Origin of the sequence: Aeromonas sp. (assembly GCF_050252055.1) — a bacterium.
GTDB lineage: Bacteria > Pseudomonadota > Gammaproteobacteria > Enterobacterales > Aeromonadaceae > Aeromonas > Aeromonas caviae.
In genome coordinates this window covers 266435-322769 of the sequence record NZ_JBFWLQ010000003.1, presented here as the reverse complement: position 1 = coordinate 322769, position 56335 = coordinate 266435, and the positions used below count along the sequence as shown (strand labels likewise).

Annotated in this window: 54 protein-coding genes and 1 other RNA gene (2 of these 55 cut by a window edge); 43 read left to right on the top strand and 12 right to left on the bottom strand. The window is 62.0% G+C overall.

What is annotated here, in order from left to right; translation table 11 throughout:
• The 3 genes from AB7E19_RS07535 to AB7E19_RS07525 form a co-directional block, all read left to right on the top strand.
• A protein-coding gene (locus AB7E19_RS07535; RefSeq protein ID WP_322131865.1) for a bifunctional diguanylate cyclase/phosphodiesterase crosses the window boundary here: on the top strand, positions 1–934 show its 3' portion. Its footprint begins 983 nt before the window's first position; only the last 934 of its 1917 coding nucleotides appear in the window; the start codon falls outside the window, past its left edge; it ends in the stop codon at positions 932–934.
• Positions 935–1142: 208 nt separating this feature from the next.
• Entirely contained in the window at positions 1143–2048 is a 906-nt protein-coding gene (locus tag AB7E19_RS07530) for a LysR family transcriptional regulator (RefSeq protein ID WP_322131866.1), read from the top strand.
• A gap of 104 nt (positions 2049–2152) precedes the next feature.
• Complete coding sequence (locus AB7E19_RS07525) at positions 2153–3346, top strand: MFS transporter (RefSeq protein WP_319921602.1); 1194 nt, start codon at positions 2153–2155, stop codon at positions 3344–3346.
• 63 nt (positions 3347–3409) lie between these two features.
• Here the strand turns inward: AB7E19_RS07525 and AB7E19_RS07520 are convergent, their stop codons facing one another.
• Positions 3410–4732 carry a Na+/H+ antiporter family protein gene (locus tag AB7E19_RS07520; protein ID WP_039038758.1) on the bottom strand — a complete coding sequence of 441 codons (1323 nt, stop codon included), beginning with the start codon at positions 4730–4732 and terminating at the stop codon, positions 3410–3412.
• A 226-nt stretch (positions 4733–4958) separates the two neighbouring features.
• On the bottom strand, positions 4959–5621 hold the full coding sequence (rnt, locus tag AB7E19_RS07515; protein ID WP_322130896.1) for a ribonuclease T: 663 nt from the start codon (positions 5619–5621) through the stop codon (positions 4959–4961).
• A 145-nt stretch (positions 5622–5766) separates the two neighbouring features.
• On the opposite strand from rnt, the gene AB7E19_RS07510 reads away from it, so the two are divergent.
• Together AB7E19_RS07510 and AB7E19_RS07505 are read left to right on the top strand one after the other, a co-directional pair.
• Positions 5767–7740, top strand: coding sequence for a methyl-accepting chemotaxis protein (locus AB7E19_RS07510; protein WP_322130895.1), 1974 nt, complete (start codon positions 5767–5769; stop codon positions 7738–7740).
• 68 nt (positions 7741–7808) lie between these two features.
• Positions 7809–8684: a flagellar protein MotY gene (locus AB7E19_RS07505; protein ID WP_039038755.1), complete on the top strand. Its 876-nt coding sequence runs from the start codon at positions 7809–7811 to the stop codon at positions 8682–8684.
• Between the two features lie 100 nt (positions 8685–8784).
• On the opposite strand, the gene suhB is transcribed toward AB7E19_RS07505, so the two are convergent.
• Positions 8785–9588, bottom strand: coding sequence for an inositol-1-monophosphatase (gene suhB / locus AB7E19_RS07500; RefSeq protein WP_039038754.1), 804 nt, complete (start codon positions 9586–9588; stop codon positions 8785–8787).
• Positions 9589–9788: 200 nt separating this feature from the next.
• On the opposite strand from suhB, the gene AB7E19_RS07495 reads away from it, so the two are divergent.
• From AB7E19_RS07495 to emrD, 8 genes are all read left to right on the top strand, one after another.
• Entirely contained in the window at positions 9789–10244 is a 456-nt protein-coding gene (locus tag AB7E19_RS07495) for a hypothetical protein (RefSeq protein ID WP_039038753.1), read from the top strand.
• A gap of 120 nt (positions 10245–10364) precedes the next feature.
• Positions 10365–10973 carry a glutathione S-transferase family protein gene (locus tag AB7E19_RS07490; protein ID WP_322130861.1) on the top strand — a complete coding sequence of 203 codons (609 nt, stop codon included), beginning with the start codon at positions 10365–10367 and terminating at the stop codon, positions 10971–10973.
• 31 nt (positions 10974–11004) lie between these two features.
• Complete coding sequence (locus AB7E19_RS07485; RefSeq protein WP_039038751.1) at positions 11005–11667, top strand: glutathione S-transferase family protein; 663 nt, start codon at positions 11005–11007, stop codon at positions 11665–11667.
• Between the two features lie 196 nt (positions 11668–11863).
• Complete coding sequence (locus AB7E19_RS07480; protein WP_322130860.1) at positions 11864–13390, top strand: ABC transporter substrate-binding protein; 1527 nt, start codon at positions 11864–11866, stop codon at positions 13388–13390.
• Entirely contained in the window at positions 13387–14349 is a 963-nt protein-coding gene (locus tag AB7E19_RS07475; RefSeq protein WP_039038749.1) for an ABC transporter permease, read from the top strand. Before AB7E19_RS07480 ends, AB7E19_RS07475 begins: the two co-directional genes overlap by 4 nt.
• A 2-nt stretch (positions 14350–14351) precedes the next feature.
• Complete coding sequence (locus tag AB7E19_RS07470; protein ID WP_010675089.1) at positions 14352–15158, top strand: ABC transporter permease; 807 nt, start codon at positions 14352–14354, stop codon at positions 15156–15158.
• Positions 15155–16585 carry an ABC transporter ATP-binding protein gene (locus AB7E19_RS07465; RefSeq protein WP_319886001.1) on the top strand — a complete coding sequence of 477 codons (1431 nt, stop codon included), beginning with the start codon at positions 15155–15157 and terminating at the stop codon, positions 16583–16585. Before AB7E19_RS07470 ends, AB7E19_RS07465 begins: the two co-directional genes overlap by 4 nt.
• 271 nt (positions 16586–16856) lie before the next feature.
• Positions 16857–18056, top strand: coding sequence for a multidrug efflux MFS transporter EmrD (gene emrD / locus AB7E19_RS07460; RefSeq protein ID WP_039038746.1), 1200 nt, complete (start codon positions 16857–16859; stop codon positions 18054–18056).
• A 134-nt stretch (positions 18057–18190) separates the two neighbouring features.
• On the opposite strand, the gene ssrS is transcribed toward emrD, so the two are convergent.
• Together ssrS and zapA are read right to left on the bottom strand one after the other, a co-directional pair.
• Positions 18191–18373: non-coding RNA, 6S RNA (gene ssrS / locus AB7E19_RS07455), on the bottom strand.
• 16 nt (positions 18374–18389) lie between these two features.
• Positions 18390–18722, bottom strand: a complete 333-nt coding sequence (zapA, locus tag AB7E19_RS07450) for a cell division protein ZapA (protein WP_010675086.1) — start codon at positions 18720–18722, stop codon at positions 18390–18392.
• Between the two features lie 173 nt (positions 18723–18895).
• Here zapA and AB7E19_RS07445 point away from each other — a divergent pair, with 173 nt between their 5' ends.
• From AB7E19_RS07445 to gcvP, 6 genes are all read left to right on the top strand, one after another.
• On the top strand, positions 18896–19465 hold the full coding sequence (locus AB7E19_RS07445) for a UPF0149 family protein (RefSeq protein ID WP_042864005.1): 570 nt from the start codon (positions 18896–18898) through the stop codon (positions 19463–19465).
• Between the two features lie 187 nt (positions 19466–19652).
• Positions 19653–20876 carry a 2-octaprenyl-6-methoxyphenyl hydroxylase gene (gene ubiH, locus AB7E19_RS07440; protein WP_214003172.1) on the top strand — a complete coding sequence of 408 codons (1224 nt, stop codon included), beginning with the start codon at positions 19653–19655 and terminating at the stop codon, positions 20874–20876.
• A 99-nt stretch (positions 20877–20975) separates the two neighbouring features.
• On the top strand, positions 20976–22196 hold the full coding sequence (locus AB7E19_RS07435; protein ID WP_201997069.1) for an FAD-dependent 2-octaprenylphenol hydroxylase: 1221 nt from the start codon (positions 20976–20978) through the stop codon (positions 22194–22196).
• 381 nt (positions 22197–22577) lie between these two features.
• Entirely contained in the window at positions 22578–23675 is a 1098-nt protein-coding gene (gene gcvT, locus AB7E19_RS07430) for a glycine cleavage system aminomethyltransferase GcvT (protein ID WP_010675082.1), read from the top strand.
• A gap of 76 nt (positions 23676–23751) precedes the next feature.
• Positions 23752–24141, top strand: a complete 390-nt coding sequence (gene gcvH, locus AB7E19_RS07425; protein WP_010675081.1) for a glycine cleavage system protein GcvH — start codon at positions 23752–23754, stop codon at positions 24139–24141.
• A gap of 232 nt (positions 24142–24373) precedes the next feature.
• Entirely contained in the window at positions 24374–27250 is a 2877-nt protein-coding gene (gene gcvP / locus AB7E19_RS07420) for an aminomethyl-transferring glycine dehydrogenase (RefSeq protein WP_322130858.1), read from the top strand.
• 85 nt (positions 27251–27335) lie between these two features.
• Here the strand turns inward: gcvP and AB7E19_RS07415 are convergent, their stop codons facing one another.
• The gene (locus tag AB7E19_RS07415) at positions 27336–27821 is read right to left on the bottom strand and encodes a VOC family protein (RefSeq protein ID WP_322130857.1); all 486 of its coding nucleotides are present in this window, start codon (positions 27819–27821) and stop codon (positions 27336–27338) included.
• Positions 27822–28049: 228 nt separating this feature from the next.
• Between AB7E19_RS07415 and AB7E19_RS07410 the strand changes: the two genes are divergently transcribed.
• A complete protein-coding gene (locus AB7E19_RS07410; protein WP_010675078.1) occupies positions 28050–28799 on the top strand; it encodes a class I SAM-dependent methyltransferase in 750 nt (249 codons plus the stop codon).
• A gap of 124 nt (positions 28800–28923) precedes the next feature.
• Here the strand turns inward: AB7E19_RS07410 and AB7E19_RS07405 are convergent, their stop codons facing one another.
• Positions 28924–29169, bottom strand: coding sequence for a hypothetical protein (locus AB7E19_RS07405; RefSeq protein WP_201888244.1), 246 nt, complete (start codon positions 29167–29169; stop codon positions 28924–28926).
• Positions 29170–29285: 116 nt separating this feature from the next.
• Between AB7E19_RS07405 and AB7E19_RS07400 the strand changes: the two genes are divergently transcribed.
• Positions 29286–30605, top strand: coding sequence for an MFS transporter (locus AB7E19_RS07400; RefSeq protein WP_427934841.1), 1320 nt, complete (start codon positions 29286–29288; stop codon positions 30603–30605).
• Between the two features lie 68 nt (positions 30606–30673).
• Here AB7E19_RS07400 and ahpF read toward each other — a convergent pair whose 3' ends face one another.
• The 3 genes from ahpF to AB7E19_RS07385 all read right to left on the bottom strand — a co-directional run bounded on the left by ahpF (position 30674) and on the right by AB7E19_RS07385 (position 34045).
• Positions 30674–32260 (bottom strand): alkyl hydroperoxide reductase subunit F, encoded by a 1587-nt coding sequence (gene ahpF / locus AB7E19_RS07395; protein WP_041215014.1) that lies wholly within the window; start codon positions 32258–32260, stop codon positions 30674–30676.
• Between the two features lie 142 nt (positions 32261–32402).
• The gene (gene ahpC, locus AB7E19_RS07390; RefSeq protein ID WP_010675074.1) at positions 32403–32969 is read right to left on the bottom strand and encodes an alkyl hydroperoxide reductase subunit C; all 567 of its coding nucleotides are present in this window, start codon (positions 32967–32969) and stop codon (positions 32403–32405) included.
• 629 nt (positions 32970–33598) lie between these two features.
• Positions 33599–34045 (bottom strand): CBS domain-containing protein, encoded by a 447-nt coding sequence (locus AB7E19_RS07385; protein ID WP_010675073.1) that lies wholly within the window; start codon positions 34043–34045, stop codon positions 33599–33601.
• Positions 34046–34256: 211 nt separating this feature from the next.
• Between AB7E19_RS07385 and queA the strand changes: the two genes are divergently transcribed.
• From queA to nlpI, 7 genes are all read left to right on the top strand, one after another.
• Positions 34257–35324: a tRNA preQ1(34) S-adenosylmethionine ribosyltransferase-isomerase QueA gene (queA, locus tag AB7E19_RS07380; protein ID WP_010675072.1), complete on the top strand. Its 1068-nt coding sequence runs from the start codon at positions 34257–34259 to the stop codon at positions 35322–35324.
• Positions 35325–35442: 118 nt separating this feature from the next.
• Complete coding sequence (gene tgt / locus AB7E19_RS07375) at positions 35443–36579, top strand: tRNA guanosine(34) transglycosylase Tgt (protein ID WP_010675071.1); 1137 nt, start codon at positions 35443–35445, stop codon at positions 36577–36579.
• 50 nt (positions 36580–36629) lie between these two features.
• Entirely contained in the window at positions 36630–36965 is a 336-nt protein-coding gene (yajC, locus tag AB7E19_RS07370; RefSeq protein WP_010675070.1) for a preprotein translocase subunit YajC, read from the top strand.
• Between the two features lie 18 nt (positions 36966–36983).
• Complete coding sequence (secD, locus tag AB7E19_RS07365) at positions 36984–38837, top strand: protein translocase subunit SecD (protein WP_039038737.1); 1854 nt, start codon at positions 36984–36986, stop codon at positions 38835–38837.
• 9 nt (positions 38838–38846) lie between these two features.
• Positions 38847–39794, top strand: coding sequence for a protein translocase subunit SecF (secF, locus tag AB7E19_RS07360; RefSeq protein ID WP_010675068.1), 948 nt, complete (start codon positions 38847–38849; stop codon positions 39792–39794).
• Between the two features lie 100 nt (positions 39795–39894).
• Positions 39895–40263 carry a rhodanese-like domain-containing protein gene (locus AB7E19_RS07355; RefSeq protein WP_039038735.1) on the top strand — a complete coding sequence of 123 codons (369 nt, stop codon included), beginning with the start codon at positions 39895–39897 and terminating at the stop codon, positions 40261–40263.
• A 90-nt stretch (positions 40264–40353) separates the two neighbouring features.
• A complete protein-coding gene (nlpI, locus tag AB7E19_RS07350; protein WP_280520777.1) occupies positions 40354–41286 on the top strand; it encodes a lipoprotein NlpI in 933 nt (310 codons plus the stop codon).
• Between the two features lie 75 nt (positions 41287–41361).
• Here nlpI and AB7E19_RS07345 read toward each other — a convergent pair whose 3' ends face one another.
• Both AB7E19_RS07345 and ubiU read right to left on the bottom strand, forming a co-directional pair.
• A complete protein-coding gene (locus AB7E19_RS07345; protein ID WP_261999053.1) occupies positions 41362–42234 on the bottom strand; it encodes a U32 family peptidase in 873 nt (290 codons plus the stop codon).
• Positions 42235–42246: 12 nt separating this feature from the next.
• Complete coding sequence (gene ubiU, locus AB7E19_RS07340) at positions 42247–43242, bottom strand: ubiquinone anaerobic biosynthesis protein UbiU (RefSeq protein WP_010675064.1); 996 nt, start codon at positions 43240–43242, stop codon at positions 42247–42249.
• A 188-nt stretch (positions 43243–43430) separates the two neighbouring features.
• On the opposite strand from ubiU, the gene ubiT reads away from it, so the two are divergent.
• From ubiT to AB7E19_RS07265, 15 genes are all read left to right on the top strand, one after another.
• Positions 43431–43943 carry a ubiquinone anaerobic biosynthesis accessory factor UbiT gene (ubiT, locus tag AB7E19_RS07335; protein WP_069651461.1) on the top strand — a complete coding sequence of 171 codons (513 nt, stop codon included), beginning with the start codon at positions 43431–43433 and terminating at the stop codon, positions 43941–43943.
• Between the two features lie 189 nt (positions 43944–44132).
• Positions 44133–44867, top strand: a complete 735-nt coding sequence (trmJ, locus tag AB7E19_RS07330; RefSeq protein WP_103857942.1) for a tRNA (cytosine(32)/uridine(32)-2'-O)-methyltransferase TrmJ — start codon at positions 44133–44135, stop codon at positions 44865–44867.
• A 94-nt stretch (positions 44868–44961) separates the two neighbouring features.
• Entirely contained in the window at positions 44962–45465 is a 504-nt protein-coding gene (iscR, locus tag AB7E19_RS07325) for a Fe-S cluster assembly transcriptional regulator IscR (protein ID WP_025327241.1), read from the top strand.
• A gap of 52 nt (positions 45466–45517) precedes the next feature.
• Positions 45518–46732 (top strand): IscS subfamily cysteine desulfurase, encoded by a 1215-nt coding sequence (locus AB7E19_RS07320; RefSeq protein WP_322130855.1) that lies wholly within the window; start codon positions 45518–45520, stop codon positions 46730–46732.
• A gap of 54 nt (positions 46733–46786) precedes the next feature.
• Positions 46787–47170, top strand: a complete 384-nt coding sequence (gene iscU / locus AB7E19_RS07315) for a Fe-S cluster assembly scaffold IscU (protein WP_010675059.1) — start codon at positions 46787–46789, stop codon at positions 47168–47170.
• A 15-nt stretch (positions 47171–47185) separates the two neighbouring features.
• Positions 47186–47509, top strand: coding sequence for an iron-sulfur cluster assembly protein IscA (gene iscA / locus AB7E19_RS07310; RefSeq protein WP_010675058.1), 324 nt, complete (start codon positions 47186–47188; stop codon positions 47507–47509).
• Between the two features lie 190 nt (positions 47510–47699).
• Positions 47700–48218, top strand: a complete 519-nt coding sequence (gene hscB / locus AB7E19_RS07305) for a co-chaperone HscB (RefSeq protein WP_322130854.1) — start codon at positions 47700–47702, stop codon at positions 48216–48218.
• A gap of 28 nt (positions 48219–48246) precedes the next feature.
• Positions 48247–50094, top strand: coding sequence for a Fe-S protein assembly chaperone HscA (hscA, locus tag AB7E19_RS07300; RefSeq protein ID WP_069785159.1), 1848 nt, complete (start codon positions 48247–48249; stop codon positions 50092–50094).
• A 1-nt stretch (position 50095) separates the two neighbouring features.
• Positions 50096–50434 carry an ISC system 2Fe-2S type ferredoxin gene (gene fdx, locus AB7E19_RS07295; protein WP_005299781.1) on the top strand — a complete coding sequence of 113 codons (339 nt, stop codon included), beginning with the start codon at positions 50096–50098 and terminating at the stop codon, positions 50432–50434.
• A 157-nt stretch (positions 50435–50591) separates the two neighbouring features.
• A complete protein-coding gene (gene pepB, locus AB7E19_RS07290) occupies positions 50592–51893 on the top strand; it encodes an aminopeptidase PepB (RefSeq protein ID WP_427934831.1) in 1302 nt (433 codons plus the stop codon).
• Positions 51890–53173, top strand: a complete 1284-nt coding sequence (gene pepB, locus AB7E19_RS07285) for an aminopeptidase PepB (RefSeq protein WP_427934829.1) — start codon at positions 51890–51892, stop codon at positions 53171–53173. The genes pepB (AB7E19_RS07290) and pepB (AB7E19_RS07285) overlap by 4 nt, the downstream gene beginning before the upstream one ends.
• A gap of 277 nt (positions 53174–53450) precedes the next feature.
• A complete protein-coding gene (ndk, locus tag AB7E19_RS07280) occupies positions 53451–53879 on the top strand; it encodes a nucleoside-diphosphate kinase (protein WP_045524435.1) in 429 nt (142 codons plus the stop codon).
• A 167-nt stretch (positions 53880–54046) separates the two neighbouring features.
• Positions 54047–55150 (top strand): bifunctional tRNA (adenosine(37)-C2)-methyltransferase TrmG/ribosomal RNA large subunit methyltransferase RlmN, encoded by a 1104-nt coding sequence (locus AB7E19_RS07275; protein ID WP_322130851.1) that lies wholly within the window; start codon positions 54047–54049, stop codon positions 55148–55150.
• An 11-nt stretch (positions 55151–55161) separates the two neighbouring features.
• Complete coding sequence (gene tapF, locus AB7E19_RS07270) at positions 55162–55953, top strand: PilW family type IVa pilus biogenesis/stability lipoprotein TapF (protein ID WP_080768047.1); 792 nt, start codon at positions 55162–55164, stop codon at positions 55951–55953.
• On the top strand, positions 55943–56335 hold the start of the coding sequence (locus AB7E19_RS07265; RefSeq protein WP_322130850.1) for a RodZ domain-containing protein. Its footprint extends 528 nt past the window's final position; only the first 393 of its 921 coding nucleotides appear in the window; its start codon is at positions 55943–55945; the stop codon falls past the right edge of the window. The genes tapF and AB7E19_RS07265 overlap by 11 nt, the downstream gene beginning before the upstream one ends.

The window sequence follows — 56335 nt, the reverse complement described above, 5'->3', positions numbered from 1 at the left end:
GAAACCGGATCATTCACCGGAAGAGATGCTGCTGTTTGCCGATATCGCCCTCGACAGCGCCAAGCGCAAACGGCTGAATCGCAATGTGCTCTTCTCCAGCAGCATGTATCAGCACTATCAGCGCAAACGCCGGCTGTCGACCGAGCTGCGGGAGCTTATCCATTGCCCGCAATGCCCGCAACTGGCCCTTTACTATCAGCCCATCGTGCGCGGCCAGAGTGTGGTGAGGCTGGGGGCCGAGGCGCTGATCCGCTGGCATCATCCGGAATATGGCTTTATTGCCCCCCTCGACATCATCTCGCTGGCAGAAGAGAACGGGTTGGGCGAGGCGCTCGGGGGCTGGATCATCCGGCGCATGCAGCTCGATCTGTCCGGCTTCCCGGAGGAGGTGCTAGCACCGCTCGAGATCTCCATCAACCTCTCCAACTCCATGTTCAACATGGGGTTGGCCAGGGAGATTGAAGAGAAGATGGGTGATGGTCCGTTGGGATTGCACCAGTTGATAGTGGAGCTGACCGAAACCATCGCCCTCGATGACATCGCCCTCAGCAAGCAGATCATTCACTCCCTGCGCCAGATAGGGGTGCGGGTGGCCCTCGATGACTTCGGGACCGGCTGGTCCTCGTTCTCTTACCTGCGTGAACTCTATTTCGACAAGCTCAAGATAGACAGATCCTTTATCACCGCGATCGACAGTGACACCCGGCAGGCGCTCTTCGTCGAGACCATCACCACCCTCTCTCATCAGTTGGGGGTGCGTGTCGTGGCAGAAGGGGTGGAAAACAGCGATGAGCTCAAGGCGGTGCTCACCATAGGGGTGGATGAGATCCAGGGTTATTTCTACTCGCGTCCCTTGCCGCTGCCGGAGTTCATGCAGTTCTGTCACCGCTATTTCGCCCACAGCGCCGCCATTCAGGAAGTGGCACTGGGGTAGCCTTGGGGCAATCGAGCCCCTGTAGCCTTGTCTTCGAGTCCCTCTGTTCGATTGTTCCTGGTTGATATTTCATCCCGACACCTTTCTCCCATGGCAGGACCGCCCATGACGTGGCTTTATTGTGCCTCCTGCCAGAACGAGGGTGCGAGAGGACAGGCCCGGTGCTACCTTGTGCCACGAACAGTGCCACAGGACAGAGGAGCCATAAATGGATCGCTTGGGGGTGATGGAGGTGTTCGTGCTGGCGGTGGAGACCGGCTCGTTTTCGGCGGTGGCCCGCCGACTGGGGATGGGGCAACCCACGGTTTCCAGATTGATTGCCCAGCTTGAGGCGCACCTTGGTAGCCGCCTGTTGCTGCGCTCGACCCGGGGGCTGGCGCCTACCGAGGCCGGAGAGGCCTACTATCTGCGGGCGAGAGAGATCCTGGCCCAGGTCAACGAGGCCGATGCCATGGTGCAGCAATGCCGGGCGGGCCTGAGCGGACGCCTGCGGGTGAGCGCTCCCGTCACTTTCGCCCGCCTGCATATCATTCCCCATCTTGCCGGTTTTCTGGCGGCTCACCCGGGACTGGATCTGGAGATCCTGCTGGATGACGGTAATGTGGATCTCATTTCGGCGGGCATCGAGGTGGCTCTGCGGATCGGCAAACAGGCCGACTCGTCGCTGGTCGCCCGCTGCCTCGCCCGAAGCGACATGCGGGTGTTGGCGACGCCGGCCTATCTGGCCGCCAAAGGAGAGCCTGAGACCCCTCAGGCCCTGCAACAGCATGACCTGGTGCTTTACAGTCCACGGCCCGGAATGGGGCAGCAGTGGCGATTTCGCCGTGGCGTCGAGGAGAAGGTGGTTTCCGGAGAAGGCAGGCTGATGGTCTCGGCGGCCGAAGGCATGCGCGCCGCCGTGCTGGCAGGACTGGGGCTCGGTATCGCCTCGGAGTGGATGTTTGCCCCCGAGCTTGCCCGCGGCGAGGTGGTGGCGGTGCTGCCCGAGTGGCAACTGCCCATGCAGGAGCTCTGGACCCTGCTCCCGGCAGGTCGCCAGCCTGGTGCCAAGGCGAGCGCCTTTCTGGCATTCGTGACCGGCCTGCCCGGCGTGGGGCATACGCCAGCGGAATAACTGTTATGGTCCCCACCGCTCTACTGGTGGCGACGCTCCCCGGGTAGGCTGTGCGCATGGGGCCCGTATCCTGGCGGGAGCCCTTCTACCACGAGGAGAAGATCATGAGTACATCGCCTTCTGCCGGAGGGGCCGCAACCCCCGGCCCCTCCCTGCTCTTCGCCATGGCCCTGTCATGCGGCCTGGCAGTTGCCAACATCTACTACAACCAGCCCATGCTGGCGGTGATGGCGCAGGACTTTCCCGGGCACTCGGGCATGCCATTGATCGCCATGCTGACCCAGCTTGGCTATGCCATGGGTCTGCTTTTGCTGGTGCCGCTTGGCGATGTGGTCGAGCGCCGCTGGCTCATTCCGGGGCAGTTTGCACTGATCGCGCTGGCTTCCCTGCTGGCGGCCACGGCCACGAGTGCCACCACCTTGATGCTGGCCTCCGTCCTGCTCGGCATCGGGGCCACGGCTGCCCAGCAGATAGTTCCGGTGGCGGCGACCCTGGCAGATCCCGCCCGCCGTGGTGCCGTGGTCGGCAGCGTGATGAGCGGCCTGCTGGCCGGGATACTGCTCAGCCGAACGGTCGCCGGCCTGGTCACCGCCTATGGCAGTTGGCGCGCCATGTTCTGGCTGGCCATTCCCCTGGCCCTGTCGGGGGCCCTGCTGATGGCCAGGATGATACCGTCCGGATTGCCGCGCTCTCCCCTCGGTTATGGCCGTCTGCTTCATTCTCTGGTCGGTCTGTGGCGCGAGGAGCCCGCCTTGCGCCGCGCGACCCTGACCCAGGCCTTGCTGTTTGCCTCCTTCAGCGCCTTCTGGACCGTGCTGGCGTTCTACCTGGCCGAACCTGCCTATGGGTTGGGGGCCGACATGGCGGGTCTGTTCGGCGTCATCGGGGTGGCTGGGGTGGTGGCGGCCCCTCTGGCAGGCCGGATGGCGGATCGGTTGGGGGCCAGACCAGTGGTATTGGCCGGTGCCGTGCTGGTGGTGCTTGCCTGGATCTGCTTCGAGCTGTGGCTCTCTCTGGCCGGGCTGGCGTGCGGGGTCATCTTGCTGGATCTCGGAGTGCAGAGCGCACTCATCGCCCATCAGCAGCGCATCTATGGTCTGAGACCTGAGGCCAGGGGGCGCATCAATACCCTCTTCATGACCGGCATGTTCCTGGGGGGAACCCTCGGCTCCAGCCTGGGGATGCTGGTCTGGCAACAGGGACACTGGATCGGGGTGGGAGCAGCCGGCATGGGGTTGGCCCTGGTGGCCTGTCTCTGCGCCCTGGCCGGCAGGCGGGGACTGCAACCGGCCATCTGAGGCATGTGCAAGACAAGAAAGGCGACCCCGGGGTCGCCTTTTGTCTGTCTGCTCGGGATGGATTCAGAGCACCATGGCGGCAATCCAGCCGAAGATCACCAGGGGGATGTTGTAGTGGATGAAGGTTGGCACCACGCTGTCCCAGATGTGGTCGTGCTGACCGTCGGCATTGAGGCCCGATGTGGGGCCGAGCGTCGAGTCGGAGGCGGGGGAACCCGCGTCCCCCAGCGCGCCCGCGGTGCCCACCAGGGCGATGGTCGCCATGGGCGAGAAGCCGAGGTGGATGCACAGGGGCACATAGATGGTGGCGATGATGGGCACGGTGGAGAAGGAGGAGCCGATCCCCATGGTGATGAGCAGGCCCACCAGCAGCATCAGGAAGGCCGCCAGTCCCTTGTGACCTGCCATCATGCTGGAGACGGACTGCACCAGACTCTCCACCCCGTGGGTCTCCTTCATGACGGCGGCGAAGCCTGCGGCCGAGATCATGATGAAGCCGATGAGGGACATCATGCGCACACCCTGGGTGAAGGCATCCTGGCTCTCGCGGAATTTGATGACGCCGCCGCAGGTGAAGATGATGAAGCCTGCGAGCGCCCCCAGCACGATGCTGTTGGTCATCAGTTGCAGGCCGAGTGCCACGGCGATGGCCAGCAGGGCGACCCAGATGTGGTTGAGATTGAGCTCGACCGTCTCGGGTTCGGCGGCCAGGATCTTCTCCAGATCATACTGACGCGGCTTGCGGTAGCTGAAGAAGACGGCGATGAGCAGGCCGAGGAACATGCCGAATACCGGGATGGCCATCGCCAGGGGCAACTGGCTGAATTCCACCGGTACGCCGTTGTCGACGAGATTCTTGGCCAGGATGTTGTTCAGGAAGATGCCGCCAAAGCCCACCGGCAGCAGCATGTAGGTAGCGGTCAGGCCGAAGGTGATGACGCAGGCCACCTGACGGCGGTCGATCTGCATCTGGGCCATGACATGCAGCAGCGGCGGGATCAGGATGGGAATGAAGGCGATGTGCACCGGGATCAGGTTCTGGGAGGAGATGGAGACCGCGAGCACCGAGGTGAGCAGCAGGCTCTTGACCCAGAGAATGCGGGTGCTGCTGGCATCCTTGCCGAGCTGGTTGATGACCTTGCGGGCCAACAGATCGGTGATGCCGGAGCGGGAGATGGCTACCGCGAAAGCCCCCAGCATGGCGTAGGAGAGGGCGATTTCTGCACCGCCGCCCAGGCCGCCGGTGAAGGTGCTGAGGGTCTGCTCGAGGGAGAGTCCGCCGAGCAGGCCACCCACGATGGCACCGATGGCGAGGGAGACCACCACATTGATCCGCAGCAGGCTGAGCACCAGCATCAGCGCCACCGCGATAACAACAGGATTCATTTGATTTCCTTATGGATTGTGTTGCTGTCAGTCGTGTGAAAGCCAGCTAGTTTGCGAAAAACAGGCTAAATGTCGAGAAAAAAATCGGCAGATCCCGGCCAAGGGACGCATCTTCTGCTGGCGGTGAACGGGAACCGGGAAAATGGCCCTTATTCCTTGCCCAGACAGGTCCCCTCATGCAGACAGGCTGCCATGGGCAGCCTGTCTGGGCAGGGGCTGGGAGTGTTCAGCCCTCGTCTTCGGTGTCCGTCGTTTCATCCGGGTTGGCCAGAGGCCAGCCTCCCAGGCTCTTCCAGCGATTGACGATGTGGCAGAAGAGCTCTGTGGTGCGCTCGGTGTCGTAGAGGGCCGAGTGGGCCTCTTTGTTGTCAAAGGGGATATTGGCGCTCTGACAGGCCTTGGCCAGCACCGTCTGCCCCAGGGCAAGACCCGAGAGGGCGGCGGTGTCGAAGGTGGCGAAGGGGTGGAACGGATTGCGCTTGAGGCCGGCCCGCTGGGCGGCGGCCATCACGAAGCCGTGGTCGAAGGTGGCGTTGTGGGCCACTATGATGGCGCGACCACAATCCTGCTCCTTCATGCCCTTGCGCACTCCCTTGAAGATCTCGGTGAGTGCTTCTTTCTCGTCCACCGCGCCCCGCAGCGGGTTGAAGGGGTCGATGCCGGTGAACTCCAGCGCCGCTTTCTCCAGATTGGCGCCCTCAAAAGGCTGGACATGAAAATGGAAGATCTGGTCAGGGACGAGCCAGCCCTGCTCATCCATCTTGAGGGTGTGGGCGGCTATTTCCAGCAGGGCATCGGTCTTGGCATTGAATCCGGCGGTTTCAACATCGATGACGACGGGGTAAAAGCCGCGAAAACGGCCCTTGAGGGTGTGAACGGCGTCGGTCATGGTATCTCGGTCGGCGTGAAAGGAGGCGGCATTATGGCAAAAAAGCGTGCCCTTGTCCCTTATCTGCCGCCATGGGACGGCAAGAGGGCCATTTTGAAACACCTGTGCTTATAATGGGCGACGTCAACCATGGAGGGAGAGGACGATGAAGAAGCTGGGATTGGCACACAAGATGATGTTGGTGGTCTGTCTGCCGCTGTTGGCCCTGCTGTTTTTCTCCGGCCGGTACGTCTATGAACGTTATCGGGTCGAACAGGAGATGAGCGGCGCCCTGGTCGCGCTGGCGGTGGTAAAGGAGGCGGCGCAGCTGGCCCATGAGCTGCAACGGGAGCGCGGCATGTCGGCCGGCTTCCTCGGCTCTGGCGGCAACAAGTTTCGCGATGCGCTGCCTGCCCAGCGCAAGGTGGTGGACAGCCTGTTGCAGCGTTTTCATCAGGATCCTGCCTTGCTGGCGCTGACCGAGGTGCAGCAGGGAGTGGCGGGACTCACCGCCATGCGTGAGCGGGTCAGCGCCCTGGGGGTCGAGGTGGCGGAACAGGTCGGCTTCTATACCCGCCTCGTGACTGCCTTGCTGGCGGTAGTGGACAAGATAAGCGTCGACAGCATGGATGCCACCATCGCCCTGCAGACCAATGCCTACGCCGCCTTCCTGCAGAGCAAGGAGCGTGCGGGGCTGGAGCGGGCGACGCTCAGCAACGTCTTTGGCCGTGACAGCTTCACGCCTGCGCTGTTGCAGCAGTTCATCTCCCTGCTGGCGGCCCAGAACACCTATCTCGAACGTTTCCAGGCGGTGGCGAGTCCCGCCCAGCGTCAGTTGCTGCACGACAGCCTCACCTCACCCGTGGTGGCCAAGGTGGCCGCCATGGAGAAACTGGCCCTGGACAAGGCGGCCAGCGGTGGTTTTGGTGTCGATGCGGAGGCCTGGTTTGCCTTGAGTACCGACAAGATAGGCCTGCTCAAGGAGATAGAAGACAGCCTCTATCAGCAGCTCTTCGAGCGGGTGGAACAGATGCGGGTCGGGAGTGCCAGTGACTTCTGGTGGGGGGCGGCTGGCGTGTTGCTGTGCATCGTCCTGACCACCTTCGTCTGCTGGCGGGTAGTGCGGGATCTGCATCTGGGCTTCATGGCCCTGCACCAGACCTTCAAGAGCCTGGTGCAGGAGAACGACCTGACCGTGCGGGTCGACTGGCGATCCGGCGATGAGCTGGGGGCCCTGGCGCGGGATCTGAACCATTTCCTCGGGCACCTGGAGAGTTTGCTGCTGGCTGTGCGCCACTCCTGTGACGTGCTGATACGCAGCGCCGCCAGCTCTGCCGAGGTCATTGCCGAGGTGAATGCCGGCGTAGTCAGGGGATGCGGGCAGGTGGATCTGGTGGCGACTGCCGCCACCGAGATGGCATCGACTGTCGCGGAGATTGCCCGCAACGCAACCCAGACCTCCCAGGCGACTCAGCAGGCCATCGGCCGGGCGAAGCAGGGTGACAAGGAGGTGGATCAGACCATCCACACTATCCAGCAGGTCGCGGGTACCCTGAGTGATACCCAGCAACTGGTGGACAGCCTGCATCAGGATACCGAATCGGTGGGCGAAGCGCTCAACCTCATCAAGCAGATCTCGGACAGAACCAACCTGCTGGCCCTCAATGCCGCCATCGAGGCGGCCCGTGCCGGTGAATCCGGGCGCGGCTTTGCAGTGGTGGCCGACGAGGTGAGAGCGCTTGCCTCCCGTACCCAGCAGGCGGCGGATGACATAGAGCGGATGCTGGGCCGCTTGCGCCAGGGGGCCAACGAGGCGGTGGCTGCCATGCACACGGGCACCGAACAGGCTGACCTTAGCGTGACGGAGGCCAAGCGGGCGGGGAGCGAGCTGACCGACATCGTCAACGAGGTGCGCAAGGTGAGCGACATGACGGCCCAGGTGGCCACCGCCACCGAGGAGCAGCGTTATGTGACCGACGACATCCAGCAAAACGTGATGACCATCCGTGACGTGTATGAGGCCCATCGCCAGCACTCCCATACCCTGCAACAACACAGTGCCGAACTGGATGCCCTGGCCCGGGACCTGGCGGGACGCATCGCCAGCTTCAAGCTGATGGCCCCTTCTTCCCCCCACTGAGCGTTTTGACCTAAAGCTTGTCCTGCCGCTGCCGATAGATAATTCGAGATAGTGTGGAGGACAAGCCGTTGAATGCTTGGGTGTTGGGGTTGATCAGCATATCAGTGAGTATGCAGTTGCAGGCGGGTGTGACCGAATTTGGCGCCGGTCTGGATCAATCCGTCTGGCGCCTGACCTCTGATACCCAGGTGGAGTGCAGGCTGGAGCATCCTATTCCCCGCTGGGGAACCGGGGCCTTTGTCAGCCGGGCCGGGCGCAAGATCAATCTGGATTTCGAGCTCAAGGGGCAGCGACCCCAGGCGCGTACCCAGACAGTGAGCCTCGGGATCATGCCCCCCAGCTGGCGTCCCGGGGTGGCCGGGCGTCAGATCAGCCAGTTGCAGTTCTATCAGCAGTTTGACGGCCTGGTGGCGGGGCAGACCGCCTGGACCATGCTGGACGAGCTGGAAGGAGGGCGTATGCCGACTTTCCAGTATCGCGACTGGTATCGTCAGGACAGGCCGGTGCGGGTATCGCTCTCGTCGGTCAATTTCAGGGTGAAGTACCAGGCGTTCATGGACTGCCTGAGTGGCTTGCTGCCCTACAGCTTCAACGACATCGCCTTCAGCGTGCTCTCCTATGACAAGAACAGCGATCAGTTGTCACCGGCCTCCAAGCGGCGGCTGGCGATGATCGGTGACTATGTGAAGGCAGACAAGAGCATCGATGTGGTGGTGATCGACGCCTACAGCGACAGCTATGGCGGCCGCTGGCCAAACCAGAAGCTCTCCGAGAAGCGAGCGGATGCCATCAAACAGGTGTTTGTGGATCTCGGCATCGAGGAGGGCAAGATCTCGGTGGAAGGGCACGGTGAGAAACAGCACGTGGCCTCCAACGAAACGGAAGCTGGCCGAGCCAAGAACCGCCGGGTGGTGATCAACATGGGACGCAACGGCACTATCTGATCCCGTTGAGTCATCGAGAGGGGCGGGATTTTCGCTGTAGTCAGGAATAAAAAATGCCAGTCGGCGAACCGACTGGCATTTTTTTCACGGGTATCCGGGATTACTTGGCCAGGGATTCCGGCAGGTTTTCACGGATCTTGCCGAGCATCTCTTTCAGCACGCGGGGGTTGGCCACCACGATGTTGCCGGAGTTTTCGTAGTTGTGACCACCGACGAAGTCGGTGACGATGGCGCCGGCTTCTTTGGCCAGCAGCTCACCGGCGGCGGTGTCCCAGGGTTTCAGGCCGATTTCCCAGAAACCGTCGACGCGGCCAGCGGCCACATAGGCGAGATCCAGCGCGGCGGAGCCAGCACGACGGATGTCTGCACACTCGATGAACATGCTCTGGAACATCTTCAGGTAGGGTTCGATGTGGTGCTTCTGCTTGAACGGGAACCCGGTGGCCAGGATAGTGCCGGAGAGCTCTTTGGCCTTGCCGACACGGATGCGGTAGCCGTTCAGCTGGGCGCCGCTGCCGCGGGTGGCAGTGAACAGCTCGTCACGGATGGGATCGTAGACAACGGCTTGTTCGGTCTTGCCCTTGACGCGCAGAGCGATGGAAACGGCAAAGTGCGGAATGCCTTTGACCAGGTTGGTCGTGCCATCCAGTGGGTCGATGATCCATTGGTAGTCCGGATTGGTACCGGCAATCTCGCCAGACTCTTCAGCAACGATGCTGTGTTCCGGGTAAGATTTTTTGATGGTGTGAATGATGGCCGCTTCGGCGTCACGGTCAACGTTGGTCACGAAGTCATTGCTGCCTTTCTGGATAACCTCGATGTTCTCGGGTTGAGAAAAGGCTTTTACTACTACTTGACCGGCGTTGCGCGCAGCGCGCACGGCGATATTCAGCATCGGATGCATAGGTTCACCACTGGATGTTAAAGAACGGGGGATAAAAGGACGCGACATCTTACCAAGATATTCGGGAATAGCAACTGCTATGCCCTCATTCGGTCAGGGTGGTGACTGACAAATCTGACGGCTCCAATAAAGACCTGTAATCAACTAGTCTTATCGCGACAGCCGGATAACAGGCTGTGGTGAGCATAGGGATATGAGCCATGAATCTGTCATTAGTCAGTCAGAAACCGTCGTCGCCGACGACTCTGGGTGTGTTGGCCGCACTGCGTGCCGCCAGCGAAGAGAGCGATTATGTCACCGAGGTCCGGGTGGCGCAGCCCCAGCAGTGGCAACCGTCGAAGGACGAAGCGGCGATCCTGCTGCTGGAAGAAGAGGGGGCTGCCTGGCCTGCTCCGCTCTGGCCTGCAGGAGGCAGTGCACTGGGATTGCCGGTGCTTCCCCTGTTGGTGCATCGACAGTATGAACATCCTCCACAGGGGCCGGATGTCCGGGATCCGCATTTTTATTTCGTTTCCAACGGTATTCTGCTGGATGAGGCCGAACTGGCGGATCCTGCCTGCAGCCTGGTGCTGCAAAGCAAGTTTGAATCCTATTTTCCGCTGCTTTCCCGTCTTATCTTGCTGCGCCAGCGCCAACCAGGGGTACTGAGCAGCTAATCATCTCCCCCTCGATGCGGGCTGTTCAAGCGGCACAATATTTGTCATAACTGACCGACATTGTGCCGCTTTGCTATGGCCTGTGCAGCGGCTCACTGTGTGTTCGTCGACGGAGGTGACATGAAGGTTTATGAGCTGAGACGAGCCCCCAATGCCCGTCGGGTCAGAATGTTTCTGGCGGAGAAGGGGATCGAGATGGAATATCAACAGGTCGATCTGGGGGCGGGGGAAAACCTGGCGCCCGCCTTTTTGACCAAGAACCCGGCCGGGCGCATTCCTGTGCTGGAACTCGATGACGGAACCTGTCTGAGTGAAACCCTGGCCATCTGCCGCTATTTTGAAGAGCTCCACCCCGAGCCGAACCTGTTTGGCAGCACCGCGCTGGAGCGCGCCACCATAGAGATGTGGAGTCGCTTCATCGATTTCAACCTCTGGTTGCCGACCGGTATGGCGTTTCGTCATATCACCGGTTTTTACAAAGACCGGGAGCGGGTCTTCCCCGAATGGGGGGAGGAGTGCAAGCAACAGGCTCAGATCTGGTTTGACAAGCTCGATGCCCGTCTTGCCGAGGTGCCCTATATTGCGGGGGAACGCTTCACCATCGCCGACATTCTTGCCCTCTGTACCATTGATTTTGGCAAGGTGGTCGGCCTGCGCATCACCCCCGAACAGCACCATTTGCAGGACTGGCATGACCGGGTGAGTGCCAGGTCCAGCGCCCAGGCCTGATCCTTTCCCCTGAACGTTCAAGGAGTCCAAGATGATAGAGTTGTACACTGCCGCCACGCCCAACGGGTTCAAGGTGTCGATCGCCCTCGAAGAGCTGGGGCTGCCCTACAAGGTCATTCCCCTTGATTTCGCGACCATGGAGCAGAAGAAGCCCGAGTTCCTGGCCATCAACCCCAATGGCCGCATCCCGGCCATCGTCGATCGGGACAACGGTGACTTCGCGGTGTTCGAGTCCGGCGCCATCCTTATCTATCTGGCGGAAAAAACCGGCAAGTTGCTGCCGCAGGATCCCAAGCGCCGCTCCCAGGCCATCCAGTGGCTGATGTTCCAGATGGGGGGCGTCGGTCCCATGATGGGGCAGGCCAACGTCTTCTATCGCTATTTCCCCGAGAAGATCCCGGCCGCCATCGAGCGTTACCAGAAGGAGGGGCGACGCCTGTTCGAGGTGCTCGACGGTCATCTGGCACACCATGAGTATCTGGCGGACGAGTACAGCATCGCCGACATCGCTACCTGGCCCTGGGTGCGCATCCACGACTGGAGTGGTATCTCCATCGAGGGGTTGGTGCATTTGCAGGCCTGGATGGCACGCATGGAAGCCAGGCCCGCCTGCCAGAAGGGCATCACCATTCCACCGCGCAATGAGAGCCCCGAGGATCAGGTCAAGCGGGCGCAGCAGATGGTGACTCGCTGACGCCATCATGATGGCCCTGACGGGCCATCTTTTTTATTCCCCTTTGACTCCCCGTTGTTTGACGATCTGCATCGCAGTCGCTTTTTGTCTTTCAAATAAGCCATTTATCAAAAATCAAAAGTCATTCTCCCTGATTAATTGTTATGTTATAACGCCACCATCTTTGGTTGATGAACATGAAGCTTGGATGGAAAGGATGACAAAAAAATGCACCGTAGCCGGGTGGTTCGCCCTGGCTCTGATGGCAGGAACGACTGCAGCCGACGGCAAACCGCTTGCCATGGTGGGGCCCTGGGAGATCCACAGTGTCGACCCCGCCAGCAACGGGGTCTTCTTTACTCGCATGCAGGTGGCGGAGACCCTGGTGGATGTCGATGGGAAAGGCAATCTGCAACCCGGGCTTGCCAGTGAGTGGTCGCGTAGCGATGACGGTCTGCAGTGGCGATTCACGTTGCGCCCCGGGGCCCGTTTTCACGATGGCAGCGAGGTGAGCGCCGAGCAGGCCGCTTTTGCCCTGCAACAGGCCTGGCGCAAGCCCGGCGTGATGACCAGCGCTCCCATTGCGTCCATCGGATCTGGAGATGGCGTCTTGAAGGTCACCCTGAGCGAACCCTTCGCCTCCCTGCCCGCCGTGCTGGCCCACCCCAGCACCCAGATCCTGGCGAAGGCAGCCTACGATGCCAAGGGGGAGGTAACTCAGGTGATAGGCTCTGGCCCCTACCGCATCACCCGCCTGCAACAACCCCAGCGGATAGAGACTGTGCGTTTCGACGGCTGGCAGGGGGCCAGGCCCGCAATCGAGGAGGTCAGCTACCTGACGGTGGGGCGTGCAGAGAGCCGCACCCTGATGGCCGAGAGCGGTCAGGCCGACATCGCCTGGGGGCTGGATCCGGTCAGCATCCGCCGCTTGCAGCAGGCATCACGGGTCTCCATCGCCTCGGTCACCCTGCCACGGACCATCCAGCTCAAGCTCAATGGCGCCGATCCCCGTCTGAGCGATCCGGTGGTGCGCCGTGCCCTGAGTCTCGCCATCGATCGTCGTGGTATGGCAGCCGCCTTGCTGCGGGATCCCGAGATGGCGGCAACCCAGCTCTTTCCCCCCACTCTGGGGGAGTGGCACCAGCTCGGGTTGACGCCGCTAGCCTATGACGTCAAGGCGGCCCGGGCGGCCTTCGCGGCGGCAGGCTGGCAGCCGGGAGAGGACGGTGTGCTGCGCAAGGGGGAAGAGCGCTTCGCCCTGACCTTGCGTACCTTCCCTGACCGTCCGGAGCTGCCGCTCCTCGCCACGGCACTGCAGGCGCAGTGGAAGGCGGTGGGGGTGGATCTCAAGGTGGCGGTGGGCAACTCGAGCGAGATCCCGGCGGGCCATCAGGACGGCTCGCTCCAGCTTGGTCTCTACGCCCGCAATTATGCCCTGGTACCGGATCCCCTGGTCACTTTGCTGGGGGACTTAGCCCCTGCCGGTGCGGACTGGGGGGTGATGAACTGGCACTCCCCGGCCATGACGCAAACGCTGACCCGCCTTGCCACGCAAGCCTTGTCGCCCACAGACGCCGCTGCGGCTCGCCGGGAGATAGCCACGACACTGCAACAGGAGTTGCCGCTCCTGCCCATCGCCTGGTACCGCCAGAGCGCGGCGGTCAGTCGGGGGCTGGAGGGGTTTGAACTCGATCCCCAGGAGCGCAGCTATGGCCTGGACAAGTTGACATGGAGCGCACGATGACAGCGACACCCTTGTCTCGCGTCATGGGGATACTGGGTCAGCGTCTGGTGCAGGCGCTGGTGGTTGCCCTGTTGGTGGCCGGACTCTGTTTTCTGATGGTGCAGTCCCTGCCCGGAGACATCGCCTTTCGCATCGCGGCGGGTCGTTATGGCTATGACTATGTCACCGCCGAGGCGGCCAACGCGGTGCGCAGCGAGCTGGGGCTGGCCGGCTCGGCCCTTGCCCGTTTTGGCGACTGGCTGTGGGCCTTGCTGCAAGGGGATCTCGGCAGCTCCCTGGTGACGGGCGCACCGGTCGCCACCGACGTGGGTCATCACCTGGGCGCCACCCTGACGCTCGCGAGCGCCTCCGTGGTGCTGGCGCTGGTGGTGGCGCTGCCGCTTGGCAGCCTGAGTGCGCTGCGCCCGGGGGGATGGTGTGATCGCCTGACCCTGGGCTGGAGCGTGCTGATGCGTGCGTTGCCCCCCTTCTTGCTCGGCCTGGTGCTCATGGTGATGCTCTCGGTGGAGCTGGGCTGGGTCAGTGCGGCAGGGCACGGGGAGGGGAGCAACCTGCTGCTGCCCGCCCTGACCCTGGGATTGGGGCTCTCCGGCGTGCTCTCCCGGGTGGTGCGTGAAAGCGTGCTCACCGTGGTGCAGTCCGGTTATTACCGATTTGCCCTCACCAAGGGGCTTTCGCCGGCCCGGGTTTTCTGGCGCCACGGTCTGCGCAACACCGGGGTCAGCATCATCGCCTACACCAGCGTGCAGCTGGTGCTGCTCATCGAGGGGGTCGTGGTGGTCGAGAGCCTGTTTGCCTGGCCCGGGATCGGCCATGCGCTGGTGCACGCCATCTTCTGGCGCGACATCCCCATGGTTCAGGGGACCGTGCTGGTGCTGGCGGTGCTCTTCGTGCTGCTCAATACCCTCACCGACCTGCTTTGTCTTGCCATTGACCCCCGTGGTCCCAAGGAGTCCTGATCATGTCGTTGTCTGTCAAAACGGGGCTGGGCCTGCTCCTGCTGGTGGTGCTGTTTGCCCTGCTGGGCCCCGTGCTCTGGCCCGATCCGGCGGCTCAGGATCTGGCACAGTTTCTGGCTGATCCCTCCTGGCAGGAGCCCCTCGGGCGGGATCAGATGGGGCGCAGCCTGATGGCGCGCCTCGCGGCGGCGACCCGGCTCTCCCTGCTGCTGGGACTGCTGTGCGTCATCACGGCGGCGCTGCTGGGGTCATTGCTGGGCTGGCTCTCGGCCTGGCGCGGCGGCTGGGTCGACGGTCTGCTGCGCAGCCTGGCCGACGGCGTGCTGGCCCTGCCAGGCCTGTTGCTGGTGCTGCTCTTCTCCGCCATGGCCCAGGGTGGCTTTGCCATCCTCTATCTCGGGTTGGCCATGGCCCAGTGGGTGGAGTATTACCGGGTGGTGCGTGCCCGCAGCCGGGGGCTGCTCGCCTCGCCCCAGGTGGAGGCGTCCCGTCTGCTGGGATTCGGCCATGCCCATGTGGTGCGGCGCCATCTCTGGCCCGAGCTCGCCCCCCAGTTGCTCACCATGATGGCCTTCGGCCTAGCGGGTGCCATTCTAACCCTCTCTACCCTGGGCTTTGTCGGAGTGGGCATTCAGCCGCCCACGCCGGAGCTGGGGCTGATGATGACGGAGGCACTGCCCCACTATCAGGAGGCTCCCCGTCTGCTACTGGCCCCCATTCTTGTCATGGGGCTGATGTTGCTGGCCCTGGTGCTGCTTCATCAGACGCGCGGCCTTGACATGCCATCTTCACAAGGAGCCACCTCATGACGGCCATTCATATCAAGGGGTTGCAGGTCGATGATGGCCAGAAAACCCTGTTGCAGGCGCTGGATTTCACCATTCATCCCGGCACCGCCCTGACCCTGATCGGGGAGAGCGGTTCGGGCAAATCCCTGTTGGCTCATGCCCTGATGGGCACGTTGCCAGCCCCCCTGACAGGCCGGGGCGAGATGGTGTCGGGTGGCCGCCATCACAACCTGGCCGACACGCCTCGCCTGCGCACTCTCTGGGGGCGGGAGCTGGCGATGCTGCCCCAGGAGCCGGTGCTGGCGCTGGATCCCACCATGGGGTTGCTTGCCCAGGTGGAGGAAGGGTGGCTGCCAGGGGGCAAGGAGGCCCGATCGCGGGCCCGCGCCGCCCTCGAGCGGCTTGGACTGGCCGGGCGGGAGGGCGCCTTTGTACACCAGCTCTCGGGAGGCATGGCCCAGCGCGCGGCCTTTGCCGCCGCCACCCTGGGGGAGGCCCGTCTGCTGGTGGCCGACGAGCCCACCAAGGGGCTCGACAGCCGGGCCGCAGCCAGGCTGGGTGCCTTGTTGCTGGGCTACCTGGCCCGTGGACGCCATCTGCTGACCATCACCCATGATCTCTCCCTGGCTCGCGCATTGGGGGGCTGGGTGCTGGTGGTCAAGGGAGGAGAGATCGTGGAGCAGGGGCCCGCCGAGCGTGTGCTGCACACGCCATCCCATGCCTATACCCGGGCCCTGCTGGCGGCGGAGCCCTCCGCCTGGCCCGAGGCGGCCGTCCCTCCCACCGGTGACTGGCTCATCCGCGGGAAGGGGCTTGCCATGGGATATGGGGATCAACCCCTGTTCACGGGGCTCGACCTTGCCCTGGCGCAAGGGGAGCGAATGGCCATCATGGCGCCGAGCGGCGCGGGCAAGAGCACCCTCGGCAACGTGCTGCTGGGGTTGCAACGCCCCCTGCAAGGGGAGGTACTGCGCCGGGAAGGGATAGCCCCCTGCCGCTGGCAGAAGCTCTATCAGGATCCGGTGCAGGCCTTTGCCAGCCGGGTACGCCTCGCCACCCAGTTCGATGATGTGCTGCGTCTGCACAGGCTGCCTCGCCATCGGCTTGTCGACTATCTGGCCCGGCTGGGGCTGGATGAACGGCTGCTGACGCGCCTGCCAAACCAGGTCTCGGGAGGGGAGCTGCAGCGGCTGTCGCTTATCCGGGCCCTGCTGCTGCGCCCCGTGCTGCTGTTCGCCGATGAGCCCACGTCCCGGCTCGATCCCCTGAGCCAGCAACAGACCATCGCCTGTCTGCTGGAGGAACTGGGAGAGATAGGCTGCGCCCTGCTGCTGGTGACCCATGACGAGGGGCTGGCCGACAAGGTTGCTCCTCGTTGTCTGAGACTGGGGGAGGCGGGTACCCCCATGTTCGAAGGCGCGTCGGCCGAGGTGAGAAGAGTGGGGTAAAGAGGGGACAGGATGAATCCTTCCCCCATAATGAGATGACAGTGACGGGGCCTTGGGCCCCGTCGCATTAGAAAAACTTGGGTAAGCAGATTATAAAGTTTCGTTCGTTTTTTGTGATATGAATCACTAAGATTGTCGCAAGCCAGAGAGCGTCCTGCTGCTGGCGGGTGCGGGTCCTCCGCCTTGTTCCTCTTCAACGACCTTTGTCAGACACCTCCTGCAGATCCCTGCCCGGAGGGTGGCGGCTTTTTGATTTTTTTCGGACGACAGTATGTATCGGCACAGCTTCTATCCCCTGTTTTTCCTGACCATTCTGATGGTCGCCGTGGGTCAGATGACCCAGACCCTTTATGTGCCCTCCATTCCCATGATGGCGGGGGACTTCCATGTGGCCTCCGGCCAGCTGCAGGCGGTGATGGCCTGCTACCTCATTCCCTACGGCCTCTCCCAGTTCGTTTATGGCCCCTTGTCGGATCGCATCGGTCGTCGCCCTGTGCTCATCATCGGCATGATGATCTTCCTGGTCGGCACCCTCACCATCCAGCTGATCCCGAGCTTCACCGCCCTGCTGGCGGGCAGCCTGATCCAGGGGCTGGGCACCGGGGCGGGGGGCGCCATGAGCCGGACCGTGATGCGCGACCGTTACAGTGGCGCCGAGCTCAACCGTGCCAACAGCCTGGTGAGCATGGGGGTCATCTTCTCCCCCCTGCTGGCACCTGTGCTGGGCGGCTGGCTCACCGAGCTGTTCAACTGGCGTGCCGGCTACTGGTTCCTGTTCGGTTTTGGTGCCCTGACCACCCTGGCGCTGCTGGCCTGGTTTGGGGAGACGCTGCCAGCATCCGCCCGCCAGCATTCGCTGCGGGTGGGCGCCGCCTATCGTCATGTGCTCGGCAACCCGCGCTTTCAGGGCAACCTGCTCTGTCTGATGGCCACCTTTGCCGGCCTCGCGGTGTTCGAGGCGGCGGCCGGGGTGTTGCTGGGGGACGTGCTCAAGCTGAGTGCCCGCACCGTCAGCGTGCTGTTCGTGCTGCCGCTGCCCGGTTATCTGTTCGGCGCCTGGCTTTCCGCCAGACTGAGTTTTCGCCTGAGCCAGGGCAAGCTGATGCGCCTTGGCATCGCCTTCCTGGCCCTGGGGTCGCTCATCATCCTGGTACCCGGGCTGCTCGGCATGGTGAGCGCTGCCTCCCTGGTGGGCGGGGCTGCGGTCTACTTCATTGGCAGCGGCATTCTCTATCCGACCGCCACCTCCTGTGCCATCGAGCCCTTCCCGGGCCAGGCGGGTACCGCGGGAGCCGTGCTCGGGGGCATGCAGAATCTGGGGGCTGGCGTGGTAACCCTGCTGGCCGCCAGCTTCCCGATGACGGGGCAGGTGACCCTGGGGGCCATCATGACGGTGATGGTGCTGATCGTGGCCTTGAGCTTTGTGTGGCTGCGCCACCACGGCGCGCCCCACGAGCAGATGGCCGTCTGACACGGCCAAGAGCCCGCCCCGTTGGCGGGCTTTTTACTGCCTCCTGCCGGGTGGCGAGACGCCGCAGGGGAGTGGAAGGGGGGGGCCGCGCAGGCAAAGAAAAAGCCCGTCGTGATGACGGGCTTTTTTTGGGTAGGTACCCCGGAGATGCCGTTGCCGGTTTGGGCCCTTGAACCGTCGGTTCAAGGCGGAGATCTAATCTGGCCGCAGGCTTCTCGGTCGGGCCGAGCATGCTCAATAGCCAGAAGGCAGACCCCCTGTTTGGTATGAATATCGGCTCGGGGACTTGAACCGGCTGACAAACACTCCAGGGAATTTCAAAACTCGGTGCGATTAGGGCTGTTGCGCCTCTTCGCTGGATTCACCGTATTGTCCGTGCTCGATCAAGGCGGCTTCGATGGTGCGTTGCAGCATCTTGATCCGCTTGTCCATGGTCTCAGAGTATTGGTGGTTTTTCTCTTTTTCAAGGCAGAGCTCATGACAGAAATTGAGCGCTGCCATGACGGCCAGCTGTTCGTTGCTGGAGACCTTGGAACGTTGACGAAGCTCGATGAGCTTGTCGGTCAGCTGGTCGGCGGCCTGGCGCAGGGCATCTTGTTGTCCCAGGGGACAGGACACCTTGTAGGGACGTCCCAGAATGACGATTTCTACGGCCTCTATGCTCATGCCTTCCTCAATACGGCGGGGCTGATTTCCGCCTTTATCCACGTGGACAACTGGGCGGGACTATATAGCGCAGATGCAGAAGTTTCAAGGCCTTGCTGGCTCTGGCAGGGGGAGAATGCTAGGATCTCGGCCATAAATTCTGCATATTTGCCTGAACTTTGAGCGGATCCTAGATGAGCAAAACAAACCCCCTGAAATACGCCGCCGTGGCGGACCTGATGGCACAGCACGACCTCATGGCGACGGCCGTCGAGGCCCATGGCGTGATCTGCGGCCTGGTGTGCGGTGGCGTGGCCCTGGACGACAAAAGCTGGCAGCCCCATTTCAATGATCTGATCAACGACGGTTTCGGCCTGCCGGCACCGGTGCGCCAGGTGATGACCGACCTCTATCACGAGGTGATCGAGAGCCTGATGGCACAAAAGGGCGTCGAGCTGCTGCTGCCAAGCGACGAGGCGCCGCTCGATGAGCGTATCGACTCGCTGGTGGACTGGTCCCAGGCCTTCCTGGCCGGCTTTGGCGTGGTGCAACAGGAGCTCTCCAAGGCATCCGAAGAGCTGCAGGAGATGATTCAGGACATCGCCAGCATCACCCAGGTCTCTGCCGAATTCGATCAGGAAGATGAAGAGAACGAAGCCTCCTTCCTGGTGCTCTACGAACACGTGCGCCTCGGAGTCATGATGGCGTTCGAGGAGTTTGGCAAGCGCCCGGCCGCACCGAGCACGCCGCCGACCCTGCACTGATCTCCCCGCCCACCGGGTCAATGAAAGAGCGCATCACGGCGCTCTTTCTGTTTTACAAGGGGCGAGAGCAGGGGAGGCACTCTGCTAACCCATGGTGCCAAAGCGGTTTTTTGCCCGTGGCTTCGCATCCCGTCCGTCACCTTTGTGGTAGGATTGGCCCACGTTTTTTCGCCTATGCCCTCTTCTCATGTCTCAATCTGATCTGGTTCACGTCGACGTGGCTATCGTCGGCGGTGGTATGAGCGGTGCCGTGCTGGCCCTCTCCCTTGCCGCCCTGAAAGGACAGGATGGCGCCCCCCTGCAGATCCTGCTGCTGGAGGCGAGTGCGCCCGAGCTCAATGCTCATCCCGGTTTCGATGCCCGTGCCATCGCGCTTTCCGCCGGTACCTGCGAGGCGCTGGCCCGTCACGGCCTCTGGCCGCACCTGGCGCCCCACTGCTCCCCCATCACCCATATCCATGTGTCGGATCGGGGCCACTGCGGCCAGACCCGGCTGTCGGCGGCGGAGTATGGTCTACCCGCCCTCGGTCAGGTGATCGAGCTGTCGGCGGCGGGCATCGTGCTGCAAGAGGCGATCGCCGCCTGCCCGCAGATCCGTATGTTGTGCCCGGCCAGGCTTGAGGCCATCGACCCCGACGAGGGGGGAGTGACGCTCGCCCTGGAGGGCGGCACGCGCTACCGCACCCGGCTGCTGGTGGCGGCCGACGGGGGCCACTCCTTCGTGCGCCAACATTTCAAGATGCCGGTCAGTCGCCACGATTATGGTCAGAGCGCCATCATCGCCACCGTCAAGACCGCCGAGGATCCCGCCGGGCGGGCCTTCGAGCGCTTCACCGATGGAGGGCCGCTGGCCCTGCTGCCCATGCAGGACGGCCTCTCTTCTCTGGTGTGGAGCGTGCCGCGGGACGAGGCACAGGGGTTGCTTGCACTGGATGACGCCGCCTTTCTCGCCCGTCTGCAGCAGGCTTTTGGCTGGCGCCTCGGGCGCATCGAGCGTACCGGCGTGCGCCACCTCTATCCGCTGGTGCTGACGGTGGCCGACTACCCGCTGGCCCAGCGCACCGTGCTGGTGGGTAACGCCGCCCACCTGCTGCACCCCATCGCCGGTCAGGGGTTCAACCTCGGCATGCGGGATCTGGATGTGCTGACCCGGACCCTGGCCCGTGCGCTCGCGGCGGGGGAAGACATCGGCGGCTTTGAGGTGCTAAGCGGCTACTGGCAGCAGCGGCGGGACGATCAGGCCCAGACCGTCTGGCTCACGTCCTCCCTGGCCCAGCTCTTCTCAAACCATCACGCTCCCCTGGTGGTGGGCCGCAATCTGGCGCTCTCCCTGATGGGCAGAGTGCCCTGGCTCAAGGCACCGCTCGCCTCCCGCACCCTGGGATTCGTGGACGAGGTGTGCGGCCAATAAGCGCTGTCGCCCCGGCGGCAAAGACGATTTCGAGCAAGAGGCACGCCTGTGGGCGTCGCCTCGCAGATCCTGGCGACCCGCCGGAAAGGACACAAGAGAATGCAGATGCAAGATGTGGATGTGGTGATCGTGGGGGGGGGCATGGTGGGCCTGGGGCTCGCTGCCGCCCTCAAGAACCGGGCGATCAAGGTGGCCATCGTGGAAGGCCGGCTGCCCGATGCAACGCTTGGTGAGACGCCGGACAACAGGGTCAGTGCCCTGAGCCTCGCGAGTCAGCACATCCTGCAAGGGGTCGGCGCCTGGGACGGCATAGTGGCGCGCCGCCTGCAGCCCTATGAGAAGATGCAGGTGTGGGAGCAGGACAGTTTCGGCCACATCGATTTCGATGCTGCCAGCCTGCGTCAGGGGGCCCTTGGCCACATCGTCGAGAACCGGGTGATCCAGCTTGCGCTGCTGGACGCCATCGCGGGGGCCAGCAATATCCAGATGCTGACCCCGGCCCGGGCCACCAGCCTGCAGTGCGGGCCAGCGGGCGCCCTGCTGCTGCTGGAAGATGGCCAGGCCCTCTCGGCCAAGCTGGTGGTGGCCGCCGATGGCGCCCACTCCTGGGTGCGCCGTCAGGCAGACATTCCCCTCACCAGCTGGGATTACGGTCATCACGCCCTGGTGGCGACGGTGCGTTGTGCCGAGCCCCATGAGGCGGTGGCCCGCCAGATCTTCACCCCCGAGGGGCCGCTCGCCTTCCTGCCCCTGTGGCAGCCCGACCTCTGCTCCATCGTGTGGTCTGTGCCCGCGGCCCGCGCCGAGGCGCTCTGCGCCCTGGATGACGACGGCTTCAACCGCCAGCTCACCGCCGCCTTTGATGGGCGTCTCGGGCTGTGCAAGGTGGAGGGGGCTCGCAGCGCCATTCCGCTGACCGCCCGCTACGCCCGCGACTTTGCCCGCGAGCGCCTGGTGCTGGTGGGGGATGCGGCCCACACCATCCACCCGCTGGCGGGGCAGGGGGTGAATCTGGGCTTGCTGGATGCCGCCGCCCTGGCGGAGCAGATCCTCATTCATCACGGCAAGGGCGCGGACATCGGCCTGCTCGCCAACCTGCGGGGCTACGAGCGCTGGCGCAAGAGCGAGGCGGCGCGCATGCTGGCGGCCATGGAGGGGCTCAAGCGACTGTTTGCGGGCAGCAACCCCCTCAAGAAGCTGGTGCGCGGGGTGGGGCTTCGCGCCGTCGACGGTCTTGGCCCCCTCAAGCAGGGCATGATCCGGGCCGCCATGGGGCTGGATGGGGAGCTGCCCACCCTGGCCAAGGGTGAAAAAATCTAATCTTACCCCGGGGTTTTAACAAAAAAACTAATCTGACAGGGCGAGATGCCCCTTCGGGGTGTCAGCCTTTAATGTTGGCGAGAAGCGAAACGTTTTTCTGTAAATTGTGACGGGACGGTAAAAATCAACATTAAATCCCGCAATGGCGCGGTTTTGGCTGTTTTTATCACTGTTTTTGCCTTAGTGTCTGGTGTCAGTGAGTTGGGTGAGGATTAGTTTTTTTTGAGCGGTGCCCCGGCACGCTTGTCATATAATCCGCTCCGTTCAAGGAATCACTCCTGCCCGCCCGGGCGGGAACGAGCACAGAGCTTGTGGTCCGTAGTTCCCGACGAGCCGGGGCGGATTGCGAGTGTTGTCGCGAACGCTTAAGGAAACACAGCGATGATCCAGACTACTGTATTGCATCCGAAACACCTGGAAGCGGGTGCCAAGATGGTGGACTTCCACGGTTGGGAGATGCCCATCAACTACGGTTCCCAGTTGGAAGAGCACCATGTGGTGCGCACCGATGCAGGCATGTTCGATGTCTCCCACATGACCATCGTCGATTTGACCGGCGAGCGGGTCAAAGCCTTCCTGCAACACCTGCTGGCCAACGACGTGGCCAAACTCACCGTCCCCGGCAAGGCCCTCTACAGTGGCATGCTCAATCCGGAAGGCGGCGTCATCGATGACCTCATCACCTATTTCCTGACCGATACCTTCTACCGCCTGGTGGTGAACTCCGCCACCCGCGAGAAGGATCTGGCCTGGATCCGCCATCACGCCATCGACTTTGCCGTGAGCGTGACCGAGCGCCCCGAGCTTGCCATGATCGCGGTGCAGGGCCCCCACGCCAAGGCCAAGGCGGCCAAGGTGTTCACCCCCGAGCAGAATGCGGCGGTCGAAGGCATGAAGCCCTTCTTCGGTGTGCAGGCCGGGGATCTCTTCATCGCCACCACCGGTTACACCGGCGAAGATGGCTACGAGATCGTGGTCCCCCAGGAGAAGGCGTGCGATCTGTGGCAGGCCCTGCTGGACAACGGCGTGGCCCCTTGCGGCCTGGGTGCCCGTGATACCCTGCGCCTGGAAGCGGGCATGAACCTTTACGGTCAGGACATGGACGAGTCAATCTCTCCGCTTGCCGCCAACATGGCCTGGACCCTGGCCTGGGAGCCTGCCTCCCGCCAATTCATCGGCCGCGCCGCCCTGGAAGCCCAGAAGGCCGCCGGCAACCAGCCCAAGCTGGTGGGTCTGGTGATGGAAGAAAAGGGCGTGCTGCGTGCCGGCATGCCGGTCACCTTCACCAGCGAGAGCGGCGAGACACGGGAAGGGGTGATCACCTCCGGCTCCTTCTCGCCCACTCTGGGTTACAGCATTGCCCTGGCGCGGGTGCCCCGTGATATCGGCGAGCAGGCCCAGGTGGAGATCCGCAAGAAGCAGGTCACCGTGAAAGTCACCAAGCCGGCCTTCGTGCGCAACGGCCAGCCGCTGGTGTAATCATTGATTGCGGCGAGGGTTGACCTTCGCCGCCCCATTTTTGTTGAAGCGATCCAAGAGCATAAAGGAAGCACAAATGAGCCATATCCCGAGCGAACTGAAATATGCCACCTCCCACGAGTGGGTCCGTGTTGAAGCCAACGGCGAAGCCGTGGTCGGCATCACCGAGCACGCCCAGGATCTGCTGGGGGACATGGTGTTCGTCGATCTGCCGGAAGTGGGCAAGCAGGTGAGCGCCGGTGAAGATTGCGCCGTGGCGGAGTCCGTCAAGGCCGCCTCCGACATCTACAGCCCGGTGAGCGGCGAGATCCTGGCCGTCAACGAAGAGCTGGAAGGCAGCCCCGAGCTGGTCAACTCCGACCCCTACGGCGCCGGCTGGCTGTTCCGCATCAAGCTGGACGACGCGGGCGAGCTCGCCAACCTGCTGGATGCCGAAGGCTACCAGAACGTGGTGGACGAAGAGTAATGCCCCCGGGCCCTGCCAACACAGCAGGGCCCACTTGTATGATTGCCATCCTGCGGCCATGGCGGTTGCAGGATCGGCGCAGCCTTTGCGCCTTCGGGATGCCCTTGCCGCATTCCCCGTCTGCCCGCGGCGGACACAGAACATGAGTGGAGTCGGTATCGACCGGCTACAGGAACATCAGGTCTTGGTTGTCAGGATGTCATGCCAGGACCTATTACCAGGAAATAGGGAAATGACCCAGTCACTGTTTGAACTCGAGCAAAAAACCGATTTCATCCGCCGTCACATCGGCCCGGGTGAGGAAGAACTGCGGGCCCTGCTCGCCACCGTGGGTGCCGAGAGTCTGGACGATCTGATTGAGCAGACGGTCCCCGCCGCCATCCGTCGTCCAGGGCCGCTTGGTATCGGCGCCCCCATGACCGAAGTGGAGGCCTTGGCCAAGCTCAAGGGCTATGCGGCCAAGAACCAGATCGCCAAGAGCTACATCGGCATGGGCTACCACGACACCCACGTGCCCCACGTCATCCTGCGCAACGTGCTGGAAAACCCGGGCTGGTACACCGCCTACACCCCCTATCAGCCCGAGCTGGCCCAGGGCCGTCTCGAAGCCCTGCTCAACTTCCAGCAGCTCACCCTGGATCTCACCGGCATGGATCTGGCGAGCGCCTCCCTGCTTGATGAAGCCACCGCCGCCGCCGAAGCCATGGCGCTGGCCAAGCGCATGGCCAAATCCAAATCCAACCTCTTCTTCGTGGCCGACGACGTTCACCCCCAGGTGATCGACGTGGTCAAGGAGCGCGCGGTCCACTTCGGTTTCGATGTGGTGGTCGGCCCTGCGGGCGAGGCCGTGAGCGAAGAGGTGTTCGGTGCCATGTTCCAGTACCCGGGCACCACCGGCAATGTGGCCGATCTGCGTTCCCTCATTGCCGCCGTCCAGGCCCAGAAGGGGCTGGCCTGCGTCGGGACCGACATGCTCTCCCTGCTGCTGCTCAAATCCCCGGGTGAACTGGGTGCCGACGTGGTGTTCGGCAGTGCCCAGCGCTTCGGTGTGCCCATGGGTTACGGTGGCCCCCACGCCGCCTTCTTCGCCACCCGCGACGCCTACAAGCGCTCCATGCCGGGTCGCATCATCGGCGTCTCCAAGGATGCCCGTGGCAAGAGCGCCCTGCGCATGGCCATGCAGACCCGCGAGCAGCACATCCGCCGCGAGAAGGCCAACTCCAACATCTGTACCGCCCAGGTGTTGCTGGCCAACATGGCGAGCTTCTACGCCGTCTACCACGGCCCGGTGGGGCTCAAGACTATCGCCTCCCGCGTGCACCGTCTGACCACCATCCTGGCGCTCGGCCTCACCGCCAAGGGTGTGGCCCTCAAGCACGGAAGCTGGTTCGATACCCTCACAGTACTGACGTCGGACAAGGCTGCACTCATTGCCAAGGCCGAAGGGCTCGGCATCAACCTGCGTGCGGATCTCGATGGTGCGGTCGGTGTGTCCCTCTCTGAAACCACCACCCGAGGCGATGTGGCCGAGCTGTTCGACCTGTTCCTTGGGGCGGGTCACGGCCTCGATGTGGAGGCCCTCGACCAGGCCGCCCAGACTCATCACGCCATTCCGCAGGATCTGCTGCGCACCGACGCCGTGCTGACCCACGAGGTATTCAACAAGTACCACTCCGAGACCGAAATGCTGCGCTACATCCACCGTCTCGAAGCGAAAGATCTGGCCCTGAACTACGCCATGATTTCTCTCGGCTCCTGCACCATGAAGCTCAACGCCACCGCCGAGATGATCCCGGTGACCTGGCCTGAATTCGGCAAGCTGCACCCCTTCGCGCCGCTCAAGCAGACCCAGGGTTACCAGCTGCTGCTGGCAGATCTGGAAGACTGGCTGGTGAAGGTGACCGGCTACGATGCGGTCTGCATGCAGCCCAACTCCGGCGCTCAGGGCGAATACGCGGGCCTCTTGGCCATCAAGAAGTACCACGAGTCCCGCGGCGAGGGGCATCGCGATGTCTGTCTCATCCCGGCCTCTGCCCACGGCACCAACCCGGCTTCTGCCCAGATGGCGGGCCTGAAGGTCATCGTCACCGCCTGTGACAAGGCAGGCAACGTGGATCTGGACGACCTGCGCGCCAAGGCCGCCGAGGTCGGAGACCAGCTCTCCTGCCTGATGGTGACCTACCCCTCCACCCACGGGGTGTACGAGGAGACCATCAAGGAGGTGTGCGACATAGTTCACCAGTATGGTGGTCAGGTGTACCTCGACGGCGCCAACATGAACGCGCAGGTCGGGCTGACGGCGCCAGGCTTTATCGGTGCGGACGTCTCTCACCTCAACCTGCACAAGACCTTCGCCATTCCTCATGGCGGTGGCGGTCCGGGCATGGGTCCCATCGGCGTGAAGAAACACCTGGCACCGTTTGTGGCCGGTCACGCCGTGGTCAAGACCGACAAGGAGAGCCGTGACAACGGCGCCGTGTCTGCCGCCCCGTTCGGCTCGGCCAGCATCCTGCCCATCAGCTGGATGTACATCGCCATGCTGGGGGACGAGGGGCTCAAGAAATCCACCCAGGTCGCCATCCTCAACGCCAACTACCTGGCCAAGAAGCTCGGCGAGTCTTTCCCCGTGCTCTATACAGGTCGCAACGGCCGGGTGGCCCACGAGTGCATCCTGGACATCCGCCCGCTCAAAGAAGCCAGTGGCATCAGCGAGATGGACGTGGCCAAGCGCCTGATGGACTACGGCTTCCACGCGCCGACCATGAGCTTCCCGGTGGCGGGCACCCTGATGGTCGAGCCGACCGAATCCGAATCCAAGCGCGAGCTGGATCGCTTCGTGGAAGCCATGACCGCCATCCGCGCCGAGATTGCCCGGGTACAGGACGGCCACTGGAGCCTTTCCGACAACCCCCTGGTCCATGCGCCGCACACCCAGGACGACGTGATGGATGCAGAGTGGAATCGTGGCTACAGCCGCGCCGAGGCGGTCTTCCCGTCCGACGCGGTGCGCGCCAGCAAGCTGTGGCCGTCGGTCAACCGCATCGACGACGTCTATGGCGATCGCAATCTGTTCTGCTCCTGCGTGCCGACCGAGGATTACGCCAAGTAATCGCGGCGCCGTAAGGCTGACTGCCAATATGCACAAGGCCACCCCCAGGGGTGGCCTTGTTGTGTGTGGCGCCCGTGCGAACGGGCTACTCGCCCCGGCGCGCCGCCTCGATGGTGGCAATGTCAATCTTGTCCATTTGCATCATGGCCTCGAAGGCGCGTCTCGCTGCCTCGGGGTCGGGATCGCTTATCGCCTCGATGAGGACCTGAGGGGTGATCTGCCAGGAGATGCCCCACTTGTCCTGGCACCAGCCGCACTCGCTCGCCTGACCGCCGCTGTCGATGATGGCGTGCCAGTAACGATCCGTCTCGGCTTGGTCCTGGGTTGCCACCTGAAACGAGAACGCCCAGTTGTGGCGGACCCCGGGCCCGCCGTTGAGGCCGAGGCAGGGGATCCCCATCACCCTGAACTCGACCGTCAGCACATCCCCTTCCTTGCCGGCGGGATAGTCGGCCGGGGCCCGGTGTACGGCACCGATGGCGGAGTCGGGGAAGAGGCTGGCGTAAAACCGTGCCGCCTCCTCGGCATCCCCGTCATACCAGAGGCAAATCCTGTTCTTGACTGGTCTCATTGTGTCGCAGCTCCATCCTGGTGTTTGTCCTTCGACGCCCGTGAGCGGGCGCCCCGATGGGTATCCTGCCGCCCGCAGCGCCTGCTGCTTCGCTGGGTGGCAAGCCAGCCTGTACGCCGTTTGCCACCCGCTTGGGGCTTGCATGATGGGGTCAAGTGTAGTGGCATGGGGATCCTGGTCACCAGGCCGGGAGCCGGCATGAAGGCCGCAGCAAGAGAGGAGTCTGCCATGGACAGTACCCAGCGATTCTCGACCCGGGTCGAGGCCTATGTGAAATATCGACCCGGTTATCCCGCCGCCATGCTGGATTTTCTGGCAAGGGAGCTGGCCATGGGGCCAGAGGCCCAGGTGGCGGACATCGGTGCGGGCACCGGCATCCTGACCGCCCTGCTGGCCCCCCGGGTCGCGCGGGTCTGGGCGGTGGAGCCCAACGACGATATGCGGGCAGCCGCCAAACGGCTGCTCGCCCAGGTGGGGAACATCGGCTGGCTGCACGGCAGTGCGGAAGCCACGGGCCTGCCCACGGGGGCGATGGATCTGGTGACGGTCGCCCAGGCGTTTCACTGGTTCGATCGCGCGGCTTTTCGGCAGGAGTGCCAGCGGCTGCTCAAGCCCGGTGGCCAGGTCGCCCTCATCTGGAATGACAGGCTGACGAATACCCCGTTTCTCAAGGCCTATGAAGAGGGGCTGCACGCCTACTCGGGGGATTACGAGGAGGTCAATCATCGCAACCTCGGCGAGGCGGATTTTCGCGCCTTCTTCACCGGGGAGTACCGGCTCGATCGCTTCGAGAACAGCCAGCTGTTCGATCTTGACGGGGTGCTTGGACGGCTCAACTCCTCCTCCTATGCGCCTGTGGCGGGCACGCCGGCCCACGATCAGATGACGGCGCTCGTTCGCCGCGAGTTTGCTCGCCATGCCGTTGACGGCAAGATAGCCTTCAACTATTGCACCCTGGTCTACAGTGGCCGGGTGTAGCACCGTTCAGCGCTGACATCCGCAGTGAAAAGGCCCCCGCCAGTGATGGCGAGGGCCTTGTTTCATTTTGGCGGTCTGTATCCGGGCGATGCGAAAGAGACCGTCGCGCGGCGAAGGGGCGGTATCAGCCCTGATCGATGCCGAGAATGGCCATGGCCTTGGCCAGTGTATCGACCGATTCCTGATGCTTGCCCGCGTTGTGCAAGGTCTCTCCGTCCGCTCTCAACTGTTTTACCTCGGCCAGTTGCTCGGCACTGAGGGCGGGGCCTGCGGCCAGGGCGTCGTCTATCTTCTTCATGTCCATGGGGCAGTGGAAGGCGAGGGCGCTGCCGCAAAAGAACAGGGCGGACAACAACAGCATGAGTCTCATCTTTCGGATCTCCATGTGGGGTTCCCGTCAAGCATAGCCCCGCAGGGGGAGGGCATTCGGGTTGAAGGGGGCGGGAGGCAGGGGCTACCATGACCCTTTTGCTGCGAGGAGGCTCCATGGCACTGACAAGGTTGCTGTCCCCCCTGACCAGTCTGGTGATCTTCATTCTGGGTCACGGTCTGTTCAATACCCTGCTGACGGTGCGTCTCTCCGCCGAGCAGGTGTCCGCCCAGGCCATCGGTCTGGTGTCGGCTGCCTATTTCGGCGGCCTGGTGCTGGGGACCTTCATCAATGCCCGCCTCATCATCCGGGTGGGCCATATCCGGGCCTATGCGGCTTACGCCTCCCTGCTCTGTTTTCTGTTTCTGCTGCACGGCATGGTGGTGGAGCCTGTCACCTGGGCGGCGCTGCGGCTGATCGGGGGGTTTGCCACCGGCGGTCTGTTCGTGGTGCTGGAGTCCTGGATGCTGGTCTCAAGCACCCCTGCGAACCGGGGGCGGTTGATGTCCCTCTACATGATCCTGCTGTACGGCTCACTCGCCCTGGGCCAGCTGCTGCTCAAGCAGGTGGACCCCAAGGTGCTGACGCCGTTCGCCCTGTGCGCCATGGCGGCGACCCTCTCCGTGGTGCCTCTGGCTCTCTCCCGGGTGGCGACGCCGGCCATGGTGGCTCCCCAGCCGGTGGGAGTACTGGAGCTGGTGCGCCTCACTCCGGCGGGAATGGGCAGCAGCTTTACCTCGGGCCTCATCCTCGGGGCCATCTATGGGCTGTTGCCGCTCTATTTCACCGACAGCGGCGCCTCCCTCTCCCAGGTGGCGGACATGATGGCGCTGGTGATCCTGGGGGGGGTGTGTCTGCAATATCCCATCGGGCGTGCATCTGATCGTTACGACAGACGGTTGGTGATCCTGCTGCTCTGCGCCCTGCTGACCCTGATCGCGTTGCTGATGGTGCTGCTGCCGGAGCCCTGGCGCGAGCCAGCCGAGGGGACTCTTGTCTTCCTGCTGGGGGGCATGGCGTTCTCCATCTATCCCTTGAGCCTCAGCCATGCCTGCGATGAACTGTGCCCGGATCAGGTGCTGGGGGCAAACCAGGGGTTGCTGCTTGCCTACAGCCTGGGGGCCATGACGGGTCCGCTGCTGGCCCCCTTTACCATGGCAACGTTCGGACCACAGGGGCTGTTCGTCTACTTTGCCCTGTGCGGTCTGCTGCTGTCGGCCTATCTCGGCTGGCGCAGGCGTAAGCGAGCCCCCATTCCGCTGACGGAGCATCAGGTTTTCATACCTGTGCCCCCCAACACCCCCATGACGGCGGAGCTGGAGCCAAGAACGGATCTGGAAGGGGAGGCAGTGCCGGCGAGCTATGCCGTGCCTGATGCAGAAGAGAGAGCGGTGAGTGAAGAGGGGCAGGAGAGGGACGCGCCGCAGGGGCGCTGAAGGCTGGCGACCCAACGACAGGGATAAAAAAACCGACTCCAGGGAGTCGGTTTTTTGTTGGGCGGTTATCAGGCGGTCACGGCATCGGCCTGGGTAGCTTGTGCTTCCGGCGCCGGGTTGCGAATGAGGTAATCAAACGCACCCAGGGCGGCGGTGGCACCTGCCCCCATGGAGATGATGATCTGCTTGAACGGTACCGTGGTGGCATCCCCTGCGGCATAGACGCCGGGCAGGGAGGTGGCACCCTTGGTGTCGATCTCGATTTCGCCAAAGCGGGTCAGGGCCACTTCGCTCCCCTTGAGGAACTCGGTGTTCGGCACCAGACCGATCTGGACGAAGATGCCGGCCACCGCCAGATGCTTGATCTCGCCGGTAGTGCGATCTTCGTAGTCCATGCCCACCACCTTGCTGCCGTCGCCGATCACTTCGGTGGTGCGGGCGCTCATGATGATGTCGATATTGCCCATGGAACGGGCCTTCTTCTGCAGCACGTCGTCGGCACGCAGGGTATCGGCGAACTCCACCACGGTGACGTGCTCGACGATGCCGGCCAGATCGATGGCCGCCTCGATGCCGGAGTTGCCGCCCCCGATCACCGCCACCCGCTTGCCCTTGAAGAAGGGGCCGTCACAGTGCGGGCAGTAGGCCACGCCCTTGGTACGGTACTCGAGTTCACCCGGCACGTTCAGGTCGCGCCAGCGGGCACCGGTTGCCAGGATCACGGCGCGGCTCTTCAAGGTGGCACCGGAGGCGAGGTCCACGTTGACGTAACCATCCTTGCTGATGGCGGCGGCGCGCTGCTCGGTGATCACTTCCACGCCGTACTGCTTGACGTGCTGCTCCAGGCTGGCGGCCAGCTTGGGGCCCTCGGTGTAGGGCACGGAGATGAAGTTCTCGATGCCGACGGTGTCCATCACCTGGCCACCGAAACGTTCGGCGACAATGGCGGTGCGAATGCCTTTGCGGGCGGCATAGATGGCCGCGGCGGCGCCGGCCGGGCCACCGCCCACCACCAGCACGTCATAAGGCGCTTTTTCGCTCAGCTCTTGCGCCTTGCGCTCGGCAGCGCCGGTGTCGAGTTTGGCGACGATCTCTTCCAGCGAAATACGGCCCTGGCTGAACGGCTGACCGTTCAGGTAGACGTTCGGGACCGCCATGATTTGACGCTCGTTCACCTCATCCTGGAACAGGGCACCATCGATCATGGTGTGGGTGATGCCGGGATTCAGGGTGGACATCAGGTTCAGGGCCTGTACTACGTCCGGACAGTTGTGGCAGGAGAGTGAAATATAGGTCTCGAAGTGGAACTCGCCCTTGAGGTTCTTCACCTGCTCCAGCACGGCCGGATCGGCCTTGGAGGGGTGACCGCCGCTTTGCAGCAGGGCGAGCACCAGGGAGGTGAATTCATGACCCATGGGAATGCCGGCAAAGTGCACGCGCGGGGCCTGGCCCTGGGGCGCGATGCTCATGGAAGGCTTGCGGGCGTTACGACCATCGGTCAGGGAAATTTTGGGGGACATCTCGGCGATCTCGCTGGCCAATGCCAGGAGTTCGGCGGATTTGTCGCTGTCATTGCCGGACACGCTGATCTCGATGGGATTGACGATGTACTGCAAGTAACCGTTGAGTTGTTGTTTGAGGTTGGTATCTAACATGGTCGAATTCCTTCTTGCTGAATGCGGGTCGGCACGATGACCGGATACAGAAAACAGAGGTCCACACAGCAGACCGGCGCATTTTCTGAGGGCCGTAAACAAGACCGGCCCTTGAACGGGCCGGTCTTCAGAGCGGGGAGGCTTAGATTTTGCCTACCAGATCCAGGGACGGGGCCAGGGTGGCGTCGCCTTCTTTCCACTTGGCCGGGCACACTTCACCCGGGTGGGAAGCAACGTACTGGGCAGCCTTGACCTTGCGCAGCAGTTCCAGTGCGTCACGGCCGATGCCGCCAGCGTTGATTTCAACGATCTGGATGACGCCTTGCGGGTCGATGACGAAGGTACCGCGGTCAGCCAGGCCAGCTTCTTCGATCATCACGCCGAAGTTGCGAGTGATGGTGCCGGTGGGGTCGCCGATCATCGGGTACTGGATCTTCTGGATGGTGTCAGAAGTGTCGTGCCAGGCCTTGTGGGTGAAGTGGGTGTCGGTGGAGACGGCGTAGATCTCGACGCCCAGCTTCTGGAATTCGGCGTAGTTGTCGGCCAGGTCGCCCAGCTCGGTCGGGCAGACGAAGGTGAAATCAGCCGGGTAGAAGAACACCACGGACCACTTGCCTTTCAGGTCAGCGTCAGACACCTGAACGAATTTGCCATTGTGGTAGGCGGTGGCGTTGAACGGCTTGATTTCAGTGTTGATGTAGGTAGACATGTATTTGCTCCTTGGTGATGTACATATGCCTGTCTGGTGTTGAAGAGTCGTGCCAGACGAGGCGCTTAACTTTCGATGGAGTCATCATAGTGACTTTTTCTAATCGGTCAAAGCCACAATTTTGAATCACATAAATCTATTTATTAGATAGACCATCACAACTGTACCTAACATGAATATCTCAGGCCTTCGGAGATAACTCATTGTCGAAGTTCAATTTCTGTCCTGCATGTCACATTTTCAAGGGCTGGGCCGGATTTGTTTTCATTGCGTGAGCAGAGAAGGGGGCAGACGAGGCGGCGCAGTAGAAAAAAGAGGGATAAAAAAATCCCGGCGCCGTCGCACAGACAGGGCCGGGTCATCAAACAAGGAATGGCGATAAATATGCTTTACAGCAAAGACTAACTACGGGGTGTGCAAACTTGCAGACATATGAAGAGAAGATGGCGGGTGCACAATCCTCATCTCCTCTTCGGCAACCATTGCATGGTGGGCATCATAGTGTGATGAATGTCACAACGCAAGTTTTGTGGTGTAATTTTACAGTCAAATTGAAAGTGTTTCACTTAAATAGCCGTTAAATTAGGCTGAAAACGCTTTTATTGTAATTTTATTACAGAATTTTAAGATCAAAAGTCGGTTGGGGGCTCCTGCTCCTCCATCAGCTCCAGCAGATTGATGGCCACGGCGATGAAGTCCGACTCGGTGACGATGCCAACCAGCTTGCGCCCCTTGAGTACCGGCAGACAGCCATATTTGTGGCGCTGCAGATACAGGGCCGCCTCCTTGATGCCGGCGTGGGGATCCACGCTCGCCACCTGACGAGTCATGATCTCGTCGAGCTGGACGCTGTCGGTGAACTCCGCCTCCCGCTCGGGGTTGATCAGCAGCAGCTTGGATTCACGGGTGGCCAGGATGTCCGAGAGGGTGACCAGACCAAGCAGATGCTGGTGTTCATCGACGATGGGAACGTGACGGATCCGCTCCTGCTGCATCAGCTCCATCGCCTGCTTGACGCTGTTTTCCGGACCCAGAGTAAAGGGGTGTTCAGTCATGATCTCGGAGAGGGTCATCATGGTGGGCCTCCTTGTGTGTCTGCTTCCACCCTAGCCCAGCCCCCGTCGCCAGAACATGATCGGGGTCAATACAAAACCTTAAAGGTTTTTTAACGGGCCCAGCCTCACAAAATGGCCCGCTATCCCTTGTCTTCCTTGGGTTTTTAGTCTTTTGGGTTGCCTTGGAAGAGGGGGATAACTAGACTAGCCGCCGATTCCCCCGAGGTGAAAGATGCAAGTATCCGATTTTCATTTTGATCTGCCAGACGAGCTGATTGCCCGCTATCCCATGGCGGAGCGTACCGCCAGCCGCCTGCTGCAGCTCGATGGTCAAACCGGCGCCCTGCGCCACGGTCATTTTGTCGATGTGCTTGACCAGCTCAACCCCGGCGATCTGCTGGTGTTCAACAATACCCGGGTCATTCCGGCCCGCATGTTTGGCCAGAAGGCCAGCGGCGGCAAGCTGGAGGTGCTGGTGGAGCGCATTCTGGACGAGCACAGCGTGCTGGCGCACGTCCGCTCGTCCAAGTCCCCCAAGCCAGGTACCCGTCTCCTTCTGGATGGCGGTGCCGACGGTGTGCCCGTCGAGGCCGAGATGCGTGCCCGCCACGACGCTCTGTTCGAGATCCACTTCCTGGACCCGCGCCCTGTGCTGACCATTCTGGATGCCATCGGCCACATGCCGCTGCCCCCTTACATCGACCGTCCCGACGAGGATGCCGACAAGGAGCGCTACCAGACCGTCTACAACCAGAAGCCGGGTGCCGTGGCGGCGCCGACCGCCGGTCTGCACTTCGACGAGCCGCTGCTCGAGCAGATCCGTGCCAAGGGCGTGGAGATGGCCTTCGTGACCCTGCACGTGGGGGCGGGCACCTTCCAGCCGGTGCGCGTCGACAAGATTGAAGATCACCACATGCACTCGGAATACGCCGAAGTGCCCCAGGAGGTGGTGGATGCCATCGCGGCGACCCGCGCCCGCGGCGGTCGGGTGGTTGCGGTGGGCACCACGTCGGTACGATCCCTCGAGAGCGCAGCCAAGGCGACCCTGGCCCAGGGCAAGCCGCTGGCGCCCTTCTTCAATGACACCGACATCTTCATCTTCCCCGGTTACGAGTTCCAGGTGGTCGATGCCATGATCACCAACTTCCACCTGCCCGAATCCACCCTGATCATGCTGGTCAGCGCCTTTGCCGGCTATGACAACGTGATGGCCGCCTATCAGGCCGCCGTGGCGGGACAGTACCGTTTCTTCAGCTACGGGGACGCCATGTTCGTCACCCGTCGCCGGGTGCAGGGTTAAGCCTTGCCCTTCAGAAGTCGTTCAGGCTCTGCTTGTCAGTATGCCGGCCGGCTTCATATTACCGGGCCCCTCGGGCCCTTTGTTGTCAGACTGTTTCTCTGACTGAATAGAGGTAGCAATGAAATTTGAATTGAAAACCACCGATGGGCGTGCCCGTCGCGGTCAACTGGTGTTCGAGCGTGGCGTGGTCCAGACCCCAGCCTTCATGCCGGTCGGCACCTACGGCACCGTCAAGGGGATGACACCGGAAGAGGTACGTGAGACCGGTGCCCAGATCCTGCTTGGCAACACCTTCCACCTCTGGCTGCGCCCGGGTCAGGAAGTGATGCGCGCCCACGGCGATCTGCACGACTTCATGAACTGGCAGGGGCCGATCCTGACCGACTCCGGTGGTTTCCAGGTGTTCAGTCTGGGGCACATCCGCAAGATCACCGAGGAGGGGGTGCACTTCCGTCATCCCATCAACGGCGAGAAGATCTTCCTCGACCCCGAGAAGTCCATGGAGATCCAGTACGATCTGGGTTCCGACATCGTGATGATCTTCGACGAGTGCACCCCGTACCCGGCCACTTACGAGGAAGCGCGCAAGTCCATGGAGATGTCCCTGCGCTGGGCCAAGCGTTCCCGTGACAAGTTCGATGCACTCGGCAACAAGAACGCCCTGTTCGGCATCATCCAGGGTTCTGTCTACGAACCGCTGCGGGATGTGTCGCTGGACGGTCTCCTTGAGATCGGCTTCGACGGTTACGCGGTCGGCGGTCTTGCCGTGGGTGAGCCCAAAGAGGACATGCATCGCATCCTTGACCATGTCTGCCCGAAAATTCCGGCCGACAAGCCGCGCTACTTGATGGGGGTGGGCAAGCCGGAGGATCTGGTGGAAGGGGTGCGCCGCGGTATCGACATGTTCGACTGCGTGATGCCGACCCGCAACGCCCGCAACGGTCATCTCTTTACCACCGATGGCGTGGTCAAGATCCGCAACGCCAAGTACCGGGAAGATACCAGCACCCTGGATGCGGACTGCGATTGCTACACCTGCAAGAACTACACCCGCAGCTATCTGTACCATCTGGACAAGTGCAACGAGATCCTCGGTGCCCGTCTGAATACCATCCACAACCTGCGTTATTACCAGCGCGTGATGCAGGGTTTGCGGGACGCGATCGAGCAGGGTAAATTAGACGACTTTGTAACTGAGTTTTACCGTCGGCAAGGGAAGCCTGTGCCTCCACTGGCTGAAAATGACGTGAAATAACAACGACATATAAGTTAGTATTCAAATCTACATCAATAAGAGGTTGTTAAATGAGCATTATCTCCAAGGCGTATGCAGAAGGCGCGGCTCCGGCAGCACAGGGTGGTGGCATGGAAATGATCATCATGCTGGCCGTGTTCGGTCTCATCTTCTACTTCATGATCTACCGTCCCCAGGCCAAGCGTGCCAAGGAGCATCGCAATCTGATGAGCTCCCTCTCCAAGGGCGACGAAGTGCTCACTTCCGGTGGCCTGGTCGGCAAGATCGCCAAGGTTTCCGCCGACAGCGACTACATTGTGCTGGCCCTGAACGATCAGACTCAGGTCACCATCAAGCGTGACTTCGTCTCTGCCGTTCTGCCCAAGGGTTCTATCCAGTCCCTCTAATCTCCCGAGGAGCACAGCGTGTTAAATCGCTATCCGCTGTGGAAATACCTGATGGTGATCGTCGTGATCGCCATCGGTTTTCTATATGCAGCCCCCAATCTTTACGGCGAAGACCCGGCCTTGCAGGTCTCTGCCAGCCGTGGTGCCGAAGTCAAACTAGAAACCCTCGATCAGGTGAAGGAAACCCTCGACGAGGCGAAGATCCCTGTCAAGCATGCGGCGTTCGAGCACGGCTTCATCCTGATCCGTTTCAACAACACCGAAGACCAGCTCAAGGCGCGCGACATCGTGGCCAACAAGCTGGGCGACAATTTCATCACCGCCCTCAACCTGGCACCGTCCACCCCCGCCTGGCTCGAGGCCATCGGCGCGGCGCCCCTGAAGCTCGGTCTTGACCTGCGGGGCGGTGTGCACTTCCTGATGGAAGTGGACATGGCCGAAGCGCTGGCCAAGCAGCAGGAACAGATGGTGCAGGATTTCCGCGCCGAACTGCGCACCCAGAAGATCCGCTACTCCGGTGTACGCCGGGTCGGGGATCAGGTGCAGGTGGTCTTCCGTGACGAGGCCGATCAGGCCAAGGCACTCTCCTTCCTGCGTCGCCAGAATGCGGATCTTGTCTTCACCACCGACCAGAAAGGGGATGACTTCATCCTGCTGGCCAGTCTGAGCGAAGCCAAGGTCAAAGAGGTGAAGAAGTATGCCCTCGAGCAGAACATCACCATCATCCGCAACCGGGTGAACGAACTGGGTGTGGCCGAGCCGTTGGTCCAGCAGCAGGGCGGCGAGCGTATCATCGTCGAGCTGCCGGGGATCCAGGACACCGCCCGTGCCAAGGAGATCCTGGGGGCCACCGCGACCCTGGAGTTCCACATGGTCGATGAGGCTGCCGATATCCAGGCCGCTGCCGCAGGCCGCGTGCCGCCGAGCTCCAAGGTCTACAACGATCGCAACGGTCGTCCCGTGGTACTGCAAAAGCGCGTGATCCTGACCGGTGACCACATCGTGGGTGCCCAGTCCGGTTTCGATGAATACAGCCGTCCCCAGGTCAACATCAAGCTCGATGGTCAGGGTGGCAACAAGATGGCCAACTTTACCAAGGACAACGTTGGCAAGGGCATGGCGACCGTCTTCATCGAGTACAAGCCGGTGGGGCAGCCTGGTCCGGACGGCAAGCGCAAGTTCCGCAAGCAGGAGGAGGTGATCAACGTCGCCACCATCCAGTCTCGCCTGGGTAGCCAGTTCCGCATCACCGGGATCGACAACGCCAACGAAGCCCACAACCTGGCGCTGCTGCTGCGTGCCGGTGCCCTGATTGCCCCCATCCAGATCGTCGAAGAGCGCACCATAGGCCCGAGCCTGGGTCAGCAGAACATCGACAGCGGGATGGAAGCCATCGGCTGGGCCATGCTGGTGATCGTGCTCTTCATGGGGATCTACTACCGTGCCTTCGGCTGGGTGGCCAATCTGGCGCTGACCATGAACCTGGTGCTCATCGTCGGTATCATGTCGATGATCCCGGGGGCCACCATGACCCTGCCGGGCATCGCCGGTATCGTGTTGACGCTGGGGATGGCGGTGGATGCGAACGTGCTGATCTACGAGCGTATTCGTGAAGAGATCCGCAATGGTCGCGGGGTGCAGCAAGCCATTCACCTGGGCTTTGACCGCGCCTTCTCCACCATCGCCGACTCCAACGTCACCTCGCTCATCACCTGCGTGATCCTGTTCGGTATCGGTACCGGTGCCATCAAGGGCTTCGCCCTGACCCTCGGGATCGGCCTGACGGCGTCCATGTTCACTGCCATCACGGTATCCCGCGCCATCATCAACCTGGCCTGGGGTGGACGGCGCATCGACAAGCTGCCGATCTAAGGAAGAGACATGTTTCAAATTCTACATTTTGAAAAGCCCATCCCCTTCATGCGTTTCGCCAAGCTGGGTATGGTCCTCTCTGCTCTGGTGACGGTGCTCGCCCTCTACGTTCTGTACGATCGTGGCCTGAACTGGGGGCTGGACTTCACCGGCGGTACCACCATCGAGGTGGGGTTCCAGCAGTCGGTGAGCCTGGACAAGATGCACGAGGCGCTGGATCAGCAGAAGATTGACGGGGCGACCCTGCAGTTCTTCGGCTCCAGCCGTGATGTGCTGGTGCGCATGGCCCCCCAAGAGGGCGTCAAGGTCGAGCAGCAGGGCAACGAGGTCCTGGCGGCCGCCAAGCTGGTCGACGAGAGCGCCGTGCTCAAGCGTGTCGAGTTCGTCGGTCCCTCCGTGGGTGACGAGCTGGCCACCGACGGTGCCCTGGCCATGCTGGCCTCCATCATCTGTATCCTGATCTACGTGGCGGTGCGCTTCGAGTGGCGTCTGGCCACGGGGGGCATCCTCTCCCTGGCTCACGACGTGATCATCACCCTCGGCATCTTTGCCTACTTCCAGTACGAGTTCGACCTGACCGTGCTGGCGGCGCTGATGACGCTGGTGGGGTACTCCCTGAACGACACCATCGTTGTGTTCGACCGGGTGCGGGAGAATTTCCGCAAGGTACGCCGTGGGGACACCGCGGAGATCATGGATCTCTCCATGACCGAGACCCTGAGCCGGACCATCATCACCTCGGGGTTGACCTTCGTGGTGGTGGTGGCGCTGCTGCTCAAAGGCGGGCCTCTGATCCACGGTTTCTCCATCGCCATGGTGATCGGGGTGGCCTTCGGGACCTACTCCTCCATCTATGTGGCGAGCGCCTCAGCCATGTTCCTCGGGATCAAGCGGGAGCACATGCTGCCGACCCAGGTGGAAAAAGAGGGCGCGGATCAGCAAGAGATCCTGCCGTAACAGAAAAGGGCGCCGCAAGGCGCCCTTTCTCTTGTGGCCGGGGTGAGTCATGATGCTCCCCACAACCCAGCATCCATTACCCAAAGCAAGGAGCAAGCCCATGCAACACAATCCCCGTTTTCTGGCCCTGGTAGAGGCCATCCGCCCGCAGGTGCAGGAAACCGATGTGCACCAGATCAAGCGCTGGCAGGATGAGGGCCGAGCATTTCATCTGATCGACGTGCGCGAAGAGAGCGAGTGGGCCAGGGGCCATCTGCCGGGGGCCACCTATCTCGGGCGTGGGGTGATAGAGCGTGACATCGAGACCCGGTATCCGGATCCCGACACCGAACTCTACCTCTATTGTGGTGGGGGATTTCGCTCCATCCTGGTGGCGGATAACCTGCAGAAGATGGGTTATTCCCGGGTCGTCAGCGTCGATGGAGGCTTTCGCGGCTGGAGCGATGCCGGATACCCTGTCGAATCCTGATTTATTTGAGGGAGAGGGGCTGCGCCACATGACAAACGGCCCCGTGATCTTTACCATATGCGGGGTCAAGCGTAAGCGTCGGAGTGTTCATTGAACGTCAGGATAGGGATTGGATACCTCACGGGTATCCTGTTGTTGCTCCCCTTGTGGGGTTGCAGCAGTAGCAGTCAGGTAAAAGCGCCTCAAGTTCCCAAGCCGCAACCCGCTTCACTGGTATTGGCGACCCCCTTGCAGGTCTCCTACCAGAGCGAGTTGGCGTTGGCGCGACTCGGGCAGATGCTCAGTGAAATGGAATTGACGACCGAACAGCGGGCAGAACTCTTCTATGAGCGTGCCGTGGTGTTTGACCGGGTGGGCTTGCGTTCCCTGGCGCGACTCGACTTCAACCGCGCCCTGCGGGAGAAGCCGGATTTTGCCGAGGCCTACAACTTCATCGGTGTCTATCTGGTTCAACAGCAGAACTACGACGAAGCCTATGAGGCGTTCGACTCCGCTCTGGAGCTCGCCCCGGATTACGACTACGCCTATCTCAACCGGGGAATCGCGCTCTATTACGGCAATCGCCCCGAGCTTGCCGCGGCGGATATGAAGCGCTTCTACGAGGCGCAACCAGAAGACCCTTATCGGGTGATCTGGCTCTATCTGGCCGAGCAGAAGCTCAACGGACCGGCGGCCATGAGCCGGATGCGCGAGCGGCTGAACAAGTATGACGACGACGCCTGGAACTGGGATCTGGTGCGCCTCTATACGGGCGACATCAATGCCACCCAGTTGATGAGCAACGTGGTGAAAGGGGTCAAGGACAACAGGGAGCTCGCCGAGCGCCTGTGCGAGACCTACTTCTACCTCGGCAAGTTCGAGCTGGCCAAGGGTAACCGCAAGGAAGCCATCAGCTACTTCAAGCTGGCGCTGGCCAACAACGTCTATGACTTCATCGAGCATCGCTATGCCTTGCTGGAGCTGGAACTGATGGCGCGCAAGCCCCAGCCACCCGGAGCCCAGGGCAAGAGCGGCAAAGCGTGACTAAACGGGTTTGATCCCCATGAAAAAGGCCTCTTGACGAGGCCTTTTTGCTGTCTGGTGACACGGGGTGTGCCGCTACTCCACCAGGCTCATGCCGGGGATCTGGCGCCAGTAACCGTTGCAGTCCCGCTCCTGCAGCAAGAGCAGGGGGGCCATCCCCTGTTCGTTGGCCTTGAAGCGCTCCAGCATCGTCAGGGTCTCCATGCCTTCGGGCGAGAGGCGCACCACATCCACCAGGCCCTCCATCCCCTTGAGCTCGTTGCCCAGGTTGTAGCAGTAACCGGACTGGGTCTGGATGCCGTTGAGGTTGAACACCTTCTGCCCCTCGCGACTGCTGGCAAGTCGCCCGGTGGGGTAGTCGATGCAGGCCAGTTCGCAGTTGTCCTTGGGCCGGTCGAGGGAGCGGGCGGTGAAGCAGCGTGCCGAGTAGGCGAGCGGCAGATGACCATAGGCGAACACCTCCACCTCGAACTGCTGGCGCTCCCTGCCCAGATCCTGATTGAGCTGCATCAGCCAGTCGCGGGAGAGCTCCACCGGCATCACCCAGCGCTGCATCCCCTGTTTAAGCAGCATGCGCAGCACGTCGGCGTTGTAGGCGTTGATGGCGGGGCCGCAGACGAACGGCAGTCCGGCTTCACTGGCGAGCTGGACGGCCCCCAGATCGTTGGCCTCGATCATCAGCTCGCCGTTGTCGACCAGCCGCTTGACCTCCTTGAGCTCGGAGGGGGCAGAGATCAGCGCCAGCGTGGAGAGCACCGCCTGCCTGCCGGAGCCCGCCACCTGACGGGCGAGGGCAATCCAGTCATCCACTTTCAGTTCGCGCCGCTTGCTGCAGACGGTTTCTCCCAGATAGACGATGTCGGCCTGGCTGGCGGCCACCGCCTGATAGAAGGCCTGGGTGTCGGCCTTGGGCCAGTAGAAGAGCAGGGGGCCGAGAGAGAATTTCATGAACAGGGCTCCTTATTGCCACTGGCGATGATAGGCACCGAGGGTGGTCTGGCTCCCCTCGGAGACGCGGGCGAGCTGGGCATCCCACTCAGCCTTGACCTGATAGGCCTCGGGGTTGGCCTGATAGGCGTCGATGGCGGCGCGCCAGACCCGGGTCACCTGCTCCACATAGGCGGGGCTGCGCTGGCGTCCCTCGATCTTGACCGACTGGATGCCGGTCTGGAACAGCTCGGGCAGGAGGCCGAGGGTGTTGAGGCTGGTGGGCTCCTCCAGCGCGTGATAGGTCTGGCCATCCACCTCGAAGCGCCCCTTGCACAGGGTCGGGTAGCCGGCGTTTTCCCCCGGGCCGTAACGATCGATCAGCACCTCGTTGAGGCGGGATTCGAGGCCGCTCGGGGTCTCTTCCCAGCGCACGAACTTGGCCGGTGAGCAGGCGCCGACGGTGTTGGGGCTCTCGCCGGTCATGTAGGAGGAGAGGTAGCAGCGCCCTTCCGCCATGATGCAGAGGCTGCCGAAGGCGAACACCTCGAGGCCGACGTCGGTCTCGCGGGCCAGCTGCCTGACCTGATGCATGGAGAGCACCCTCGGCAGCACCACCCGGCCGACGTTGAAGTGCTGCTGGTAGAAGCGGATGGCGGCGGCGTTGGTGGCGCTGGCCTGGACCGAGACATGCAGCTCCATGTCGGGATGGCGGCGGCTGGCATAATCGAGCACGGCGAGATCGGCGATGATCAGGGCATCTGCACCGAGCGCCACCCCTTTGTCCACGGCCTGCTTCCAACGGGCATCGGAGCCCGGGTGGGCAAAGGTATTGATGGCGATGTGCAGCTTGCGGCCATGCTGGTGGACATAGTCAACCGCTCTTTCCAGCTTGCTGTCGGTGAAGTTGAGTCCGGCGAAGTGGCGGGCATTGGTGTCATCCTTGAAGCCGATGTAGACCGCATCGGCCCCGTTATCCACGGCTGTCTTCAGTGCCGGCAGGCTGCCTGCCGGGCAGAGTAATTCCATCGGGTACGCTCCGAGAGGGCAAAAATGCAAAGTGGCCCGATTGTATTCATGCTTGCCCTCCCGCTTTTTGACCTGAGGCAGCTTTAGGTGGCTTTACCCTTCTTGAGGTAAGTGGGCACAAGTTTGATTTCCAACAGGATCATGGCGCCGCCCCTGTGTTTGAATGCGCAAAAAACTGGGAGTTCATCGTGTTCAAACAACTGCAGCATCGCCTGGTCGAACAGGCCCCCCGCTTCTTGCGTCATCCTCTCAAACTGGTGCCATTTTCCTTGCAGCAGAACCTGATGGAGCGCCTGCTGGCCAGCGTGTTCAAAGAGGCCATCACAGATGGCGACTTTGAATTTCTGGCAGGCAAGTGGCTCAAGGTCGAAGTCTCTGATCTGGAGCTCTGCTGGTTTATCAGCGAGCGGGAGGGAAAATTGGTGGTGGCAAGGAAGTGTGAGCATGTCGATGTCTGTTTCAGCGGCAATAGCCAGGATCTTGTTCTGATCGCTGGACGCCGTGAAGACCCGGATTCCCTCTTCTTCCAGCGCAAGCTGAAGATTGAAGGGAACACCGAGTTGGGTCTGGAGGTGAAAAACCTGATGGACAGCCTGGATCTGGACGGGCTGGGATTGATGAAATACCCCCTGATGGATCTGGCGACCTTTATCGAGCGGGCCCGCGAGACGCACGTGCCCACTGCCGCGACAATGAGCTGAGCCGTTTTCTTGCCCGAGTGCTGCGGAACAGGTGAACTTGAGCCGCAGTACCCCACTTCAGCGTGACCACGCAGGGTGGGGATGTATCATCTGTCTGTTTGTGCAGAAATGCCTGGTCGGAAGCGGTGCCAAAATAGCGATTGGTTATGTTACAATTGCGCGCCATTTTTGACTGAAGATTGACTGGGCATGTTGGATCAGATTCGTATCGTGTTGGTAAACACCTCTCACACCGGCAACATGGGATCCGCGGCGCGGGCCATGAAGACCATGGGGCTGACTCAACTGGTGCTGGTCGATCCCCAGGCCCAGCCGGATGAGGAGGCCGTCGCCCTGGCAGCGGGGGCCAGCGATATCCTGGCTCGCGCCCGTATCGTGCCGACCCTGGATGAAGCCATTGCCAACTGTGGTCTGGTCATCGGCACCAGTGCCCGTTCCCGCACCTTGAGCTGGCCCATGCTGGATCCCCGTGAAGCGGGCGAGAAGCTGGTTGCCGAGGGCATGGAGCACCCGGTCGCGCTGGTGTTTGGCCGTGAACGCACCGGTCTCACCAATGACGAACTGCAAAAATGCCACTTCCATGTGGCCATTCCCGCCAATCCAGAATACAGCTCCCTCAATCTGGCCATGGCAGTGCAGACCCTTTGTTACGAGGTGCGGATGCGCTGGCTGGAAGTACAGAACCAGGAGCATTCGGCCCCGGAGGATGAGCGGGTCGAGTACCCCAGCGCCCAGCAACTGGAAGGGTTTTATCAGCATCTGGAGCAGACGCTGCAAAAGACGGGGTTCATTGCCGATGACCATCCAGGCCATGTGATGAGCAAACTGCGTCGTCTGTTCAATCGGGCCAGACCCGAAGCGGTGGAGTTGAACATCCTGCGGGGCATTCTCACCTCTGTCCAGAAGTCCAGGGCACAGGATTAATCCCGACTGATTTACTCAAGCATATACTTGACTGATTTAGTCGGGTATGTGACCATATGCCACATATTGATTGGTTCGCAAGACGGTAAGGCATATGAGACTGACCTCAAAAGGACGTTACGCGGTGACAGCCATGCTCGACGTGGCGTTGCATGCAGAGCAGGGGCCCGTGCCCCTGGCTGATATTTCAGAGCGCCAGGGCATCTCCTTGTCCTATCTGGAACAACTGTTTGCCCGTCTGCGCAAACATGGTCTGGTGAGCAGCGTACGTGGCCCCGGTGGCGGCTATCGCCTCGGTCTGGCCCCTGGCGAGATTTCGGTCGGTCAGGTGATCACCGCGGTCGATGAATCGGTCGATGCGACCAAGTGCCTCGGCAAAGGGGGCTGCCACGGTGGTACCCAGTGCCTGACCCACTCCTTGTGGCGGGATCTGAGCGAACGCATCTCCAGTTTCCTGGGGGATATCACCCTGGCCGAGCTGGTTGGTCAGGCCGATGTGCGCCGTATCGCCGGCAAGCAAGATGAACAAATGAAGACCGTGTTGTCCCTGGTTGATCGGGCCGAACGCGGTGATGTGAGCTTGAAAGTCCAACTATAAACGTGCTTTCCACGACGAGTCGCTGTGTGACCCCGTCGTAACGGAGAAAAAGATGAAACTGCCTATTTACCTTGATTATTCGGCAACCTGTCCGGTGGACCCGCGTGTCGCAGAAAAAATGATGCAGTGCCTCACCATGGACGGCCTGTTCGGCAACCCAGCCTCCCGTTCCCACCGTTTCGGCTGGCAGGCCGAAGAGGCGGTGGATCTGGCCCGTAATCAAGTGGCAGAGCTGATCGGCGCGGACCCGCGCGAGATCGTCTTTACCTCCGGTGCGACCGAGTCCAACAACCTGGCCATCAAGGGCATCGCCCATTTCTACGCCGGCAAGGGCAAGCACATCGTCACCTCCAAGACCGAGCACAAAGCCGTGCTGGATACCTGCCGCCAACTTGAGCGGGAAGGCTATGAGGTGACCTACCTTGAGCCCATGCCCAACGGCCTGTTCACCCTTGAGCAGATCGAAGGCGCCCTGCGTGATGACACCATCCTGGTCAGCATCATGCACGCCAACAACGAGATCGGGGTGGTGCAAGACATCGCTGCCATCGGCGAGCTGTGCCGTTCCCGCAAGATCCTGCTGCACGTGGACGCCGTCCAGAGCGTGGGCAAGATCCCGGTCGACGTGGAAGCGCTCAAGGTTGATCTGCTCTCCATGTCCGCCCACAAGGTATACGGCCCGAAAGGCATTGGCGCCCTGTATGTGCGCCGTAAGCCCCGCGTTCGTCTGGAAGCCCAGATGCACGGCGGTGGTCACGAGCGCGGCATGCGCTCCGGTACCCTGGCAACCCACCAGATCGTCGGCATGGGGGAAGCATTCCGCATCGCCAAGGAAGAGATGCCGAGCGAGAGCCAGCACATCATGGCCCTGCGCCAGCGTCTGTGGGATGGCATCAAGAACATCGAAGAAGTCTATATCAACGGGGATCTGGACCAGCGTGTACCGGGTAACCTGAACGTCAGCTTCGCCTATGTGGAAGGGGAATCCCTCATCATGGCACTGAAGGATCTGGCGGTCTCTTCCGGTTCTGCCTGTACCTCGGCCAGCCTGGAACCTTCCTACGTGCTGCGCGCCCTGGGCTTGAACGACGAGCTGGCACACAGCTCCATCCGTTTCAGCATCGGTCGCTTCACCACCGAGGAAGAGATCGACTACGCAATCAAGCTCATCTGCGACTCCATCGGTCGTCTGCGCGAGATGTCCCCCCTGTGGGAGATGTTCAAGGATGGCGTCGATCTGAACACGGTCGAATGGGCACATCACTGATCCTTGCCAGCATGGCAAGGGTCTGGTGAACAACGGAATTAGCAGGAGTTAGATATGGCTTACAGTGAAAAAGTAATCGACCACTACGAGAATCCCCGCAACGTCGGTGGTTTTGACAAGAACGATCCCAGCGTCGCCACCGGTATGGTCGGTGCACCGGCCTGTGGTGACGTCATGAAGCTGCAACTGAAGATCAGCGACGATGGCATCATCGAAGATGCCAAGTTCAAGACCTACGGCTGTGGTTCCGCCATCGCCTCCAGCTCCCTGGTGACCGAGTGGGTCAAGGGCAAGACCCTGGACGAAGCGGCCGGTATCAAGAACACCGACATCGCCGAAGAGCTGGCGCTGCCGCCGGTGAAGATCCACTGCTCCATTCTGGCGGAGGATGCCATCAAGGCCGCCATCGCCGATTACAAGCAGAAGAAAGGTCTTTAAGGTCCGGAGAGCAGTATGGCCATAACCATGACAGATGCCGCAGCGGCGCGGGTTTCCTCCTTCATGATCAACCGGGGCAAGGGCATCGGCCTGCGCCTCGGCGTCAAGACGACCGGCTGTTCTGGCCTTGCCTATGTGCTCGAGTTCGTGGATGAGCTGGCTGCCGAGGATCAGGTATTCGAGCAGAAAGGCGTCAAGATCATCGTGGATGCCAAGAGCCTGATCCACCTGGATGGCACCGAGCTGGACTTCGTGAAGGAAGGCCTCAACGAGGGCTTCCAGTTCAACAACCCGAATGCCAAGGGCGAATGTGGTTGTGGCGAAAGCTTCAGCGTGTAAGTGGTTCGATTGACAGATCGCCCATGTTTGCAACGCCTCGTAGCCCCAAGGGTGAGCCCTGTTGCGGCGAGTCTCTTGTGATCAACACCTTGCTCATCAACACAGTGGTGTGGACGCCAGTCCATGCCACTGCTTTCAAGTTCAAGACGAGTGTGGTTGCACTCCCAGCGCTATTGTCTGAGGACGAAGGATGAATCATTTCGAGCTGTTCGGGCTGGCTGAGGGCTTCGAGCTCGATACTCGCCAACTGGCTGACACCTATCGTCAGCTGCAGACCCGGTTCCATCCCGATCGTTTTGCGACTGCCTCCGAGCGGGAGCAGCTTGCTGCCGTGCAGCGTGCTGCCCAGATCAACGATGCCTTTACCACCCTCAAGGCCCCCTTGCGCCGAGCCGAGTATCTGCTCTCCTTGCGGGGCACCGATATTCGCGGGGAGCAGCAGACACTGCAAGATCCTGCCTTTCTGATGCAACAGCTGGAGTGGCGAGAGCGGCTGGCTGATCTCAAGGGCGACGCCGACCCTGAGGGGGCCATCAAGGATTTTCGCCAGGAGATCAGGCATGATCACCAGGCGTTGATGCAACGGCTGACCGACTCTCTCACCAGGGGTGAGGATCTGCAGGCGGCGGATTGCGTTCGCAAGCTCAAATTTGTCGACAAGCTCCTCGAGGAGCTGGAACGATTCGAAGACTCGCTGTTCGAGTCTTGACCCTCTAACGCAGGAATTGTGATTACCCATGGCATTACTGCAAATTGCCGAGCCAGGCCAGAGCGCCGCGCCTCACCAGCATAAACGTGCCGTCGGCATCGATCTTGGCACCACCAACTCCCTGGTCGCCGCCGTGCGCAGCGGCCAGGCCGACACCCTCTGTGACGAGCAGGGGCGTGATCTGCTGCCTTCCGTGGTCCATTACCAGGCCGATACCATCCGGGTTGGCTTCGATGCCAAGCGTGAGGCGGCCCTCGATCCCCACAACACCATCGTCTCGGTCAAGCGGATGATGGGCAAGGCGCTGGCCGACATCGATACCCGCCAGCAGCCTTACGAGTTCGTAGCTACCGAGACGGGTATGCCTCAGTTGCGGACCCGCCAGGGGCTGGTCAATCCGGTGCAGGTCTCTGCCGAGATCCTGAAAAAACTGGCCGAGCGCGGTGCCGCGTCCCTCGGGGGAGACCTCGACGGCGTGGTCATCACGGTGCCCGCCTATTTTGACGATGCCCAGCGTCAGGGTACCAAGGACGCGGCCAGACTGGCCGGTCTGCACGTGCTGCGCCTGCTGAACGAGCCTACCGCGGCGGCCATCGCCTATGGCCTCGACTCCGGCCAGGAAGGGGTGATCGCCGTCTATGACCTGGGTGGCGGAACCTTCGATATCTCCATCCTGCGTCTGCATCGCGGGGTGTTTGAGGTGATGGCCACCGGTGGCGACTCGGCACTCGGTGGTGACGATTTCGACCATCTGCTGGCGGACTGGCTCAAAGAGCAAGCCGGGTTGTCCGGTCAGCTCGATGCCCGTACCCAGCGCGAGTTGCTGGATGCGGCGGCCAGCATCAAGCACGGCCTCACCGATGCCGATGCCGTTGCCTGCACCTTTGCCGGCTGGCAGGGTACCGTCACCCGCAGCCAGTTTGACGAGCTGATCCAGCCCCTGGTCAAGCGCACCCTGCAGGCCTGTCGGCGCGCCCTGCGCGATGCGGGTCTCGAGCAGGAAGAGGTGCTGGAAGTGGTGATGGTCGGCGGCTCGACCCGGGTGCCGCTGGTGCGCGAGCGGGTGGGCGAGTTCTTCGGCCGTACGCCCTTGACCAGCATCGACCCTGACAAGGTGGTGGCCATCGGTGCCGCCATCCAGGCAGACATCCTGGTGGGCAACAAGCCCGACGCCGAGATGCTGCTGCTGGACGTCATCCCGCTTTCCTTAGGGTTAGAGACCATGGGCGGCCTCGCCGAGAAGGTGATCCCGCGCAATACCACCATTCCGGTGGCCCGCGCCCAGGAGTTCACCACCTTCAAGGATGGCCAGACCGCAATGGCCATCCACGTGGTGCAGGGGGAGCGCGAGTTGGTGGCGGATTGCCGCTCCCTGGCCCGCTTCACCCTGACCGGCATTCCGCCCATGGCGGCCGGCGCCGCCCACATTCGCGTCACCTTCCAGGTGGATGCGGACGGTCTGCTGTCGGTCAGCGCCATGGAGAAATCCTCCGGCGTGCAGGCCGAGATCCAGGTCAAGCCCTCCTATGGACTGGGTGAGGATGACATCCTCAACATGCTGAGCGCCTCCATCGCCAATGCCCAGCAGGACATGGACGCCCGCATGTTGGCGGAGCAACAGGTCGAGGCCGACCGGGTGGTCGAAAGTCTCAACGCCGCCCTGGCCGCCGATGGAGAGGCTTTATTGAGCCCCGCCGAGCGGGCCGAGCTGGATGCCGCCATCGCCCATCTGCTGACCATGCGCAGCACGGGCACCACCAACCAGATCAAAGAGGCCATCGAGGCGGCGGACGCTGCCAGTGGCGAATTTGCAGCCCGCCGGATGGATGCCTCCATCCGCAAGGTGCTGACCGGACAAAACGTCAACAAGGTGTGATATGCCAAAACTGATTATTCTGCCCCATCCCGAGCTCTGTCCGGATGGCGCGGCTCTCGAAGGTGCGACCGGTGAAACCATTCTGGATATCGCACTGCGCAATGGCATCGAGATCGAGCACGCTTGCGAGAAGTCCTGTGCTTGTACTACCTGTCACTGCGTGGTGCGGGAAGGGTTCGACTCCCTCGAGCCGAGCGACGAGCTGGAAGACGACATGCTGGACAAGGCGTGGGGGCTGGAGCCGGAATCCCGTCTCAGCTGCCAGGCCAGACTGGCGGACGAGGATCTGGTGGTGGAACTGCCCAAGTACACCCTGAATCTGGCGTCCGAGCGCCACTGATGACCCCTTAATTACACATGAGTGAATTGCGCGTGCAGCATCTCATGATGCAGTAATGATATGGTGAAGGCCGTGACCCTTGAGGGAGCGGCCTTTTTTGTGCCCGTGATTTCCCTATTCGTTGATGAAAGTGCCAATAAAAAGGAAGCAAGTGAACATGGCTGACATGATGAACGTAAGGTTGTCGTCCCAGGCTGCCGCCGCCCAGTGGGGCGAGGGTGCCCTGCTCAGTTTCAACGGGGACGAGGCCTATCTCCATCTGGCCGCTGGCCAGGAGAAGGAGGCGCTGCGCGCCATCCAGCGCGCTGCCAGACGCCTCGAGTCGAGCGGCATCAAGCGCATCAAGCTGGTGGGCGAGGGGTGGAATGGGGAGCGTCGTTACGCCTTTGCCCAGGGCTTCTATGCCGCCAAGGGGGTTCGCGAGCTCGACTTCGGCGAGCAGAGCGACCAGGAGGCTGCCGAGCTGGCGGCTTTGCTGAAAGCGACCCGCTGGGTGCGCGAGGTGACCAACGGCTGCCCGGAAGCCATCTACCCCATGAGCCTGGCGGAGTCCGCTCTGTTGCTCATTCGCAGCCTCGGAGGTGACAAGGTGACCGCCCGCATCACCGCTGGCGAAGCCTTGCGTGAATCAGGTCATATCGGGATCTGGTCGGTGGGCCGTGGCAGCGAGCGCGAGCCGGTGCTGCTCGAGCTCGACTACAACCCGACCGGGGATGCCAACGCCCCCGTGGTCGCGGCGCTGGTGGGCAAGGGGATCACTTTCGATTCCGGCGGCTACTCCATGAAGTCCTCCGACAACATGCTGCCGATGAAGTCCGACATGGGCGGCGCCGCCATGGTAACCGGCGCCCTGGCGCTGGCCATCAGCCGTGGCCTGAACAAGCGGGTCAAGCTCATCCTCTGCTGCGCCGAGAACCTGGTCTCCGGCCACGCCTTCAAGCTCGGCGACATCCTCACTTATCGCAACGGCATCTCGGTCGAGATCCAGAATACCGACGCGGAAGGTCGCCTGGTGCTGGCAGACGGCCTGCTGGCCGCGAGCGAAAGCGGGGCTGCCTACATCCTCGACGCTGCCACCCTGACCGGCGCCGCCAAGACCGCGCTGGGCCGCGACTACAATGCCGTGTTTGCCCTCGATGAGGCGGAGCAGGTGCGCGCGCTGGCTGCCGCCAACGCTGAAAACGAGAAGGCCTGGCCGCTGCCGCTCGAACCCTGGCACGCAGGCCAGCTCACCTCGGCCTTTGCCGAGCTGGGCAACGTGGCGTCCGCAGAAGGTACTGCCGGCGCCACCACGGCAGCGGCGTTCCTGTCGCGCTTCGTCCGTGACGAAGGCAAGGGCTGGGTGCACCTGGACCTGGCCGCTTCCTATCAGAAGTCGGGCAATGAGCTCTGGGCAACCGGTGCCAAGGGCCATGGTCTTCGCACGATTGCCCGCTGGTTGCAGGAGGTGTGCGCATGAACGTCTGGTTGAGCCGAGAGTTTGCACCGGCCGAGTGGGGGGAGGGGGCACTGCTCTCCCACCGTGCCGACGGCATGGTGATCCATCTGGTGAGCGCCACTCCCTTGCTGGATATCCAGCAGGCGGCGCGGCGCCTGTGCAGTCAGGGGATCCAGCAGGTGGTCCTGGCTGGTCACTGGGAGCGGGAGCAGCAGTGGGCCTTTGCCCAGGGGCTGCAGACGCCCAAGGTGGAAGTGGGGTTGCAGTGGGCCACTTCGTCCGAGGAGGACAGGGAGGAGCTGGAGGCGCGCTGGCTGTGCGGGCGTTGGGTGCGGGAGATGACCAACGCCACCCCGGAGCAGCTGGGGCCGCTGGAGCTGGCGGTCGAAGCCGCCGCCTTCCTCACCGAGCTGGCACCGGACCGGATCAGCCATCGCATCCTCAAGGGAGAAGCGCTGCAACAGGCGGGCTGGGTCGGTCTCTATCAGGTGGGTCGTGGCAGTGACCGCGAGCCCGTGATGCTGGAGCTGGATTTCAATCCGGGCAAGGATCCCAAGGCGTCGGTAGCGGCCGCCCTGGTGGGCAAGGGGATCACCTTCGATTCCGGCGGCTACTCCATGAAGACCTCCCAGGGCATGCTGACCATGAAACACGACATGGGCGGTGCCGCCATCGTCACCGGCGCGCTGGCGCTGGCCATTCTGCGCGGCCTCGACAAGCGGGTGAAGCTCATCCTCTGCTGCGCCGAGAACCTGGTATCCGGGCATGCCTACAAGCTGGGTGACATCCTCACCTACAAGAACGGCACCACGGTGGAGGTGGTCAATACCGACGCCGAAGGGCGTCTGATCCTGGCCGACGGCTTGCAACTGGCCGGCGAGTCTGGTGCGCCGCTCATCATCGACGCCGCCACCCTCACCGGGGCGGCCGTGATGGCGCTGGGGGGGCGTTACAACGCCCTGTTTGGACTGGACAAGGGGCTGGTGAGCCGCGCCATGGCCTATTCGGATGCGGAGCAGGAGCCTGCATGGCCGCTGCCGCTGGAGCCCTGGCATCGCCAGCAGTGCCCGTCCCACTATGCCGACACCGCCAACAGCCGCCCCGTGCCGGGCGGCGGACCGGGGGGGGCCTCCAATGCGGCAGGCTTCCTCTCCCGCTTTGTCCCTGATGAGGGAAGAGGTTGGCTGCATGTCGATCTCGCCGCCTGCTTCAGCGAAAACGGCGATAGTCTGTGGGCGCCCGGGGCCAATACCCTGGGGATGCGCACCATCGCCCATACCCTGATGGTGGAGACGCGCTGAGTCAGTGAACGGCATCACAAGGGCACCTCAGGGTGCCCTTTCCAGTGCTGCTTTGCTGAGCAATTGATACGGTTTTGAGGCATTAGCATGCCGATCGTGCGCAAGCGCACATTTTTTCTCTCTGCCCTGGCACAAGATGAGTCACCATGTTGTTTCAAGGATTCTTTTGTTTAACAAAAAGTTGATTTTTTGTGTGTTATTTCGTTTTTTGTTTACGTATAATCGCCGCCGAACATGGATTCCTACAATAAAACTCTGTAGTTAAGGAAAGAACTCAATGGCTATCGAACGTACCTTCTCCATCGTCAAGCCGGATGCGGTCAGCAAAAACCTGATTGGTGCCATTTACAGCCGCTTCGAAAGCGCCGGCCTGAAAGTCATCGCCGCCAAGATGCTGCACCTGACCAGCGAACAGGCCGCCGGTTTCTACGCCGAGCACCAGGGCAAGCCATTTTATGATGGTCTGGTCGGCTTCATGACCTCTGGCCCCGTCATGGTACAGGTGCTGGAAGGTGAGGACGCCATCCGCCGTCACCGTGAAATCATGGGCGCCACCAACCCGAAAGAGGCGCTGGCCGGCACCCTGCGCGCCTGCTACGCCGAGAGCATCGATCGCAACGCCGTCCACGGCTCCGATGCCCCGGCCTCTGCCGCCCGTGAAATCGCCTACTTCTTCTCCGACGACGAGATCTGCCCGCGCGGCTGATGTTGTCTGCTGGTGACCAAGGGAGCTTCGGCTCCCTTTTGTTTTTTGGTCATCCTGCCAATATCCACTTATTCTCCAGGTGGAAAGCCAGACCCATTATTTGTACAATGCCGCCCCCTGACGTAGGTCAGCCGATAATTTATGAAGTGTGTGAGCTGAGGCCCCTGATGAGCGAAACAAAAACCAACCTGCTGGATCTCGACCGGGATGCCATGCGTGCCTTCTTCGTCGAGTTGGGCGAGAAGCCGTTCCGGGCAGATCAGATAATGAAGTGGATCTATCACTTCGGTTGTGATGATTTCGATCAGATGAGCAACGTCAACAAGGCGCTGCGCGAGCGGCTCAAGGCGATTGCCGAGATCCGTGCCCCCGAGATCAGCCGTGAACAGCGCTCCGCCGATGGCACCATCAAATGGGCGCTGCAGGTGGGCGATCAGGAGGTGGAGACCGTCTACATTCCGGAAGCGGACCGCGCGACCCTGTGCGTCTCCTCTCAGGTGGGCTGCGCCCTGGCGTGCACCTTCTGCTCCACCGCCCAGCAAGGGTTCAACCGCAACCTGAAAGTTTCCGAGATCATCGGCCAGGTGTGGCGTGCCGCCAAAGTGGTGGGCGGCAAGCGCCCCATCACCAACGTGGTGATGATGGGCATGGGTGAGCCGCTGCTCAACCTCGCCAACGTGGTACCTGCCATGAAGCTGATGATGGATGACTTCGGCTTCAGCATCTCCAAGCGCCGCGTCACTCTCTCCACCTCCGGTGTGGTACCGGCGCTGGATATGCTGGGCGACCAGATCGACGTGGCCCTGGCCATCTCTCTGCATGCACCGAACGATGCGCTTCGCTCCGAGATCATGCCGATCAACGACAAGTACGACATCGAGTCCTTCCTTGCCGGGGTACGTCGCTATCTGGCCAAGTCCAACGCCAACGGCGGCCGGGTGACCGTGGAGTATGTGCTGCTCGACCACATCAACGACGACATGCAGCATGCCCATGAGCTGGCCAAGGTCCTCAAGGAAACCCCTTGCAAGATCAACTTGATCCCGTTCAACCCCTTCCCGGGCAACCCGTTTGGCAAGCCGAGCAACAGCCGTATCGACCGTTTCTCCAAGGTGCTGATGGAATACGGCCTGACCGTCATCGTGCGCAAGACCCGTGGTGACGACATCGACGCCGCCTGCGGCCAGCTGGTGGGGGAGGTGATCGACCGCACCAAGCGCACCATGAAAAATCGGATGCAACAGGATGGGATTTCCGTCAAAATGGTTTAACTCCTAAGCCATTGTATAGACAGGAAATGGATATCCGTACATTGATCGTAGTGGCAGCGCTCTGTGCGCTGCCAGGCTGTGTCACAGAGACCACTTACGCTGGCCAGAATTCGACCCAGCGTGAAGTGGGCCCCGACCTCAAGGCCGCTGCCCAGACTCGTCTCGATCTGGGTATCCAGTATCTGCGCCAGGGCAATGCCGAGCAGGCCAAATTCAATCTCGACCGCGCCCTTCAGTACGATCCCAACAATCCTCAGGTCTACATCGGTTTTGCCTATTTCTATCAGCAGGTGTCGGATTTCAAGGCCGCCGAGGCGAGCTACAAGAAAGCGCTGGCCATGGATCCGTCCAATGCTGACGCGATGAACAACTATGGCGCCTTCCTCTGCAACCGTGGCCGCTTCGACGAAGCGGAAAAGGCGTTCTTGCAGGCCGTCAGCCAGCCCGATTACGTGAAGATCGCCGATACCTACGAGAATGCGGCGCTCTGCTCGATGCAAAATCACAGAAATGACAAGGCTGGCGAGTATTATCGTCTGGCCTTGGGGTATAATCCCCGCAATCCTAGGTTATTGCTGGACATGGCCGAGCTTTCCATGAAAGATGGCAAGCTTCCTGATGTCCAGTCTTACCTCGCGCGCTTTGCCGATGTGGCAGAGGAGAACGAGGAGAGCCTCTGGCTCCGGCTGCGGCTGGCCCAGGCCATGGACAAACCGGCATTACTTCACCAATTCGGGACTGAGCTGGTAAGGCAATATCCCACTTCGCAACAAGCCAAGCGTTACTTAGCCAATGACTACTGAACAGCCACACGATTTCCAAGACGACTCCCAGGCAGCGGGCCCAGGCCAGCTGCTGCGCAACGCCCGTGAACAGCTCGGCTGGACCCGGGAACAGGTTGCGTCCCGCATTCACCTTCGTCTGACCCTGATCGCCGCCATCGAAGCGGATACCTATGACAAGCACACGTCCCATACCTTCATTCGTGGCTATCTGCGGGCCTATGCCAAGCTCGTGGGCATCCCCGAGGAGACCATCCTCGCCGCCTACGAAAAGCTGGGACTGACACCCCCCGACAATATCGACATGCAGAGCTTCTCCCGTCGCTCCCGCCAGCAGGCCAATGACAGCCGGCTCAAGGTGGTGACCTGGCTGGTGATCCTGGTGCTGATCGGGCTCTCCGTC

Bases quoted from the DNA above. Each gene is read 5' to 3' on its own strand.
- AB7E19_RS07530 (WP_322131866.1), top strand. From the start codon at position 1,143: ATGGATCGCTTGGGGGTGATGGAGGTGTTCGTGCTGGCGGTGGAGACC.
- AB7E19_RS07525 (WP_319921602.1), top strand. From the start codon at position 2,153: ATGAGTACATCGCCTTCTGCCGGAGGGGCCGCAACCCCCGGCCCCTCC.
- AB7E19_RS07520 (WP_039038758.1), bottom strand. From the start codon at position 4,732: ATGAATCCTGTTGTTATCGCGGTGGCGCTGATGCTGGTGCTCAGCCTG.
- rnt (WP_322130896.1), bottom strand. From the start codon at position 5,621: ATGACCGACGCCGTTCACACCCTCAAGGGCCGTTTTCGCGGCTTTTAC.
- AB7E19_RS07510 (WP_322130895.1), top strand. From the start codon at position 5,767: ATGAAGAAGCTGGGATTGGCACACAAGATGATGTTGGTGGTCTGTCTG.
- suhB (WP_039038754.1), bottom strand. From the start codon at position 9,588: ATGCATCCGATGCTGAATATCGCCGTGCGCGCTGCGCGCAACGCCGGT.
- AB7E19_RS07495 (WP_039038753.1), top strand. From the start codon at position 9,789: ATGAATCTGTCATTAGTCAGTCAGAAACCGTCGTCGCCGACGACTCTG.
- AB7E19_RS07490 (WP_322130861.1), top strand. From the start codon at position 10,365: ATGAAGGTTTATGAGCTGAGACGAGCCCCCAATGCCCGTCGGGTCAGA.
- AB7E19_RS07485 (WP_039038751.1), top strand. From the start codon at position 11,005: ATGATAGAGTTGTACACTGCCGCCACGCCCAACGGGTTCAAGGTGTCG.
- AB7E19_RS07480 (WP_322130860.1), top strand. From the start codon at position 11,864: ATGACAAAAAAATGCACCGTAGCCGGGTGGTTCGCCCTGGCTCTGATG.
- AB7E19_RS07475 (WP_039038749.1), top strand. From the start codon at position 13,387: ATGACAGCGACACCCTTGTCTCGCGTCATGGGGATACTGGGTCAGCGT.
- AB7E19_RS07470 (WP_010675089.1), top strand. From the start codon at position 14,352: ATGTCGTTGTCTGTCAAAACGGGGCTGGGCCTGCTCCTGCTGGTGGTG.
- AB7E19_RS07465 (WP_319886001.1), top strand. From the start codon at position 15,155: ATGACGGCCATTCATATCAAGGGGTTGCAGGTCGATGATGGCCAGAAA.
- emrD (WP_039038746.1), top strand. From the start codon at position 16,857: ATGTATCGGCACAGCTTCTATCCCCTGTTTTTCCTGACCATTCTGATG.
- zapA (WP_010675086.1), bottom strand. From the start codon at position 18,722: ATGAGCATAGAGGCCGTAGAAATCGTCATTCTGGGACGTCCCTACAAG.
- AB7E19_RS07445 (WP_042864005.1), top strand. From the start codon at position 18,896: ATGAGCAAAACAAACCCCCTGAAATACGCCGCCGTGGCGGACCTGATG.
- ubiH (WP_214003172.1), top strand. From the start codon at position 19,653: ATGTCTCAATCTGATCTGGTTCACGTCGACGTGGCTATCGTCGGCGGT.
- AB7E19_RS07435 (WP_201997069.1), top strand. From the start codon at position 20,976: ATGCAGATGCAAGATGTGGATGTGGTGATCGTGGGGGGGGGCATGGTG.
- gcvT (WP_010675082.1), top strand. From the start codon at position 22,578: ATGATCCAGACTACTGTATTGCATCCGAAACACCTGGAAGCGGGTGCC.
- gcvH (WP_010675081.1), top strand. From the start codon at position 23,752: ATGAGCCATATCCCGAGCGAACTGAAATATGCCACCTCCCACGAGTGG.
- gcvP (WP_322130858.1), top strand. From the start codon at position 24,374: ATGACCCAGTCACTGTTTGAACTCGAGCAAAAAACCGATTTCATCCGC.
- AB7E19_RS07415 (WP_322130857.1), bottom strand. From the start codon at position 27,821: ATGAGACCAGTCAAGAACAGGATTTGCCTCTGGTATGACGGGGATGCC.
- AB7E19_RS07410 (WP_010675078.1), top strand. From the start codon at position 28,050: ATGGACAGTACCCAGCGATTCTCGACCCGGGTCGAGGCCTATGTGAAA.
- AB7E19_RS07405 (WP_201888244.1), bottom strand. From the start codon at position 29,169: ATGAGACTCATGCTGTTGTTGTCCGCCCTGTTCTTTTGCGGCAGCGCC.
- AB7E19_RS07400 (WP_427934841.1), top strand. From the start codon at position 29,286: ATGGCACTGACAAGGTTGCTGTCCCCCCTGACCAGTCTGGTGATCTTC.
- ahpF (WP_041215014.1), bottom strand. From the start codon at position 32,260: ATGTTAGATACCAACCTCAAACAACAACTCAACGGTTACTTGCAGTAC.
- ahpC (WP_010675074.1), bottom strand. From the start codon at position 32,969: ATGTCTACCTACATCAACACTGAAATCAAGCCGTTCAACGCCACCGCC.
- AB7E19_RS07385 (WP_010675073.1), bottom strand. From the start codon at position 34,045: ATGATGACCCTCTCCGAGATCATGACTGAACACCCCTTTACTCTGGGT.
- queA (WP_010675072.1), top strand. From the start codon at position 34,257: ATGCAAGTATCCGATTTTCATTTTGATCTGCCAGACGAGCTGATTGCC.
- tgt (WP_010675071.1), top strand. From the start codon at position 35,443: ATGAAATTTGAATTGAAAACCACCGATGGGCGTGCCCGTCGCGGTCAA.
- yajC (WP_010675070.1), top strand. From the start codon at position 36,630: ATGAGCATTATCTCCAAGGCGTATGCAGAAGGCGCGGCTCCGGCAGCA.
- secF (WP_010675068.1), top strand. From the start codon at position 38,847: ATGTTTCAAATTCTACATTTTGAAAAGCCCATCCCCTTCATGCGTTTC.
- AB7E19_RS07355 (WP_039038735.1), top strand. From the start codon at position 39,895: ATGCAACACAATCCCCGTTTTCTGGCCCTGGTAGAGGCCATCCGCCCG.
- AB7E19_RS07345 (WP_261999053.1), bottom strand. From the start codon at position 42,234: ATGAAATTCTCTCTCGGCCCCCTGCTCTTCTACTGGCCCAAGGCCGAC.
- ubiU (WP_010675064.1), bottom strand. From the start codon at position 43,242: ATGGAATTACTCTGCCCGGCAGGCAGCCTGCCGGCACTGAAGACAGCC.
- trmJ (WP_103857942.1), top strand. From the start codon at position 44,133: ATGTTGGATCAGATTCGTATCGTGTTGGTAAACACCTCTCACACCGGC.
- iscR (WP_025327241.1), top strand. From the start codon at position 44,962: ATGAGACTGACCTCAAAAGGACGTTACGCGGTGACAGCCATGCTCGAC.
- AB7E19_RS07320 (WP_322130855.1), top strand. From the start codon at position 45,518: ATGAAACTGCCTATTTACCTTGATTATTCGGCAACCTGTCCGGTGGAC.
- iscU (WP_010675059.1), top strand. From the start codon at position 46,787: ATGGCTTACAGTGAAAAAGTAATCGACCACTACGAGAATCCCCGCAAC.
- iscA (WP_010675058.1), top strand. From the start codon at position 47,186: ATGGCCATAACCATGACAGATGCCGCAGCGGCGCGGGTTTCCTCCTTC.
- hscB (WP_322130854.1), top strand. From the start codon at position 47,700: ATGAATCATTTCGAGCTGTTCGGGCTGGCTGAGGGCTTCGAGCTCGAT.
- hscA (WP_069785159.1), top strand. From the start codon at position 48,247: ATGGCATTACTGCAAATTGCCGAGCCAGGCCAGAGCGCCGCGCCTCAC.
- fdx (WP_005299781.1), top strand. From the start codon at position 50,096: ATGCCAAAACTGATTATTCTGCCCCATCCCGAGCTCTGTCCGGATGGC.
- pepB (WP_427934831.1), top strand. From the start codon at position 50,592: ATGGCTGACATGATGAACGTAAGGTTGTCGTCCCAGGCTGCCGCCGCC.
- pepB (WP_427934829.1), top strand. From the start codon at position 51,890: ATGAACGTCTGGTTGAGCCGAGAGTTTGCACCGGCCGAGTGGGGGGAG.
- ndk (WP_045524435.1), top strand. From the start codon at position 53,451: ATGGCTATCGAACGTACCTTCTCCATCGTCAAGCCGGATGCGGTCAGC.
- AB7E19_RS07275 (WP_322130851.1), top strand. From the start codon at position 54,047: ATGAGCGAAACAAAAACCAACCTGCTGGATCTCGACCGGGATGCCATG.